This window comes from Staphylococcus sp. TE8 (assembly GCF_000692055.1).
Lineage (GTDB): Bacteria > Bacillota > Bacilli > Staphylococcales > Staphylococcaceae > Staphylococcus > Staphylococcus capitis.
In genome coordinates this window covers 346,029-403,699 of sequence record NZ_JMGB01000002.1, presented here as the reverse complement: position 1 = coordinate 403,699, position 57,671 = coordinate 346,029, and the positions used below count along the sequence as shown (strand labels likewise).

Sequence of the window (57,671 nt, the reverse complement as noted above, 5' to 3'; positions counted from 1 at the left end):
GGCGATAGATAATGTCGCTTTTGGGATTTTTTTATGAATTGATATTCAATTATAAATCTTTGGTTTCTGTAAATTTAAGATGATAAGCCTTTAAGAAAGTATAAACTGTATCTAGATAAGGCGTGTTAAGTTTATGAAATCTAGCCTTTTGATAGATATACCCCTGAATAGCTTCAACCTCTAAGGGTTGCTGATTTAAAACATCATAATACATACTTGTTCCCATTTCATCAGGATAACCTTGATAAATCTTCATAATGTCATCGAGTGTCTGATCTGGAAAATGAATCCCCTCAGATTGAGCAACTTGTAACCCATCGTTAAGAATAGAACGACATATTTCTTTCATATGTGCTGATTGTAATATTTTAGCGGGTTGATGCCCTATAGCCGTAATTGAATTAATTCCCAAGTTAACAAGAAGTTTATACCAAATTTTGTTTTCGATATCACTTTCTAAAATAAGTTCAATCTTAGAAGAAGAAAGCTGTTGTTTTAACTTACGAGTATCTGGTATGTCTTGTAAATGTAAACGATAATCACGAAAGTGAGTGATTTTATCGTTTCTTTTTTGACCACTAATATAGACAACAGCTTGATAAACATGTTGGTAAGGAATATGTTGTGATTGACCATAACCATTTTGGGCTAAGATTATAAGTGAATCTTTATGGGCTATAGTTGGTAATTGCTTAATGACGTTTTGAAGTTGATGTGTTTTAACAGCGATGATTATGACATCGAATGAATGATGCGTGTTATCGTATGAAACAACATCAACGTTTTGTGCTTGAGAAGTATTTTCCGGGAAATAGGTCATTGTTTTATTATGGCGACCAATGAGTTGTGTATCAGGTAAGACAGCTTTTAATTCAGCAGCAATCGTTGTTCCAACAGCCCCTGGACCAATAACGGCAATTGTCATAATATAATTCTTTCCTTTCTTGGTGCAATTCATTATACTATTGCTAATAATAAAGGAAATTGAGGTTGAAATGAATTGAAAACATTAAGTCAATTGATAAAGATGAAAGACGAGCAAACTAAAATTTCTATGGTAACAGCTTATGATTTTCCGAGTGCAAAGCAAGCAGAACAAGCTAGGATTGACATGATCTTAGTTGGAGATTCACTTGGAATGACCGTATTAGGATACGAAAGTACAGTTCAAGTGACCGTTGAAGATATGATTCATCATGGAAAGGCTGTGAGAAGGGGTGCACCTAACACATTTGTAGTTGTTGATATGCCTATAGGGACTGTAGGTATATGCGATGAGGACGATTTGAAATATGCACTTAGACTTTATCAAGCAACACAGGCGAATGCTTTAAAAGTAGAAGGTGCACATCTTGTTTCATTTATTCAAAAAGCAACACGTATGGGTATTCCCATTGTTTCTCATTTAGGACTTACACCACAAAGTGTTGGTGTGATGGGATATAAATTACAAGGAGGAACGAAGGAAGCGGCAGTACAACTGATTGAAGATGCAAAAGCTATGCAAGAAGCAGGCGCAGTGCTTCTAGTATTAGAAGCAATTCCTAGTGATTTAGCTCAAGTTATTAGCCAACAATTAACGATACCAGTGATTGGCATTGGCGCCGGGAAAGAGACTGACGGTCAGGTATTGGTTTACCATGATCTGTTGAATTATGGTATAGATCGACAGGCCAAATTTGTAAAACAATATGCTGACTTTTCAGTTGGTGTGGGTGGTTTAAAACAATATGATAATGAAGTGAAGTCAGGTGAATTCCCTTCAGAAGCTCACACGTATAAGAAAAAGATTATGAGCGAGGTCGACATCAATGACTAAAATCGTTACAACTATTAATGATATGCAAGAGATTGTGAAGTCATACCGTTCTCAAGGGAAGACAATAGGCTTTATACCTACAATGGGAGCATTACATGATGGTCACTTAAAAATGATGCGTATGTCAGTTGAGAACAATGATGTAACAGTCATTAGTGTATTTGTTAATCCTTTACAATTTGGACCGAACGAAGATTTTGATGCATATCCACGTCAAATTGACCAGGATGTTAAAGCTGTAGAAAGTATTAATGTTGATTACGTCTTTTATCCTAGTGTGGAGGAAATGTACCCTGATCAGCTAGATATTACGCTTAAGGTAGGACGTTTAGCTGAAGTGCTTGAAGGTGCACAACGACCAGGGCACTTCGAAGGAGTAGTCACAGTAGTAAATAAACTATTTAATATCGTTAGTCCTGATTATGCTTATTTTGGGAAAAAGGATGCGCAACAGTTAGCTATAATTGAAAAAATGGTTAAAGACTTTAATCATCCTATTCAAATTGTTGGTGTCGATATTGTACGTGAAGAGGATGGGTTAGCTAAGAGTTCTAGAAATGTATACTTAACTCAAGAAGAACGAAAAGAAGCTATTCATTTAAATAAAAGTTTGCAAATTGCACGTGATTTATATGAAAAAGGTGAGAGACAAAGTTGTGTCATCATTCAAAGTATTACTTCTTATTTAAACAACAATACTAGTGGACACGTTGATGAAGTAGCTATCTACAGTTATCCAGAATTAGTTGAACAGAAATGGATGAGCGGACAAGTTTTTATTTCACTAGCAGTTAAATTTTCAAAAGCACGTTTGATAGATAATATGATTATTGGAGAGGGCAAATAATGATAAGAACGATGATGAATTCTAAGATTCATAGAGCGAGGGTCACGGAGTCAAACTTAAATTATGTAGGTAGTATTACGATAGATTCGAATATCTTAGACGCGGTGGATATTTTACCTAATGAAAAGGTCGCTATTGTGAATAATAATAATGGTGCCAGATTTGAAACATACGTTATTGCTGGAGAACGTGGAAGCGGTAAAATTTGTCTAAATGGTGCAGCTTCTCGTTTAGTAGAAGTGGGTGATATCGTCATTATAATGACTTATGCACAATTAAATGAAAAAGAAGTTAAAAATCATTCACCCAAAGTAGCAGTTATGAATGAGTACAATGAAATTATAGAAATGATACATGAGAAAGAGAACTCGATTGTGCTATAAAAAAGTAATACCTAAAACTTAAAGATATATTAAAGATTATTGCTGAGTTACTAATGAGTAGCTCGGCAATTTTTATATTAAAAACTAGGATAACACTAATATTATTATATAAATATAAAATTATATAGATAACAATATAAATATGGTATATAATCTAAAATATCTTAATAGTGGAGGTCCAAACATCTATGAATTGTCCTAAATGTGGCCAGAATATTCAACCAGAAGACGTCTTTTGCGGTAACTGTGGTACTAAGCTTCAATCTGCTACTACAGAAACTACTGGGATAACATCATCAGAAACTACAAATAAAGAGACATTAGATAAACGAACTAAAGAAACTAAGGAGCATGTACAATCAACACTTACGGATGTTAATCATCATCAAAATATTAATCAATCTGTAGTCAATCAAAATGATACACATCATCCTGTTAATCAAACATTTGAACAGGCACGTACAAATGAGAAAGATTTTCTTAATGAATTAAAAGAATTTTTTATTAATGCTTTTAAACGACCAGATCAAGTTATTAAAGATAATCAAACATTTAGTTTTAGAATACTGATTACTCTTATTGTTGCAGGACTACTGTTGATAAGTTTATTTACTACTATGCTTATTCCGAGTCAAGTAGGTTTATTTGAAATACAAAAAGAAGATATCTTACTTAGATTTGTTTTAAGTTTAGCTATTATCTTAGCAATTCATATTGGAATTACATATGCGGTGGTAAGATTAACAGTTATTCCTGAAATCAAGTTCAATAAATTATTATCAGATTATGTAATCATCAATACGTTTACGGTAGCTTTATTAATTTTCTCAGGAATAATTTTTGCATTAAATTCATATAAATTTGCGGCACTTATTTTTATTGTTATGTATCTATTTTTTACAATATCACCCGCGTATATCCTCGGGAAATATAGTTCATTGTATGAAACTAGAATTTCAGGTGTTTACGGCGTGATTATTTTGATATTTACTATAGCCATCATAGCTTTAATCTTTGGGGAAAACGTGATTGAAAGTGTAGTAATGCAAGACTTAAGTAGATTGTTCGGAAGAGTGATTTAATTGAGATTTTGTAAATATTGTGGAAATCCATTAAATCCCAATCATAAAGTATGTACACGTTGTGGTAAACCTACAGGTTACTCTGAACAGTCTATGTCTAGAAATGATGTACGTCTACCTTATCCCCCAGGGCGTTATAGTGATGCTTATCAATTTAAGAAACCGAATAAACCATTAATTATTATTTCAATTTTAGTAGCAGTCATCGCCATTACTTTAATAAGTGTGTTCATATTTTTAAAGCATCAACTGTCTCCAGAACAAAGTGTGGATCAAATTTCAGATGCACTTAAGAAAGAAGACCATCGTCAACTTTCTAAATTACTCACTTCTGATGGAAAGAAGCTTAATGATAATCAAGCACATGCATATCTTCGATTTTTAAAAAATGAAGGAAAATTAAATGAACTTTCTCAAGATTTAAAAGATAGTCTGAAAAATTTGAAGACGTCTAAAGCTAAGACGCATACAATAAGTATCAATCAATTAGCAATTATTAAAATAGAGAAAAATGGTAAACGTTTTGGAGTGTTTGACCATTACACGTTTAATATTCCTAAATATTCTATAGCAATGTATTCACATGATGATGGGAAAATTAATTATGATTACAATGGTCAAACTCATACTATCAATTTAAAAAAGGATGAATCCGTTGAAGTAGGCACATTTCCACTTGGTAATTATCAACTCGATGCCAAAAAACAAGTTGGTAATCAAACATTCAAGGGTAATATAACTATTTTAATGACACCAGCACGTTCTATCGTTAAGGAGAATTTTAAAGAAAAACGCTTTATGATTAAGCCTAATCATACTTATAAAGTAAATGATATTAAGTTGTTTATTAATGATAAAGTTGATGAACGTTTCGATGAAAATAAAGTATATGGACCATACAATTCAAATGATAATATTGTGGTTCATTTAGAGGGAAAAATTGGAAAACATACAGTTAAGACAAATAGTGAACGTGTAGGATTGCCGGAAGGAACTGAAGAGTATAAGACAATCGAACTATCTTTTAATAGTGAAGAAATCAATAAATACGAAGATGAATCTAATGAGTCTGATGACTCTAGTGGCTCTGATAAAGATGACAAAGAAAAGAAAGATAGGGACGATGGCGACAAAGGTATATCTGAAGATCATAAAAGTAAAGATGATGAGGATAAAGAAGATAATACTGAGAAAAGAGTGAAGGCTGACTTAACGCAAACAGAAGCGACAAATATCATTAAGAAGTATGAAAATGATAATTTTGAAAGTAAAGATTATTCTTTTGAGCTGCAACCCTACCAAAGTAGCGGTGAAAATATCGTAAAGGTAAAGAATAATAAAGGGAAACTTGTTTATACATACCGTATTAACACTCCAATTAAATTTATATATAAAACAGACTCTGACAACAACTACATTTCATCAGGAGTCTATGAAGGAATTTAATTACTAAAATAATTTTTAAAAGATGAGCTTTAGGAAGCTTGGGCATAAAATTGTCTTAACTTCCTAAAGCTTTTTTATTTAGTTTTTAGCTTTCAAATCTATTTCTTTAATATAAATTGAATTTGTTAACTAAAGATAATATGAAACCAATGTACTTTGTATGGCTACTAATTAAAAATTAAAAATAAAAGTAATCAATAAAATTTTTGAAATTACTATAGATAACAATATAAATGTAATGGTATAATTTTCAAAGATTTCAAAAATTTAAAAATTGGGAGGGAATTTTATGCATTGTCCAAATTGTGGAAATCCAATTGAAGCGGACGATTTATTCTGTGGGGAATGCGGACATAAAATCGAAAAAAAATCAAAAGCTGTTCATTCTGCAGAATCAGAAATATCCAATGCGGAATCTAAAGACTCGCAAAACGATTCAACAAGAAACTACAATGAAGTATCAAATCTTTCTAAGCAACAAGATAAAACACAAGGTAATCAAAATTCAGAAAGTGATAAACATCAATCAACTACTAATGTTGAAAAGCAGCAAGTTTCATCAACACCACATCAAACTACTAATGAACAACAAAGTCCCGAGCAACATCACACACCTACACACGAACACTATTTACACAACTCCAATCAACACACTAGACAACATTCAAGCCAATTTAGTGAACAAGCAAAAGAAGTGACTCAGGAAAGCAAAGGCTTCTTCAAGAGTGCATTTGTATCGCCAGATCAAATGATTAAAAATAATCATACATTTAGTCTTAAATTAATATTTTCTCTTATTATTGCTGGTTTACTCATCATTGCACTTTTATTGGGAGCGGTGATTCCGACTGAAATTATTTATATTGGCACTTCTAAAGGGACAATCATTTTATCAAGTCTTGTCGGAATAGTATTCTTCTTAGCGATTTTGGTAGGTGCAACATATTTAATCACTCGCATTGTAGTGAGACAACCTATTTCATTTAAAAAGGTGTTATCTGACTATGTATTAATTAATAGCGTATCTGTTGCTGTTATGATGATATCAATTATTATATATATCTTACATTCATATAGATTCGCGTCGTTTATGTTGATGTTATCAATCATTTTATTGGTAGTTTCCGGAGTGTATTTAATTGCAAAATATAGTACAACTCATGATACAAGAATATCTAGCTTTTACGGAGTAGTTATATTTATTATTATCACTTTTATAATTGTAAGTATTTTTGGAGAATCATTCTTTAATCAAATATTTGGAAATTTGATTGATCGTTTAAGTGATATATTTGATGGAGGTATGAATTATTAATGAAATATTGTAGCAATTGCGGAAAGCCTCTTCGTGATGGAGTGAAAGTTTGTACGAACTGTGGAACACCGGTTTATCAACAAGGAAGTAATCAATCACATCACCAGTATCAAAATGACAATAACTATAACCACCACTCAAGAAATGATAATAAGAAAACATGGATTATTGCCTCTATTATCATTGTTGTAATCATCGCACTGATAGCGTTATTCTTGATTTTAAAAAGTCAATTTTCACCGGAAAAGCAAGCATCCCATATTTCTCATGCAATTAAAAAAGACGATGCGAAAGCTTTATCAAAAGAAGTTACTTCAGGCGCAAATAATAGTCATTTAAGCGAAGAAGCTCGTGCGTATTTAAATTTTATTAAAGAGGAAGACGATTTGACGAATGTAGCCAATAACATCGAACAAAATGCTGAAGAGGTTAAAAATAACCATTATAGAAATACAACTGTCGATGCTAATGGAAATAACATATTAAATATTTCTAAAAATGGTAAGAAATTTTTATTTTTTGATGATTATCAATTTAATGTTCCACAGCATTCAGTGAGCTTATTGGCAAGTAATAGTGGGAAGGTAACATATCAATTTGGGGGAGAGAAGCATTCGATATCAGTCGATGAAAATGAAGAAAAAGAACTAGGAACTTTCCCAATAGGTAATTATAATTTGAAAGCTACTAAGAATATTGATGGGAAAAAATTTAAAGGTGCAATCACTATTGATATGAGCGACAATACATCAACTGCTTATGAATCATTTAAGCAAAAGCGTTTTAATGTTTATGTAGATAATGGTTATGCTTTAGATCATATTAAGATATATGCAAATGGCAAGGAAATAGGGGATGAATCATCTTCAGAAACGTATGGACCTTATGACCCAGATGAAGAAGTTGTGGTGCATGCAGAAGGTACATATGAAGGAAAAACCTTTAAATCTAATTCTGTAAATGTTGCTAGTGCTAGCGATGAAGATGGTGGCGTCACAGATGTTGATTTAAAATTTGATGAAGATGACATAGATAAATACGTAGAAGATGATATTGAAAGTGACTCAGACATGGATTCAGATGAGGACGATTCTGGTTCAGGAGAAGTTACTCGTGATAATGTCATTGATAAAGTTGAATCTTATGAAGGACATAAGTTAGATACAAGTGAGTATACGTATAAAGAACCTGAAAAAACAGATGACGGTAATTGGGGTTTTTCATTTACTGATAAAGATGGGGATTTAGCAGGCTCATATACTGTAGATTCTGAAGATGGAGAAGTTACAGAATATGATGAAAATGGCGATGAAGTTGGATCAGGTTATTAATAGTTAATATAAAGCACTAACATAAGTAAGAAAGCTAAAGATGACGTAAGTTATCGTTTATAGCTTCGCTTGCTTAAGTTAGTGCATTTTATTTATTGAGGTATAATTGGGATAATTAATTGAGAATCATAGTTAGCACCAGTATGAATATAGTGATGTCCTTTATTAACTGTTTCATGATGTTCATAACGTGTACTTAAACCAGGAGAGCTAGTGCCTTTAATAATTTCATTTCCTTTTATAACTACAACGAGCGTTTCACCTTGTTTAAAGTAAGTACTTGAAGGTAAAATTTCTATTTCAATTGGTACAATCTCGCCTTTTTTCAATTTTAATTCTTGTTCGTGTTTATGCCATGGTTGTATAATAGTAGATTTTTCATCATCTAATTCACGGTGAGATACTCTTAACCAACCTGTAGCCACTTGTCCTTGTTCAATATGGTTGAAGTCAGGGAAATTAACTTTATTACCTTGTCTATCTAATTTTTTAATACCTGCGAATATATCCATATCATCTGCTTCGTTAGAAGAAACCCATAGTTTTAAATTCATATTTCCAGTTAACTCTGTATCTTCAGAAAATGTATATGTGAAACGTAGTGACTCATTATCTTTTTCAGAGTGATAGTGTGAAACATGAGTTTGTTTTGGTTTATCTAAATTGAGGGAATGACTCTCTCCGTCTAGATATAGAGCTGTATATTGTGTATTAGGTATAGGGAAATCAGATGCTTCACGATAATGTCCTTGATAGAACTTCTCACGGACTTCATAAGTCACAGTTGGGGTATCTTTCCAATCGTTGTCCTCTTTTTTAAGGTAATAATCAAAGAATAACTTTTGCTTCTCTAAATTTTCACGCGCATAATAGCTTTCCCACTCTTTTCGACCATGAACATATAACCATTTATTAACTGAGCTTGCTTGTTTAAAGCCTTCAAATGTACCACGATTGTGTAAACCTTGTGTAGACCAACTGGCACAAGTAAATAACGGAATACGAATTTGAGGAAGAGGTACTTGACGTGCTTTCCAATAGCTATCAAAAAGTGTGTGATCTTTTTGAGCTTGAATTAAACCTTCAATATTTGGATTATTTGGCCATCTAGCGAAAATGCCTTTAATCCAAAAACGGAAAAATCCTGTATCAGGAATTCCGCCATGAAAAGCGACCTCTCTATACATATCATTTAATCCTTCCCAAGGAATCATAGCTTTTAAGTGAGGAGGATTGAGGGAGGCTACCCACCATTGAGTCACTGCTAAATAAGAGACTCCATTCGTTCCAACATTACCGTTGGACCATTCTTGTTGTGACGCCCATTCAATGACTTCATAATAATCTTTAGCTTCACGTTTTGACCAAGGTGATAGAACGCCATTTGAACCTGAACTACCTCTCAGTGCTACTTTGACTACTACATAATCATTTGGTACCCAAAATCCAGGATCAGGGGATTCCTCAGGTGTAAAACTAGATGTTGCTATATTACCTAAGGTAGGCCATTTTGCCCCCATGTTAGTGATTTTAGGTTTGTTATCTTTACCATATGTGTCTGCTGACATGACAACTGGAAAACGACCTTCCTTATTAGGTCTAAAAATATTTAAATATAGAGTTTCACCGTCTTTCATGATAACTTCTACATCTTTTTCCATTATCATCTCTTGATTACCATATTGGACGCTATCTACAACGATATAATTGAGCCCATTATGAACATCATTAACATCAGTTACATTTAATTCTGGATTACCTAATAAATGATTCATTGATGTGACCTCCTTTTATTGAGAATGGTTTTCAATACACTTTCATCTTACTAAGCGTGTTTATAATTAACAATAATCATTTTCTTGAGTTTGTCTAAAACCCAACAGAATGCTTATAATTGTGGAAAGAGATAAAAAGAAGGTGACAAGATGTCTCATGATAGAAGAGTAAGAAAAACACAAACTGCAATTAAAGATGTCCTCATTACATTATTAGAAAAGAAGCGTTTTGAAGAAATTACAATTCAAGAAATATCTGATTTAGCAGACGTAAATAGAAGTACATTTTATACTCACTTTATAGATAAATATGACTTATTAGATAAGATGGAAAATGAGAAAATTGATGAAATTAGAAGTTTTCTCGAGAGTAGTAAGAATGATGACGAAGTGAAAATTTCAGAAAGCCAGTTAAGAGAGACAATGGATTTTGTGATTAATAGTATAGGAGAACATCTAGATTTCTATAAACTTATGTTTAACTTAGGTAAAGAGTCCAATCTACATGAAAAATTATACGAACTATTAACTGGGCATTTGAATCATGTAGTTAACGATAATGATAAAATCGGAGATATTCCATTTCCGTATTTTATGAGTTATGTCTCAGGCGCTGGTTTATCTTTAATACGTCATTGGGTTGAGGACGAAAATAGAATTTCAAAAGATGAATTGATTCAACATTTTTATGAAATCGTTAATAATGGTCCAGCAACACTTATAAGAAGAGAAAAGAGAATTTAATATAGTATTGATAAAAAGTGACACATCTCTACATTGTGAAGTTTGTAAGAGATGTGCCACTTTTTTAATTTGCATGAATATGATTAATTCATTTGAGAATAATCTTGGCCGTTAAGCATCCAACGCACACCATATTTATCAGTAAAAGTTCCCATTTTACCGCCCCAGAATTGCTCTTCTAATGGCATTTCAATGTTGATAGATTCGTGATCTTTAATTTTATTGTAGAAATTCTCAACACGTTCAGAATCTGTTTTATCATTAGTATCAAAATCAATTAATAAAGAAATACCATTATTTATATTATCTACACGTCCAAAAGAATCAGAACATAAGATTTTAACACCTAAAATCTCAAATTCTGCATGCATCGTTGCTTCTTCACCTTGTTCTTTTGTTAAACCAAAATTTTCAGCTTGTTCTTCGCCTACTGCTAATCTGTTTACATTAGTTGCTCCAAAGACGTCTTCATAGTATTCAAGTGCATCTTTTGCTTTATCAAATGATAAATATGGATGTAATTGTGTCATATATTTTAACCCCTTTTTATGAAATATCTTTCTAACGCAATCTTACTATATAATTTTAATAATTCTAATAATATGATTATATAAAAGTGTCGTCTATATTTGACATTTCTAATGTTGTCATATATATTTGACATTAACAAAGGATATTGAGGAGTGAAACGAGATGAGTAATTTTAATGATTTGATGCTTAATTGGATCACAAGTACCTCTACAAAAAAGGATGAAAGAGAAAAGTCAGAACTTAACCAAAAACTAGCAAACATGTTTGCTATTAACTATTTGGTTACAGTTCTAACAATTGTATTCTTTACAATTATTGATATGTATCATCATACAATTACAATGCATACGATAGTGTTATTTGCCGTATTCTTTATATTTAATATTATACTTATCATTAACTTTAGTAAGAATAAACATTTTGAGGAAGCAGCATATTCACCCAAAGAATATAAGAAATTAATAAGAAGATATGGTATCTTGAGTGTTGTATTTATGGTTTATTTTGGTGTTTGCATGACTCTCATCGGTGTGATAATAGATTATTTATGGAATGATCCTATTGATTGGAGCGGCCATTTACTGAATGGGCTTATATCCGGAGTAATATTTGGTGGCTTAATGTTTTGCATTTATTTAGTTAAGGTTAAAAAGGAATTCTAGTTTGTTAAATAATAAACATGAACACAAGTATAGTTGATTAAAAAAGTAAATTGTTTTAGTAATTATTACTTTGATGATAGACAACCTCTCTTTATACATCATGTTATTATATAATAAAGTTAATATATAATAAAAATTTGTGTTAAAGGGAGGTTTTATTATGATTGAAGCGGATAAAATTTTGGCAAAAATGAAAAACCAGAAGATTAATTACGATAGAGTACTAAGAAAAATGATATCTCAGTGGCAACGTGATGGGGAACGCCCACGTATCTTATTACATAGTTGTTGTGCACCATGTAGCACATATACTCTAGAATTTTTAACTCAATATGCTGATATTGCAATTTACTTTGCGAACCCAAATATTCATCCCAAGAATGAATATCTAAGACGTGCTAAAGTTCAAGAACAATTTGTTAAAGATTTCAATAGTAAAACAAATAGCAATGTCGAATACATTGAAGCAGAATATAAACCACATGAATTTATGAAGATGGCTAAAGAGAAAGGGCTAACTGATGAGCCAGAGGGTGGATTGAGGTGTTCAGCATGCTTTGAAATGCGATTAGAAATTGTAGCTCAAGCAGCTGTTGAATATGGTTACGACTATTTTGGAAGTGCCATAACACTCTCTCCAAAGAAGAACGCACAACTTATTAATGAACTAGGAATGGATGTTCAAAATATTTATAATGTTAAATATTTGCCTAGTGATTTTAAAAAGAATAAAGGATACGAACGTTCAATTGAAATGTGCAAAGACTATCATATTTTTAGGCAATGCTATTGTGGTTGCGTCTTTGCTGCAATGAGACAGGGTATTGATTTTAAACAAATTAATAAAGAAGCAAAGGCATTTTTACAACAATTTTAATTAATATAAAATCCCAAATGTACAGATAATATTTAAGACAATACTATCTTATTACATTTGGGATAATTTTTTTAAAACTATATCATTCTGTGTATAAATCTAAAAATCGCTAAGCCTGCTATTGCAATCATCGAGATAAGTGAGAATATCTTAAACTTTCTACTTTCCGTCTTTGTTTCTGATTCTCCTGATTCCATCATTTCACGCAGTTCACGTTCAATATCTAAATCGAGGTCTGTTTTACGGTAACCATTCAAACCTATTCTGTCATCATTAGATTGATGATTGGGCTTTTCAGAAATCGTTTGTTGGTTAGTTTGAGATGTTGTCTCTTTCTTCTCATCACGCATATTGTTGCCTCCTAAATTCTTGAAACATATACCTTTCTTTAGTATAAATCGTAAATATTATAAGTAAAGAAATTTCAGGAGTATTAACTAAACGTTCATTTTTTTGAAATATTTTAAAGCGTTATAATTATTTAAAGTTTATGCGTCTAAACCAATAATATCGCTTATGTTTTGATATCCATTTTTAGATAAATATTTAGCAATGTCTCTATTCATTGACTTAGTTAAACCTGGACCTTCAATGACTAGAGAAGAATAGATTTGTAATAAAGAAGCACCATTTCTTAACATTTTAATTGCGTCTTCAGAGCTAAAGATTCCACCTGTTCCGATAATTAAGAATTTACCTTTAGTTTGTTGATACGCGTATTTAACGAGTTTTAAATTGCGTTCGAATAAAGGTTTACCACTTAATCCACCTTCTTCAGTTTTATTCTCAGAAATTAAACCGTCACGTTGACGAGTCGTGTTAGCTAGTATAACGCCATCAAAAGTCTTAGTTATGGAAGGTAAGATGTTTTTGAATCCTTCAAGTTCCATATCTGAAGTTAATTTCAAGAATATAGGTACGTTGATATCATTTTCAGATTTAAAAGTAGTGAGCGCTTCGCAAAGCATCGTGAATTCATCTTTATCATGGAAATTCTGTAAATTCTCAGTGTTAGGTGAGCTGATATTAACTGTGAAGAATGTCACGTCATTCTTAAATGTATCGATAACTTTTATATAATCTTGATAACGGTCTTCGTAAGACGTCTTCTTATTAACACCCACATTTAATCCTACTGGGATCGTATAGGCATGACGACGTAAATGACTAAGTGCTTTATTCATCCCTATATTATTGAAGCCCATACGATTAATTAACGCGTCATCTTCAATTAAGCGATACATACGTGGTTTAGGATTCCCTGGTTGCGGTTTAGGGGTAATACCACCTAATTCTATGGCTCCAAAACCAACATGCTCTAATGCTTTAGGTACTTCACAAGATTTATCGAATCCTGCAGCGAGACCAATGGGATTATTAAATTTGATGCCATGAATGGTTTGAGAGAGTGATGGGTGATTGTAATTAAAAATTTTGTCCATGATAGGATAAATTTTCGGAACTCTTTGTACCATTTTCAATGCATCAATGGTAAGGCCATGTGCTTTTTCAGGATCTAATTTAAATAATAAAGGTTTAACTAATTTATACATGTTAACGCTCCTATTTCATTATATTTGAGGCTTACTATCCTCAATTTAATATATTTGAAATACATTCCTTTTATAGACTAGCATTTTAATAAAAATTTTCATAGCTAAATTAGTGAAAGTTGAAAATTTGACTTAATTCTAAGGTCAGTTTTATTTCATATATACCGATTACTTTTAAAAGATTAATTATAATGAGAGTTGGCAATATAATAAGGTATAACGACAAACTTCTTAAGAAGGTGAAAGTATGAAAGCAGAATGGAAAGAGAAACTCCCCCTAGACGGAGTGAAAGACATCTCACCAGTAAGTGGTGGTGATGTTAATGAAGCATTCAAAGTTACAACTACTGAGGATGATATCTCCTTTTTACTTGTTCAGCGTAATCGTCCAGAGTCATTCTATGCGGCTGAAATAGCTGGCTTAAATGAATTTGAGAACGCAGGTATCACAGCACCACGTGTGATTGCTAGTGGTGAAATTAATGGAGATGCTTATCTTATTTTGAGCTATTTAGAAGAAGGTGGAAGCGGAAGTCAAAGAGAGCTCGGTCAGCTTGTAGCTAAGATGCATAGTCAACAACAAGAAGAGGGTAAATTTGGTTTCAGTTTACCACATGAAGGCGGAGATATTTCATTTGATAATTCATGGACTGATAGCTGGAAAGAACTTTTCATAGAAAGAAGAATGGATCATTTAAGAGATGAATTGATGCGTAAAGGGTTGTGGAATGAAGAAGATAATAAAGTCTATGAAGAAGTAAGAACTGTGATGGTAAATGAACTTGATAGTCATGAAAGTAAGTCATCTTTATTACATGGTGATTTATGGGGCGGTAACTATATGTTTTTAACTGATGGTAGCCCTGCACTATTTGATCCTGCACCATTATATGGTGACAGAGAATTCGATTTAGGTATTACGACGGTTTTTGGTGGATTTACTCAAGATTTTTATGAGGAATATGAAAAGCATTTTCCTTTAGCCAAAGGTGCACATAAAAGATTAGAATTTTATCGATTATACTTATTGATGGTTCATTTAGTTAAATTCGGTAATATGTACGCAGGTAGTGTTAATCGCTCAATGGATACAATTTTAAAATAAAAAGATTCCCCACACAGGCTCTAATGATGATATATATGAGCGCTTGTGCGGGGTAATTTTACATCTTAATAAATTAAAGTTCCATTTTATCTAATAATGATTTGCCATTGTCATAAAGCATATGAATTTTTGAATCAATTGTAATTAAATCTGTAGATTCAAATTCATTCGCTAACATTGAGACTACTTGGTCCGTTGTGTATGGTGCATCAGAACCATATACAATTTTATTTTTATCAACCATTTCTAATAGAGTAGGTAATTGATATGGTAAAACCTTACCGGCCAAATCGAAGTAAAGTTCTTTCATTACTTGTTCTAAATCATCAGGTTGCTTCTCTGATCCAAACATCTTGTTGCCCATCGCTACGCGTTGTGCGATTACTGGGAGTAAAGCACCACAATGAGGTACAATCCACTTAATATTCGGATACTTACTAAATACATTCTTTTGACTCATATAAATAATTGTACGAGTTGTATCAAAGATAAATTCCATAAGTGGCGGAGGTACTTCTTCGCTCATCGCTTTAATAGCTGGCTTGGGTTCATTCGGATGAATGGCTACAGTTGCTTGACGTTCATTTAATCTTTCAAATATCGGCGCTAAACGCTCATCACCTAAATATACGCCACGTGCATTCGTTGGTAACGTGAACCCTAACGCATGCTGTTCATCTAATGCTTTATCTATAAATTGAACACTCTGATCGACTAAGGGCAGGGGTAATGTTGCGAAGAAACCAATACGTTCGCTATGTTCCTGCACGATATTTGAAGCATAGCCGTTCACTTCTTCAGCAAGTTTTAACATCTCGTCATCAGGTGCAACGCTAATGTGCGGGCTCGAAATCGATAATACACCATATTCAATATCTTGTTTCTTCATTAATTCTAAATATGATTCTACTGAAAATGGGGGCGTCTTAACGCCGTCACCTTCACCATTAAAATAGTCATCAAGAAATTGGCTATAACCAGGTGAAATGTAATGTGCATGTAAATCTATCTTCTTCATTGAGCAAACTTCCTTTATAGAAATAACTGATTTTAAATATTTTGTATATTGTTACGATATTTTAAAACTAGGTAGCAGTTCTGAATATAAGAGTAAACGTTACTTATTTATTTTGAGTATGGTTTATAACTCTAATGTTTCTCTTCTTCATCAACTTTCTCAGTTAACCATTTATCTAATTGGCGATAGTATTTATTAACTTCATCAGGTCTATCTATACCTGGTAAGTCATGGTTAACATCATACCCTAGTTCATTGAGCGCATATGATAAACAAGCATAACTTTCTCGGTATTCACTAAATTCTGAGTTAGGTAAATTAATGGTCGTTGGAATGACAGGAGTTAATTTATCTTTTTCATAAATACAACTTAAATGAGAAATATACCAAACGTCATCATTGTCTTTTTCAAGACAGTAGATAATTTTAGTGTCTGAATCCAATTGCATTTCTACGTTTTTAATATCTACTCGAAACTGGATTGTTGCTTGCATAATTGCTACAGCACGATGGTTATTAATCCACATTTGTGTATTATAAATTTGATGTGGCGCGTATCGATTCATTTCTTCAGAGGAGGATACAAATTCTTCACCAGTACCATTAAACCAAGAAATGCTCACATGTGAGTCTTTAGCGAAACAAGTTCTCATGCTATCCCATAAGGCATTATCGCGACAAAAACGTTCGAATTGAATTAATTCTAAAATGTTTTCTTTATCTAACAAAGTTTCTTGAGTATAAGGTTTATTTCTTTCAAATAACATTTAATAAACTCCCTTTAATACTTTAAGCTAAGATTAGTTCCAAATTTTGAGTAATACTTCTGCGAATCCTTCAGGCTTTTGTACATAACCTAAGTGACCACCAGGGATATCTACAATATTAATTCCCGTTTCATCTTTAATATAGAAGTTGACTTCTTGAGGGAAAGAACCTTTGGAATCAGTCCCATTAAGTAATGTGATGATATCTTTATGCTGATTTAAATCTTCTAAAGAGATATCAGATTCTGTGTATTGGCGGATTTCATATTTAAACCAACCTAACATTTCTTCAAAACGTTTTTTACTCTCTGCATCATCTTCTGCTTGAGCAGGTTTAGACATTGATTGTGCATCAATAGAACTAATATTTAATGTTTCACCGAAAAGTTTCATAGCTTGAGGCATGCCTTCATTCACAGCAATATCAATAATTTCAGCATTCTTATCTTGCCAATATTTAGCATTCGGTAAGAATGTATTAATCGGTGGTTCATGAAATGCAATTTGCTTCACAACATCAGGATGTTCTTTAAGGACATGCATTGCAACGATAGCACCTGAACTTGAGCCTAAAACATATACGGGTTCGTCACTTAATGACTTAGCTAATTCAGCAATATCTTGTGCATCACGTTTCACGCGATAACGACTCTCTGGGTTAGATACTTCCTCTGGTAATGATTCAGTTAATTCACTTTGTCCATATCCTCGACGATCTACAGCTACAACTGTAAATTTTTCTTGTAATTGTTTAGCTAGTGGCATGTAGATATCACCAGTTCCATTCGCACCAGGGATTAAAATAAGAAGTGGTCCACTGCCAACTTTATGATAACGTAATTTTGCGCCTTGCAATTCTAATGTTTCCATCATTGAAACCTCCATTTAAATATTTTTCGTATTAAAGAAAAGACACACTTATATATTTCGTGTAAGTGTTACTCAAGACCTAATAATTTAGCTCCGTTTTTATAGCTGATTTTTTCTTTTTCCTCTTCAGTTAAATCTAATTCGTCTAGGAATGTACCCAATTTTTCAGGTTCAACATAAGGATAATCTGCTGAATATAAAATTCTGTCGACGCCGACTTCTGCTTTCACTAGATCAAATTGTGGTTTAGTTAACATTCCACTTGGCGTAATATAGAAGTTATTTTTGAAATAATAACTAATAGGATGTTCTAGATGGTCAGCAAATAAAATATCATCCATACGTTCTAAGAAGAATGGAACAAATTCGCCCCAGTGACCGATGATCATGTTGAGGTTAGGGTGACGGTCAAATACACCTGATAGCACAAGGTGAATGGCATGAATACCTACATCTACGTGCCAACCATAACCGAAGCAAGCAAATGTAGCTGCTGTGACGTCTGAGTAGTTACCTTTGTAATAAGCTTGGTAAACATCGCTTTGAACTGGAGAAGGGTGTAAATAAATAGGAACATTTAACTCTTCAGCTACAGCAAAGATGCCATCATATTCATCTTGATCTAGGAAGCCACTCTTAGGATGTCCCATAATTAATGCGCCTTTAAAACCTAATTCTTTTACACATCGTTTAAATTCTTCTTCTGCTGCTTTAGGTTCATTAATTGGTAATGTAGCAAATCCTACAAATCGATCTGGGTGTTCATTGATATATTGTGCTAACGTATCATTTGCTTGTTTACATAATTCAATTGCGCGTTCGCCTTCAAGATTGGAAGGGGCGCCATTTCCATAAGATAATACTTGCATTTCAACGTCATGTTTATCCATGAATTGAATACGTGCATCATGATGTTTGATTTCATCTGCATCAGTAAAACCAGATTTTTCTTCAAGGCCTTTTAACATCGTTTGCATAGGTACACCTTTAGGATCAGATGTCATATGTTTCATTGTTTCTTTTTGTATATCCTCAACAACATAATGTTCTTCAAAGTTTATACTTTTCATTGTGTATTTCCTCCCTAAGATAATAAATATCTTAATAACTAATTATATATGTGTAATTTTCATTGATTTCATTGAAAATTTTTCCCGTTAAACATGAGGCCAAACTTGTTAATGATTTACCACGGCATTGTGCCATTATCATCAATAAATGTTCCTGTAGGACCATTTTTATCAATAGTAGCAAGTTTTATGATAGGTTTTACACCTTCTGAAGCAGGTTTAGAGTTGTTACTGAAATCACCAACTAAATCAGTATTAGTAGAACCTGGATCTGCTGCATTAATTTGAATGTGTGGTAAGCCTTTAGCATACTGTACAGTCATCATTGTGACCGCTGATTTAGAAGAACAATACGCAAGTGAATTAACTTGCGATTCAGCAGTATCTGGGTTTGTAACCATTCCAAATGAACCCAATCCGCTACTCACATTTACAACTACAGGCTGCTCTGATTTCTCTAATAATGGAATAAAGGTATTCATCATGCGTACGATACCAAAAACATTTGTGTTATATACCTTTTCGACGTCTTTAGCAGTAAAATCAGCGACTTTAGCGAATCCTCCTGAAATACCGGCATTGTTTATAAGTACATCAACACGGCCTTCTTTATTTGAAATAGTTTCAAAGGCTTGTTGAACTGATTTATCATCACTTACATCTAGTTGAACATAGTCGACGCCTAATTCTTTTGAAGCTTGTTGACCACGTTCTTCATTTCTAGATCCTATATAAACCTTGTAGCCTTTCGCTTTTAATTCTTTAGCTGTCTCATAACCTAAACCTTTATTTCCACCAGTAATTAACGTAACTTTTTCCATTCATGAACACCTCAATTAATTTAAATATAGTTTTATTAAGTTATCTCTTATTTCATTATTTGAAAGTTGTCTTTTATTTTTTTGAATTTCATAAGCTTTAGTAGAAAGTGATTTTAATAACATATCAGTTTTGAATATGGCCCAAGAATCATCCTCGCCATCTTTAAATAAATCATAGTAAAAATTAAATAAATCAGAAAAAAATTGGCTTTGATGAAATTGAGACTTACTATTACTTTCCTCAATACAGTTTAATAAATCACTATTTTCATATTTAAATGTCAAAAAAACATCTAGGGAGTGTTCCATCTTCTCTTCTTTAGAATTAGATGAAGTAGCTACATCATTCATTTTTTGAATAATTTCATCGAAATCATGCTCGATAATGTGATAACACAAATCGCTTTTATCCTTAAAATGCCGATAAAGTGTTCCCATACCGATACTAAGTTCTTTAGAAATTCTATTCATACTGATTGTCTCAACGCCGTATTGTTTAAATAGTTCGATCGCTTTATTCTCGATACGTTGACGGTTTAGAAGAGCATCTTTACGCAATGTATTCACCTACTTAATGAGCTAATGTTGACAAACGGATAATGCTCCGTTTATTATAAATCTCACTTACTTAGAATTCAAATATAATGCTAATTAAAAAATAAGATGAAAGTGGGACACTATAATATGTCACTAAATAAAGAGCAAAGACGTATCACTGCTATAGAATTACGAGAACATTTCCATAATTCAACTTTAAATATTGAAGACATAGCAAATAAAATGAGTATTTCGGTTGAAGAAGTGGAAAAGGTATTAAACATGAATACTCCTAGCGGTTTCTTTGGTAATCAGTTACAAAGATTTATCCATCGCGTTTGGGATGTTCGTGACATTATAAATTCAAATATTAAAGAAAATGGTCAAACACCTGAAGAATATACTTATTTAAAAGGCGAAAAAGAAGATTATTGGTTCTTACAATAGGAGAGATAAACATGAGTAAAAGTATATTAGTCATTGGTTCAACTGGTAAACAAGGAAATGCTGTTGTTAAACAATTATTGGAAGATGGTTGGCATGTGCGTGCGTTTACTAGAAATAAAAATAATGAAAAATTAACATCAATTCATAATGATAAATTAGAGATTTTTGAGGGCGATTTGAGTGATAGAGAAAGCTTGACTCAAGCGATGGCTGACCAATATGGAGTATATAGCGTTCAGCCTATTATTCCAGACCATGTTGAAGAGGAATTAGAGCAAGGTGAACATATTATCGAAACTGCTGAAGAACAAGGAGTTAAGTATGTCGTTTATAGCACAGCGGGTGGTGTAAATCGTGATAGAACAGGTCCTCACTTTGAAGCATTAGCACAATTAGAAAATAAGATAAAAGCATCTCGTTTAGATTTTACAATTATTAAACCATCGTTTTTTATGGATAACTTCTTAAGAATCACTAAAGTTTCAGATGGAGAAATTAAAATACCAGAATTTATTAATCCTGAAGTGAAATTTTCAATGATTTCTTCTATCGATATTGCTAAAATTGCGTCAGCACTTTTCAAAGATCCTAAAACATATAATCATCAAGATATAGAAATTGCTTCTGATGAGCTGACTCTAAATGAAGTAGTCAAAACTTTTGCAACCGTAACAGGTAAACCAACTGAAATTGAAGGCGAATTTACGAGTGGCACTGCTGAAAGAAGTTGGCTTGAAAATAAAGGTTATGTTATAGATTTTGTACAAATGGAACGTCTTAATCCCACGCGCTTAACACTTGATGAATGGATTGCTCAAGCGGCATTTTAAACTTGAAATCGTCTAATTATAAATGAGAGGTGACATGTACGATGCATTCAATGTGGTTTAATCTAAATGTAAAAGATTTAGATCGTAGCGAACAGTTCTTTAAGTCTCTAGGATTTGAAATTAATAAAAATCCAGAAATGTTAGATAAAATGTTAGGTATTACAATTGGACAAACGATTGTGATATTGATAGAAAATAATCACTTCGAGTCTGTATCACATCAAGATGTCGATTCAAGCCCTAATGAAGTGATGGTTTCGTTAGGTGTTAAAGAAAATAAAGACGTTGATGAATTATTAGCGAAAGTAGAACCTGCTGGTGGAACAATTATTGAAAAACCAGGTGTAAGACAAGGGTATTATGGAGCAATGTTTAAAGATCCTGATGGGCATAAGTTTAATTTTCTTGTTTGTTAAATAAGCGTGAAAAATATATAAATAGGCACCGTGTATTCTCATTCAGTACATGGTGCCTTTTACTATATCTTTTGGTTTGATTTTAAAAAATGAAAACTTCTCACAATTTGTGAGGAATTGACGTGATTATGAAGAAAAATATCAACTTTCATCAGATACATATTGAAGTTGTTCGATTTACCATAAAACGGTGAATATTAATGAAATTGTTCAATTTGTTATAAATGTTTATAATAAAGGAATTATTAGAAGTATTGGAAAAGATAAAAAAGACAAATTATTCTAGTATTTGATTGTTTTTGATTGTTTGGGGTATTATATAACTTATAAGAATAAATGATTTGATTTTGAGAAAAATTGTTTATTAGATTAAAAAGGGGTATCTAATTTTACATATCGATTTCAGTCATAAATATACTCCATGAAATGGAGAAGGAAAGGTTATGGCAGATAAACTGCAAAGAGAATTAAGCAATAGGCATATCCAATTAATTGCAATTGGTGGTGCTATTGGTACAGGATTATTCCTAGGCGCAGGTGCTTCTATTCATTTAGCAGGACCATCCATATTACTTACTTATATTATAGTAGGTTTTATATTATTTATGTTTATGAGAGCGATGGGAGAATTGCTCTTATCGAACTTAGGTTTCAAGTCATTTGGTGACATTGCCCATCATCACATAGGTTCAATGGCAGGATTTATGGTTGGTTGGACTTATTGGTTAACTTGGATTATTTCAGGTATGGCGGAAGTTACCGCTGTAGCCAAATACGTCGACTTCTGGTATCCAGACATGCCTAACTGGATTACTGCAGCAGCTACAATATTAGTATTAGTAGCATTGAATTTATTTAGTGCCAAATTATTTGGTGAACTTGAATTTTGGTTATCTATTATAAAAGTTATTACAATTTTAGCTTTAATTATTGTTGGTATTGTAATGGTAATCTTTGCTATGAAGACGGATTACGGTCCAGCGACGGTAACTAATATTTGGAAAGAAGGCGGCTTCTTCCCAAATGGTGCCTCAGGATTCTTTATGTCATTCCAAATGGCAATATTCTCATTTATTGGTATTGAATTGATAGGTATTACAGCAGGGGAAACTAAAAATCCTCATGAAACAATACCTCAAGCAATTAATAACGTACCATTCCGAATTTTAATCTTTTACATAGGTTCATTAGCAGTCATTATGTCAGTAGTTCCTTGGGACAAATTAGATCCTGCAGAAAGTCCTTATGTTAAATTATTCGGATTAATAGGAATTCCTTTTGCTGCTGGTATTATTAACTTTGTTGTACTAACAGCAGCGGCTTCATCATGTAACAGTGGTATATTTGCGAATAGCCGTACAATGTTTGGCTTAGCTGGAAGAAATCAAGGTCCACCGTTTTTACATAAAACAAACAAAAATGGCGTTCCTTACAATGCAATTTTAGTTACTTGTGGATTATTAGGCATTGCAGTAATATTAAATGCGATTTTTAAAGATGCTACTAAAGTATTCGTTCAAATCACTACTTTCTCTACTGTGTTGAATATTTCAATTTGGGCAGTTATTATGGTAGCTTATATTGGATACTTAAAGCACAATCCTGAGCAACATAAAGAAAGTAATTATAGAATGCCTGGTGGTAAATACACGGCTTATGGTATTTTAGTATTCTTTGCTTTCATTTTTGTTATTTTACTTATTAATAGTAGTACGCGATTAGCAGTTCTATTTATTCCAGTTTGGGTTCTAGTATTATTCTTGATGTATCAAAAATACAAAAAAGAATCTCGTAAAGCTGAAATTCCAACAGAAGATGATGCAGAAACTACAGAAGAATAATAGTTAAAAACACTTCCTCTATTACAGAGGGAGTGTTTTTTATACAAAAAAATCCCTAAGAAAGAGTAAAAATAATATCTTTCTTAGGGAATCATTTATCTTAAATAATATTATCTTTAATTTTTCGATTGTCATTGATGATATATCTTAAGTTTTCTCTAAATTGTTTTGCTTCTGGAATATTCTGAATCGCATAGTCATGAAGCATATGACTTCCAATAAGTAAATTATGGCTAATTCCTTCAGAGTTTAATTTACGAGATAACTTAATTACGTCAGGATAAAGTAATTCATGTGTTCCTACTGAAAGAGTGATGTGACCGAGATTGTTAAAGTCTCCATTAATTGGAGATACTTTATAATTGTCTAACTCATCACTTTCAGCCCATATTTTAGCAAATGTTTTAAGTCCTTCTTTACCAATCATACTATCTACCTTTTCGTAATGAGGTATTTCTGGATTAGTAAATGTGGCATCAACCACTGGTGATATAGTGATAATATGACCTGGTTGAGGTAAATTAATTTCATTAAGATACTGCGCGTAGCTTAATGCGATGTTACCGCCTGCAGAATCTCCCATAATGATAAGTTGATCGGATGAAGACACAGAATCTAAAAGATTACGATAAATATGAGTCATTAAATCAAATGTTGCGCGTTTGCCACTTTGAGGCACTTTAGGGTATATAGGTGCAATAACTTCTGCGTTGTAATCAGTAGCAAGTTGATCCAGCATTTGATAATGCTCTTTGAATGGACCTGCGACCCAAGAACCACCATGCATATATAAAATCTTTAACTGATGTGGATCATTTTGATGATTAACATAGTACGTATGTGTACCATAATATTCTCGTATATCCACTCTATGATTAAATCTATATTTTGTAGCTTTGAAAGGTTTGCTATTTTCGATTTGAGCCATTTTAAGCATTTGATCAATCTTCTTCGGCTTAATAAAGTATTGTTTGCCACGTGAAACATGATTAAATTTTTCTTTTAAAAAGCTCTTATAACTACGCTTTTTAATTAATTTAGTATATAAGTAAGAGCCCACAATAGCTGCACCTGTTGTGGCACCAACAGAACATGCAATTTTTTTCCACATAACGTTACCTCCCTTGTGTCAATGATTGTAGTATATCTTCGTGTAAATATTAAATCATACGGTTTTCGCATAATTTGAAAATTTGTAAGATAATAGCAAAAATAATTATCTAAATTTTCTGAAAACGTGATATACTATTACTCATAGTCTTGAGACGCGTGTATGAATATCATTAAATATCCCTCTAAGTTATTGCATCTAAGAATCATTTACTTGAATCATACTTTGCGAATCAAGACTTTGTCTTTATACATAATTATTACTCAGCACATTGGGAGGTTTAAGTCATGTCAGCTATTAGAAATATCGACGGACCAAAGGATTTTATTTTTAGAGTTTTATCAGGGGTAGCAATTGGAATTGTCGCAGGACTCGTTCCAAATGCGATTTTGGGAGAGATTTTTAAATATTTAATGCAATATCAGCCTATTTTTAAAACTTTACTAGGAGTCGTGCAAGCCATCCAATTTACTGTACCGGCCCTTATCGGTGCACTTATTGCTATGAAATTTAATTTAACACCATTGGCAATTGCCGTAGTTGCTAGTGCTTCTTATGTTGGAAGTGGTGCAGCTCAATTTAAAAATGGTGTATGGATCGTCGCAGGTATAGGGGACCTTATTAATACGATGATTACAGCTGCAATTGCAGTATTATTAATATTATTAATTGAAGAACGTGTAGGAAGTATGGCCCTGATAGTCTTTCCGACAATTGTAGGCGGCCTATCAGCAACGATAGGTATTTTTACATTACCTTATGTGAGATTAATTACTACAGGTATTGGAAATATGTTGAATAGCTTTACTGAATTACAGCCTGTCCTTATGAGTATGTTGATATCTATGGTATTTAGCTTTATTATTATATCGCCATTATCAACCGTCGCAATTGCAATGGCAATTGGCCTATCAGGTATTGCAGCTGGTTCGGCATCAATAGGTATTGCTGCTACAGAAGCTGTCCTTCTTATTGGTACGAGCCAAGTGAATCGCTTAGGCATTCCTTTATCAATTTTCTTTGGTGGCGTAAAAATGATGATGCCTAATATGGTCAAGTATCCTGTGATTATGGTACCAATACTTATCACAGCAGCATTATCAGGTATCGCATCAGGTATCATTGGTATTGGTGGAACAAAGGAATCAGCGGGCTTCGGATTTATAGGTATGGTAGGACCTATTAATGCTTTTAAATTTATGCATGTTGATTCAGTATGGTTAAGTCTGTTACTGATTATAGTTGCGTTTTTTGTAGTGCCGTTTTTAATTGCTTGGATTTTAGATTTATTATTACGGAAAGTAATTCATCTATATCGTAATGATATATTTAAATTTATGGGATAGAGTAGAGTCTCTTCGATGTGTGATACATTGAGGAGATTTTTCTGTGCTAAAATAAAAGTGTAAAATCGGATGTTTATTGTAATAAAAATATAGAGGGTGAAATCATGTCGCATCACATCGACACATTACAATTAAAAGTGGCACAGTTGAGTAGAAAGACCCATGAGTTAGGTATACCTGTCATGATTATTTTTGAAGGGATACCCGCGTCTGGTAAGACACGTTTATCAAATGATTTATTACTTCAATTAGACGCGAAGTATACAAACTTTATCGCTACGAAATCTCCAGAAACATACGATTTAAGATATCAATTTTTACAAAAATATTGGAATACTCTGCCACAAAAAGGTGACATCAACATTTATTTTAGAAGCTGGTATTCACATTATCTTGATTACAAGGAAAATAAAATCAAACATCATCAATATGTTAATTATGATTCATTACTTAAACAAATTAGTAATTTCGAATCAATGTTGAAGAAAGATAATTATGAAATAATTAAGTTCTTTATAGAAATAAATGAAGAGAAACGTCAAGCTCATATTCAACAAACTAAAAGTAACTCGTTGATGAGATGGAAGGTTCAAGAATATGAGGATGTAATACCCCAAGATGTTTATTTAAATGAAATGAGACGTATCATACACAATTGTAATGATTGGCAAATTATTGATTATACGGTTAGAGAACAAGCAATAACAAACATGTATCTAAATATAATAGAAAGATTAGAATATGCGCTTGAAAAATACCAAAAACATGAAGAATATATAGATGGAGAATTTAATAGTCATTTCTCAACGTCGTTATTTAATATTGAAGAATCTAAAATTAAGAAAAAAGATTACCAACATCAAATAGTAGAATTACAAACCCGTATGAGAGAAATTCAATTTGCGTTGTACAAACGTAAAATCCCTTTAGTTTTAGTATTCGAAGGTATGGATGCTGCAGGTAAGGGTGGGAATATTAAACGTATCAGAGAAAAGTTAGATCCGACTGGTTATGAAGTTAATGGAATCAGTGCGCCTACAGATGTTGAAAAGAATCATCATTATTTATGGAGATTCGCTAAAAAAATGCCTAAATCAGGACACATCGAAATTTTTGATCGCAGTTGGTATGGAAGAATATTGGTGGAACGAGTCGAAGGATTTGCAGAGCATCATGAATGGAAACGCGCATATGATGAAATTAATCAGTTTGAGAGAATGTGGACGGATGAAGGTACCATAATTATCAAATTCTTTTTATGCTTAGATAAAGAAGAACAATTGCAACGTTTTAAAGATAGAGAACAAAATCCAAATAAGCAATGGAAAATTACAGACGAAGATTGGCGTAATAGAGAAAAATGGGATATGTATTTAGAAGCCAGTCAAGATATGATTAAGTATACGAATACGAAGTTAGCGCCATGGCATGTGATAAAAGCAGATCATAAAAAAACAAGTCGTCTCGAAGTTCTCAAAACGATTATTAAAAGATGCGAAGACGTTTTATAGATAAGAAAAAGTTGTATCAGAGGATGAATTTCAAGAATATTTCTTTGAAATTCATCTTTTTTACTTTTTTGTTGGGTCAAATTAGATTATAGAATTATTACGGTAGTGTAACAAAAATGAAATCTGTAATATTACAGACTATTTGAAAGTTGGGTCAAACCAACCTAAAAACTAATGTAAAACCACAAATACCAATGTAATTTTAAACAATTTTTAAGAAATTATATGTTACAAAGAGAAATGTTTTTGTTTCAAGATTACAAAATTAAACTTCTATTGTAATTTTTTGTAAGGAACGTGTAATATACAAACGAGATTTTTGTGGTATAGTGAATACCGTCAAAAGTTAACAAAAAACATTTTCAATGTAGCACAACGAAATCAAACACTTAGAATATAATTTAAAAATTTTAATTTTAAAACATATTTGGAGGATTTTATATTATGAAAAAGACAGTTATCGCTTCATCATTAGCAGTATCTTTAGGAATTGCAGGTTATGCATTAACAGGTAACGAAGCTCACGCTTCTGAAACTACTAACGTAGATCAAGCTCACTTAGCTGATTTAGCTCAACACAACCCAGAACAATTAAACTCTAAACCAGTTCAAGCTGGTGCTTACGATATCCACTTCGTAAACAATGGTTTCCAATACAACTTCACTTCTAATGGTACTAACTGGTCATGGAACTATGCTCAAGTTGGTTCAACTACTCAATCATCAGCTGATTACACTGAATCATATAGCCAAGAAAGTTCAAACCAATCAGTAAGTTCAAACCAACAATCAAGCAATACAAGTGTTAAAGCTGTTTCAGCTCCAACTACTTCAACTCATAATTACAGCACTTCAACAACTTCATACTCAGCACCATCAAGCTCAGCTTCAACTGGTGGTTCTACTAAAGCTCAATTCTTAGCTGCTGGTGGTACTGAAGAATTATGGAACGCTATTGTAATGCCTGAATCAGGTGGTAACGTTAACGCTTCTAACGGTCAATACCATGGTTTAGGTCAAACTAACCAATCTTGGGGTTACGGTTCAGTATCTAACCAAACTAAAGGTATGATTAGCTACGCTAAAGAACGTTATGGTTCAATCGGTAACGCAATTTCTTTCCGTCAAGCTAACGGTTGGTGGTAAGATATAGTTTATAACTGGAAAGACAATTCGAGTTATAATCTTTGAGGATGACAATATGTCATCCTCTTTTTTATGCAATTTTTTAGTAGTGTAGAATAACATGGCATTTGCGTTTCGCATCTGATATGAGAGGGAATATAATCGAATAACTATTTAAGGTTTTATTTGTAAATAGAAAGCTGTGAAAGTATGAAAGCTATTAAATCTATAACTCGCCTTATTATTTTGCACAGTCTATTTTGGTTTGTCGTTCAAATGTCTATTGCACATATAGGTACACGTATCCCTAAATCATTTTTTGAAAAGTATTCTTATTTATTTCGATCTTTTCAATGGGAAGAAAATGGTGAACTTTGGGATCATACTTTAAAGGTAAGTAAGTGGAAAAGATTGATACCTGAAGGTGCTCAAATTAATAAGGATATCTATGATAAAAGCAAGTTATCAGTAAATATTGAAGAGACACGTCGCTTACTATTGGAAATGAGACGTGCAGAATTGATACATTGGATTTCCATTTTACCTGTGTGGCTATTTGTTAAAGCTCCACGGTATATCAAAATGATTAACATTGCGTACGTACTGTTTAGCCACCTTCCAGTGATTGTAGCACAACGATATAATCGTCCAAGAATCGAACGTTTAATACGTATAATTGAAAAGCGAGGTAAGTAATATGACTCAATCCATCTTAGTTATTGGTGGTGGTTTAGGAGGTATATCCGCTGCTATTCGAATGGCTCAAAGTGGTTATAAAGTAACATTATTTGAGCAAAATAATCATATTGGTGGAAAGGTGAATCGTCTAGAGGAACAGGGTTTTGGCTTTGACTTAGGTCCATCTATTTTAACCATGCCATACATATTTGAGCGTCTTTTTAACTATAGCGGAAAAAATATGGCTGATTATATCGAAATTGAAAGATTGCCGTTACAATGGCGGAGTTTCTTTCCTGATGGTGAAATCATTGATCTATATGAAAATACTGAAGCAACTTTACTTAATAATTTGCAGTTAGGTCAAGAAGATAAGAAGGAACTCGACAATTATTTAAAATATACTAAGCGTATACATCGTTTTACTGAAAAGGGATATTTCAATTTTGGCTTAGATACGTTACGTGAAATTATAAAATATCATGGACCTTTTAAAGCATTGCGAGGTTTTGATTACTTTTCAACAATGCAACAAGCAATTAACCGTTATATTTCGAATCCTAAATTAAGAGATATGCTAGGTTACTTTATTAAGTATGTAGGTTCTTCTTCCTATGATGCACCTGCAGTTCTCTCAATGTTATTTCATATGCAACAAGAACAAGGATTATGGTATGTCAAAGGTGGAATTCATAAATTGGCACTAGCGCTAAAACAATTGGCTATTGAAGAAGGCGTGGACATACAAATGGGGGTTGCTGTTGAAAATATTAAAACGTATCATCAACGCGTTACGGGCGTACGTTTAAGTAGTGGGAAGTATGTTGAAGCGGATTATATAATTTCCAATATGGAGGTCATCCCTACCTATAGAGAGTTATTGCATTTTAATCAACAAAAAATTGACCAACTCGAAAGAACATATGAACCTGCAAGCTCAGGTTATGTATTACATTTAGGGATAGACAAATCCTATTCTCAACTTGCTCATCATAATTTCTTTTTCTCAAAGGACTCTAAGAAAAACTATGATGAAGTATTCTATCAAAAGGTATTACCTCAAGATCCGACAATCTATTTAGTGAATGTTAATAAAACGGATGAACAACAAGCGCCACAAGGATATGAAAATATTAAAGTCTTACCACATATACCCTATATTCAAGATAAACCATTTAAAAAAGAAGAATATGCAGCGTTTAAAGAACGTGTGCTAACGAAATTAGAACGAATGGGACTGACTGATTTGAGAGCGCATATTATATTTGAAGATATTTGGACGCCTGAGGATATCCGACATAATTATCGTTCAAATAGAGGAGCTATATATGGTGTAGTCGCAGATAAGAAGAAAAATAAAGGGTTTAAATTTCCTAAGCAAAGTGAGTACTTTGACAACCTCTTCTTTGTGGGAGGCTCTGTAAATCCAGGTGGAGGTATGCCAATGGTAACGTTAAGTGGCATGCAAGTTGCAGACAAAATTAATGCTATTGAAGCGGGAAGGAGTTAGAAAGAATTGAAACTTATACAACTCCTTTTATCATTAGCATCTGTTATTTCATTAATTTGTGGAAAACTTATATATAATAGAAGACATGCATTATCTCGCTCGAAACATAGTACTATTCATAGCAATGAATTAACAGTTATTATACCAGCTAGAGATGAAGCTCAAAGGTTACCAAACTTGTTAAGATCTTTGACTAAGCAACGTGGCATCTATGAAATTATAGTTATGGACGATGCGTCTCAAGATGGGACGAGTGAGGTTGCCAAAGCTTATGGAGCAACTGTTTATGAAACTAAAGAAGATAGCCAATGGTATGGTAAATCTCATGCGTGCTATCAAGGAGCCCAACATGTTCAAACGCCATTAATGATGTTTGTTGATGCAGATGTCATCTTTAATAGTCATGCTATTGAGGCGATATTAAATTCATTTGCTCAGCAAGGGAATCAAGGACTATTAAGTATTCAACCTTACCATGAGACTTTTAAATTTTATGAGAGTCTTTCGGCTATCTTTAATTTAATGACGATTGTCGGAATGAATCGATTTTCAAGTTTAGCGGGTAAATCTAATGATTATACGGCTTTTGGGCCTGTCACAATAATGAATAAAGAGGACTACTTTAAAACAGGTGGTCATAAAAATGCGCGCAAAACTATTATTGAAGGCTTTGCATTAGGAGAGGCATTTAGTCAATCTGACTTGCCAGTTACAGTATACGAAGGTAGTGAATATGTTAAGTTTCGCATGTATGAAGAAGGACTTCGCTCACTTATACAAGGATGGACAAAGCATTTTTCAGTAGGAGCCAATCAAACTGAACCTAAAGTAATGTTGGCGATTGTAATGTGGTTAATGGGCTCACTCACATCTACAATGGCTTTACTACTTGGATGGATTGCTAAACCGATATCGTTAATATTTTCCGGAATTGTTTATATTTTATATACATGGGAATTTGTAAGTTTACATAGAAGAGTGGGTGCTTTTTCGATAATATTGCTCATTCTTCATCCAATTTTGTTTGTGTTCTTTATTATTATCTTTATAAACTCATGGCGACACGCTCATTTTTCAAAAAAGGTAAAATGGAAGGGTCGTACATTTGAAATAAGTTGAATTTTAAACTAGGCCATTAAATTATAGGAGGAATTCCATGACATCGAATGAAAAAAACTTTAAATACTGCCATCAAATTATGAAAGAACATTCTAAAAGTTTTTCTTATGCTTTTGATTATTTACCTGAAAATGAACGCAAAGCAGTATGGGCGATTTATGCAGTATGTCGAATTATAGATGACAGTATTGACGTACATGAAAATCCTCAAATACTTAAAAATATACACGACGATATTATAACTATCGAGAAAAATCATGACGTTGAAAACTACGAATTTAAAAGCAATCAAATGATTATGGAAGCTTTGTATACAGTTTCTCAAAATTTCACAATTGAATATCAATCTTTTTATAATCTCATTCAAACTGTATATGAAGACCAGGAGTTTGAGATGTTTGAAACTGATGATGAATTATTAAACTATTGCTATGGCGTAGCAGGTACAGTGGGAGAAGTATTAACTCCTGTACTAGCAGAGCAACCAAATGAAGAAACGTATCGAATCGCGCGTAAACTAGGAGAAGCACTTCAAATAACCAATATTTTAAGAGACGTAGGAGAAGATTTTGAGAATGACAGAATTTACTTCAGTAAGTCGAGTTTGTCTCGATTTGATGTCTCTATTGAAAATAATTTTAACAATGGAGTGTCACAGCAATATATTGATTTATGGGAGCATCATGCGAAACTAGCTCAAGAAGACTATGATATTGCACTATCAAATCTTGGTGTTTTCAATAAAGAAGCGCAACCAATTATTGAATTAGCTTCAATTATTTACCGCGGCATATTAGATGAAGTGAGAAAAGCTTCCTATACATTACATCGTCGTGTCTACGTTTCTAAATTAGATAAGGTAAAAATGTATAAAATAATAAAAAAGAAATATCATTTATAGGTGGAATGTAGTATGAATATTGCTGTAATAGGAGCAGGCGTCACTGGATTAGCAGCGGCAGCAAGACTTGCTTCGCAAGGTAATAATGTAACAATTTTTGAAAAAAATGGGTATCCAGGTGGTCGAATGAGTCAATTCACTAAAGATGGCTTTACCTTTGTTAAAGGTCCTTCTATCGTGATGATTCCCGAGGTATACAAGGCAGTATTTGAAGAAAGCGGTAAGAAATTTGAAGACTACGTAGATATGGAACAATTGCGCTATATTTATGATGTTTACTTTGGGAAAAATGACAAAGTAAGAGTACCTACTGATTTAGCCGAACTTCAAGAAACGCTTGAAAGTATTGAACCAGGTACGACACATGGGTTTATGTCATTTTTAACTGATGTTTACAAGCGATATGAAATTGCGCGCTATCATTTTTTAGAGAAAACATATAGAAAGGTTACGGATTTCTATAATGTAGATTCGCTTATTAAAGGTTTGAAATTAAAAACATTAAACAATGCTGATAATTTAATAGAAAATTATATTGATAATGAACGAATACAAAAATTATTAGCATTTCAAATGTTATATATAGGAATTGATCCAAAACGCGGCCCCTCTCTATACTCAATTATTCCTATGGTAGAAATGATGTTTGGTGTTCACTTTATTAAGGGGGGCATGTATGGATTAACACGAGGACTTGTTAAATTAAATAAAGATTTAGATGTGAATATTCAATTAAATTCTAATATAGAAGAAATCATCATCGACCCTAAATATAAGCGTGCTGATGGCATAAGGGTTAATGATCTTGTGCAACGATTCGATAAAGTATTATGTACAGCAGATTTTCCTTATGCAGCGGAAAAATTGATGCCTTCACATTCACCCGTAAAAAAATATAAACCTAGTAAAATTGAAAAATTAGATTATTCTTGTTCTGCATTTTTAATGTATATTGGTATTGATAAAGATGTGACTAGCGAGATGTTGCTACATAATGTCATTTTTTCCCAACAATTCCGACAAAACATAGATGAAATATTTAACGGTTCATTATCTGAAGATCCATCTATTTACGTTTATGTGCCTGCAGTTGGAGATCGGAGTATGGCACCTGAAGGTCAAACCGGTATCTATGTTTTAATGCCTACGCCAGAATTAAAAACAGGTCATATTAATTGGAAAGATGAAAATGTGATTAAGAAAGTTAAAGATATTATCTATCGTCAATTAGAGACAATTGACGTATTAGAGGATGTAAAATCACATGTTATATCTGAAACTGTTTACACACCAATCGATTTTGAAAATGATTATAATGCGAAGTTTGGTACAGCATTTGGTTTAATGCCGACATTAGCCCAAAGTAACTACTACAGACCTCCAAATGTTTCGAGAGATTACAAAGATTTATATTTTGCTGGAGCGAGTACACATCCTGGTGCCGGAGTACCTATTGTATTAACTAGCGCTAAAATTACTGTAAATGAAATGTTGAAAGATATAGACAATAATATTTAGTGAAAATTAGGAGTCATTCAATTTGAAAAAGAGTCCATAAATGTTTGAAAATAAATCATTCGTTTATGGATTTTTTATATATTTAGTGGGAAGTTTTTTGCTGATTCATAATAATTACCGTTATTCTAAAATTAGGGAAAGGGAGATAATTAACTTCACTTATCTGAAAATTGTTAATATTGACATAATTAATGTTGTTGATAAAATTGATAATAATAAGAGGATTGAGATTTAATAAAGGGGGCTTATAATGGTAATTTCAAATAGACTTGCTACAATCCCTGATAGTTATTTCGGAAAGACAATGGGGCGTAAAGTTGAACATGGACCTCTTCCGCTTATTAATATGGCGGTAGGAATTCCCGATGGAGAAACACCTAAAGGTATTATTGACCATTTTTCTGAAGCGTTACGTATTCCTGAGAATCAAAAGTATGGTGCTTTTCACGGGAAAGAGTCTTTTAAAGAAGCCATTGTAAATTTTTATGAACGACAATATGGTGTCACACTTCATAAAGACGAAGAAGTTTGCATTTTATATGGTACTAAAAATGGTTTAGTTGCATTACCAACGTGTGTAGTCAATCCTGGCGAAACGGTGCTTTTACCAGATCCAGGATATACTGATTATTTAGCTGGCGTCATGTTAGCAGATGCTAACCCTGTACCCCTAGAACTAGAGCCACCAGATTATCTACCTGATTGGAATAAAATTGATCCACAAGTTTTAAAAGACACTAAATTAATTTATTTAACGTACCCTAATAATCCTACTGGTTCTACAGCTACACAATCCGTATTTGATGAAGCAGTACAACGATTCAAAGATACAGATACTAAAATTGTACATGACTTTGCATATAGTGCCTTTGGGTTTGATGATAAAAACCCAAGTATTCTTGCATCGGAACATGGTAAAGATGTCGCTATCGAAATCTTTTCCTTATCCAAAGGATATAATATGTCAGGATTTAGAGTCGGATTTGCTGTAGGAAATAAAGACATGATTCAAGCTTTGAAAAAGTATCAAACACATACTAATGCTGGCATGTTTGGAGCATTACAAGATGCCGCCACGTATGCTTTAAATAATTATGATGATTTTTTGATACAACAAAATGAAACATTTAGACGAAGACGTGACACATTTGAAGCAAAACTTGAAGAAGCAAAATTACCATTTGTTCATTCTAAAGGTGGTATCTATTCTTGGTTGCGTACGCCACCAGGGTATAATAGTGAACAATTTGAAACGTTTTTATTGCAAGAGAAATCTATTTTAGTAGCACCAGGTATACCTTTTGGGAAAAACGGCAAGCATTATGTGCGTATTTCTCTTGCATTAGACGATAAGCAACTAGAAGAAGCTACAGAGAGATTAACAGACCTTGCCAACATGTATAATGGCTAAATGTTAATCAGAGGGGATGATTGAGAATGACTAAAATTAAAATTATGAGTGTTAGAGATGAGGATTTACCTTATATTGAAGAATGGTCTAAGCGTAATAATATAGAAGTTGATTTATCAAGAGAGCAACTAACAGAAGATAATGTCGAGACAGTTTCAGGTAGTGACGGTCTCTCATTATCTCAAACTTTACCTATCTCTGAAGAAATTTATAAGAAGTTAGAATCATTTGGGATAAAACAAATCGCTCAAAGAAGTGCTGGATTTGATGATTATGATTTAGACTTAGCGACTAAATATAATCTAATTATTTCCAATGTGCCGTCATATTCACCACGTAGTATTGCTGAATTTGCCGTTACTCAAGCTGTTAATGTCGTACGTCATTCAAATCGTATTCAAAATAAGATGCAAGAGTACGATTTTAGATGGGAACCATCGATTTTATCGCAGTCTGTGAGTGATTTGAAAGTCGCTGTAATTGGTACTGGACGTATAGGTAGTATTGTAGCTCAAATATTTGCCGAAGGATATCGTAGTGAAGTAGTAGCGTATGATCCATTTCCGAATGAAAATGTGGCTAAGTATGTAACTTACAAAGATACTTTGCAAGAAGCGATTGAAGAAGCGGATATTGTGACTGTGCATATTCCAGCTACAAAATATAATCATCATTTGTTTAATGATGCTTTATTTAGTTACTTCAAAAAGGGCTCGGTATTCGTAAATTGTGCAAGAGGTTCTTTAGTTGATACTCAAGCACTGATATCGGCGTTAGACCAAGGGCGATTAAAGGGAGTTGCCTTAGATACTTATGAACATGAAGTAGGTGTATTTACAACAGACCGACGTGGAGAAGATTTGAACGATGAATTATTAAACTCATTAATACAAAGGGAAGATATTATTATAACACCGCATATTGCTTTCTATACTGAAGCAGCAGTGGAGAATCTTATTGTTGATGCCTTAGATGCTGCTATGGATGTCATAAATACCGGAGATACTCGTCTGAGAGTGAATTAGTTAAAATGAGCTTTTATAAGAATAACACTAACTATGATTCAACAACATATAAAGGATGGAACAACAATGCAAATCACTATACTTGGTTTTAACATATTTGCCAAAGGGGGAACTTCTAGAAGTAATATCAATTTAATTAAAGCTTTTTTGAAAAATGAACATACAGTTAACTATTTTAATTATAAAAAATTCGATCAAGCACAGAAAGATTTACTAATCCAAGAGGAAGACTTAGCGAACAATTCAGTTGATATTTTTTATTTAAACAACTTAAAGCAATTAGCAAAAACTCAATTATTAATTATTACTAGAGAAGCATTTTTTAAATATTCGAGATTAATTAAAAAATATAACCCCAAAATAAAAATTGTTGGAGAAATACATGGACCACTAAAGTATATTACTGAAGATATAGATCTTTCGTTAGATACAATTGACTGTGTGAGAGTAAGTACTAAAAGTATAAAATCGGATTTTATTAAAAGGTTTAATTATAAAAATGTTTTTAACCAATACGTGAATACTGAACACATTCCCATTGATAAAATTACCAAAAATACACATAAACATTTTTTAATTAAATCACGATTTGAGGATGAAGTTAAAGATATTTCGTACGCGATAAAATTATTTAATTACATAATAAAAAATAAAAATACGATAAATATCAGACTCAATATTATTGGTTATGGCCCATCAGAAACATTATATAAAAACTTGGTTAACTACTATAATCTGAATAAATACGTCTACATTAATGGGTACCAACCTCAGAATTATATTTATATTTCTACATCCCCTTATGAAACGCTTGGTTATTCTATTATTGAATCGATTTTTAAAGGTAACAGAGCATTGATATATGGTGGAGATGATGGACTTCTAAAAGAAATTTATCAATCATATCATTGTACTGAATTTTTAACTAAAGACATTGAAAAAGATAGTGAGATTTTATTAGCATTTGCACAAAAAAATTATAATGATAAAGAAAGAATAGAAGACTGTGAAATGCTACAAGAAAAATTTAATTACAAAAATTATGCCGAAACTTACTTAAAAAATATAGATATTGCTATTAATTCTAAGGAAGTTAGGTTTAATAGTAATTACAAACTCGCAGTAGCAAGAAAAAGTAAGTTGAAAAAGGATAAAAATGAAGTTACTTTAAAAGAAAGAGCTAGACAATGTTATCAATGTATAAGAAAAGTATTTCATGTTATACATAGACCATTTTATCTTAGAAAATTAAATAAAATTAAACCTAGTAAAAAATATGTATTTATAGAATGTTTTCATGGTAAATCATTTAGTGGTGATCCGAAATATATTGCACATGCAATTCGTCGTCTGTATCCTGAAAAAGAGATTTTCGTAAGTTCTGTCAATGCATTAGTCGACATGGAAATAAGAGAGAATGGGTTTATCCCAACAAGACTCTCAAGTGACGATTATGTTAATAAATTTCGTAGAAGTAAATATATATTTATAAATGGTAATGCTATTGATAAAGTGTATAAACATCGAAATCAGGTTTTTGTAGAAACTTGGCACGGTCTACCTATGAAGAAAATGGTTAATGATCTTAATAACAAGAAAGAACGTATGATTCAGTTGAAAAATTTTCTTCCTAGAATGAAAAAGTGGGACTATTTATTAGTTTCTTCAGATTTAAATAAGAAATTATTTGAGTCTGCTTTCCAAACCTCTAAAAATCCTAAGTTAAACATCCTTAATTATGGTGCGCCTAGAAATACGTATTTATTAAAAAATAATACACTTGAAGAACAAAATAGAATTAAACTTAAATACCTATTTAAGTTATCTGATAAAAAGAAATATATCTTATACTGTCCAACATGGAGAAGAAACGAAAGGGAAACAATTACTAATATAGATATCGAGAAATTAATAGATTATTTGCCTACAGAGTATGATATTATTATTAAACTTCACCCAAATGAAGGGGCTCTACGTAAATGCTACAGTCATATCAATGAACGCGTGCATTGTTTCTTTAATGAATTAGTTGATATCCAAGAGTTATATTTAATCAGTGAATGTATTATAACCGATTATTCGTCAACCATTTTTGATTATGCGCATTTAAATAAACCAATTATATTATTGCAAGAAGATGAAGAGCTATACCAAAAAGAAACTGGCTACTACTTTAATATATTCGATTATGGTAGTTTTACTATAGGCAGTAAGAACGAAGAGCTGTTAGCTCAACAAATCGTGGAACATGAAACTGTTGACTATTCCAGATTGATTAACTTATTAATGACTAACGATTCAACGGATAGTTGCGAAAAGATATTAAAAGAGATTTTTGAAATATAATAAAAAATATAAATGCCTCAGTAAGATTTTACCTATCTTTCTGAGGCATTTATATTTAATAACTATTTTGCATCATAGCCTTGATCTTCAATAGCATCTTTCATTTGTGTGATGTTCACTTTTGAATCATCAAATTCTACACGAACGTTATTTTCTTCTAAATTAACTTCGGCAGATTGTACACCGTTTAAGTTTGCTAATGCTGATTCAACTGAATCTTTGCAATGTTGACAGCTCATACCTTCTACTTGAATTATTTCTTGAGTCATAAGACTTCACTCCTTTATCGATATCTTCATCTATATTATAATCTTAAAACGCTATTCCGATTAATGAAAGTAATGGTAATCGGGAATTTATAATTTTATCTTTTTAAGACGCAGTGCGTTTGTCACTACGCTAACTGAACTCAATGCCATGGCTGCTCCGGCTATCCAAGGCGCAAGTAAACCTAAAGCGGCTATAGGAATACCTGCGACATTGTATCCAAATGCCCAAAATAAGTTTTGACGTATATTGCGAATTGTTGCTTTACTAGCTTTTATAGCTTTAGGGAGTAGTAGTAAATCACCACCAAGAATTGTAATATCTGCAGCCTCAATAGCTACTTCAGTACCTGTACCTATTGCAATTCCAATGTCAGCTTTAACTAAAGCAGGTGCATCATTGACACCGTCGCCAACCATAGCAACATTTCGTCCTTCTTTTTGTAATAGAGCTATTTGTTCAGCTTTTTCTTCAGGTAACACATCAGAGATAACACGGTCTATACCTACTTCTTTAGCAATTGCTTGTGCCGTTTGTTTGTTGTCTCCAGTGAGCATGACTACTTCAATATTCATATTTTGTAAATGATTAATGGCTTGTTTTGCAGTATCTTTAACAGTATCAGCAACAGCAATAATACCTTTCAGTTCATGTTCAATTGCAATTACCATTGCAGTTTGACCATGTTGTTCATATTGAATTAATTTGTTATTGAGTTCTTGAGTTATATTGATGTCATAGTTATGCATTAACTTTCTGTTTCCAACTAAAATACGATGACCATTTATTGTCGCTTCAATACCCAGGCCAGGTACAGCTTTGAAAGTTTCGTTGCCTAAAAGTGTTAAGTTTTGATCTTTAGCATAATTGACGATGGCTTCAGCTAAAGGATGTTCAGATGCATTTTCAGCACTAGCTAACAGCTGAAGTGTATCTTGATCGCCAACATAATCTGTAACTTTTGGTTTACCATTAGTGATGGTACCTGTTTTATCTAATACAATAGTGTCTATATGGTGAGCTCGTTCTACAAATTCGCCGCCTTTGAATAAAATACCATTTTCAGCCGCGCGACCAGTACCTACCATAATAGATGTAGGCGTTGCTAAACCAAGTGCACAAGGACATGCAATGACTAGTACTGATATCGCAGCAAGCAACGCAGGTTCAAATTGACCAAAATGAATGAAAATAATCCAAATAATAAATGTAATCAATGAAATACCAACAACCACAGGTACGAAATAACCTGAAATGATGTCCGCTAATCTTTGAATTGGTGCTTTAGAACTTTGTGCTTCCTCAACGACTTTAATAATATTTGCTAATGCAGTGTCACTGCCCACTTTAGTAGCTTTTATGATCAAAGAACCATTTTTATTTAGTGTAGAGCCAATTACTGCATCTCCGATTGTCTTTTCAACTGGAATAGATTCACCAGTTAACATGGTTTCATCGATGGAGGTGCTTCCTTTGATAATCTCACCGTCTACAGGAACCTTTTCACCAGGTTTAATTACTAAAGTATCTCCCACTATAACTTCATTAAGAGGAACCATCATCTCTTGATTATCTTTTAATACTCGAGCTTCTTTAGCTTGTAAACTTAATAATTCGCCCAATGCATTGGTAGTCTGAGATTTAGCACGTGCCTCTAAATACTTCCCAAATAGAATGAGCGTAATCAAAATAGCACTTGTTTCAAAATATAAGTGAGGTTCATTCACTTTATTTAGTAACCATCGGATCATTTCATAGATACTGTAAAAGTATGCCGCGCTTGTGCCGAGAGACACCAAAACATCCATGTTGGCAGAACCATTGCGTAGGTTCTTATAGGCACCTACATAAAATTGCCAACCTATAATAAATTGTACAGGTGTAGCTAGAATGAGTTGTATCCATGGATTCATTATAGTTTCTAGTAAATGAACAGGAAATACATGAATGAGCATTACAAGTAAAAGTGGTGCAGATAAGATTGCTGAAATCATTAATTTAGTTCGTTTTAATTTTAATTCTTGTTCTTTTCGAGATGACTTTTCTAAATTATTATTTGTGATTGGTTTAGCATCGTAACCTAATTTATGAATTCTTTGAATAAGTTGATCCGTATTCGTTGTACTAGGGTAAAATTCAATTAATGCTTGTTCAGTTGTCAAATTGACTGTTGCATTTTGAACGCCGTCCATTTTGTTAAGAACTTTCTCTATACGATTCGAGCAGGCTGCACATGTCATCCCAGTAATATCTAATTCTTGTTTTTCAGTTGCAACATCATAACCTAATTTCTTGATTTGTTCTACAAATGCTTCTGGTTGATATTCATCGGCATTATATTCAATTGTTGCCTTTTCAGTTGTTAGATTCACTTGAGCTGTAACATCGTCTAATCGATTTAATTTCTTCTCTATTCGGTTAGAGCACGCAGCACATGTCATTCCGGTAATATCCAATGTGGTAGTTTTATTAGACAAAGGTATACCTTCTTTCTGCGTTTTTCTTAATTTCAATATACCCCCTATAGGTATTAAAGTCAATTTAATAGTTTCTAACTTTTAGTAATAAAAAAACGCGCACATCATCAAATGTCGATGAGGTACGCGTCTATAATCTATATTTAAGAAATTGTTTTACAATCATGAATGATAGAGGGATAAAAAATAGTTGAATATTTGTTATATCGTTAGTAAATGTTTATTAGATTGTTATTTCAATTTCGATTTATAAATAATCAATTCATTTCTTAGAAAAAGTCTGATGGGTTCAAGTTTTCTAGATCTAAATTTTTAAAATTATTGAAATCTAAATTTGAGATGTCTTGAACTAGCTCACCACTTTTAGCTTGTTCATAATAATAGCTGGCTTCGTTAAGGATATCGTGGTCTTGAAAAGTTTTAACTATTCCTAAGATGATAAGTACTGAGATAACTCCTTTTAGTAATGTTTTCATAATGGTGGCTCCTTTGTTTCTTTCTTAATATATAGTATATGTGATTTTTTTCTAAGGGTCATGAGCCTATAGTATTGAGATACTATCGTACTTTAGAACTATTTTAATAAATAAAATCTCTATGTGGTAGTGTAAGTGTTTGCTTGTTGTGCGATATGGGAATGTGTTTTGTAAGTATAGAGGAGGTTGATTTTTAGTGAGTTTATTAGATTTTCATAAAGAAATAAAAGGCTACACTCAAGATAGACAGCCTGGTATAGAAGCGGACATGAATCCTAAGCCAGTAGCTGAATTAGATGAATATAAAGCTGCAGGTAAATTAAAAGGCAAAGTTGCTTTAATTACTGGTGGTGACTCTGGTATCGGTCGTTCCGTAGCAATACTATATGCTAAAGAGGGAGCAAATGTTGCTATAGGATATTATGATGAACATCAAGATGCTGAAGACACTGTTAAACGTTTAAAGGAATTAGGCGTAGATGCAAAAGCATATGCACATGATTTAAAAGACGAGCAACAATCTAAAAAACTCATTGATGATGTTGTTAAAGATTTTGGTAGTTTAAATATTTTAGTAAATAATGGCGGTGTTCAATTCCCACGAGATAACTTTGAGAATATTACGCCTGATCAAGTCAAAGAGACGTTTATGACAAACATATTTGGAATGATGTTCTTATCTCAAGCAGCTGTTCCACATCTTTCAAAAGGTGATGCAATTATTAACACTACTAGTGTGACGGCTTATAGAGGTTCAGGTCATCTTATTGATTACTCTGCGACAAAAGGTGCAATAGTGTCATTTACTCGCTCTCTTGCGACAACATTAATGGAAAAAAGTATTCGAGTTAACGCTGTAGCACCAGGACCTATATATACTCCATTAATTCCATCTACATTTGATGAGGAAAAGGTTGAAAATCAAGGTGGAGATACGCCAATGGGTCGCCGAGGTCAACCAGCTGAGCTAGCTCCTTCATATGTGTTCTTAGCAACTCAAGCAGATAGTTCATATATTACAGGACAAGTCATTCATGTTAATGGTGGAGATTATATTACGACATAGAGATAAATATGTTTAGAGGCTGAGATATGAATGATTATCTCAGCTTTATTTAATATATTGTTATTTGAATTGAGGGGTAGTCATGACTGAAAAGGAAAAAATGTTAACACATCAGTGGTACGATGCTAATTTTGATGATGAATTGAAAGAGGATAGGTTACAAGCCAAAGAGTTATGCTTTGAATATAACCATACACGCCCAAGTAATGTTGAAAAACGCAACGAAATAATGGAGAAATTATTTGGCTATAAACTTGAGAATGTGGGAATTTCAATCCCGTTTGATACAGATTATGGATGGAATATTAAGTTCGGAAAAAATGTATTTATTAATACCAATTGTTATTTAATGGACGGCGGTGGCATCACGTTTGGAGATAATGTATTTATAGGTCCTAACTGTGGATTTTACACTGCTACACATCCACTTAATTTTGAGGAACGTAATAAAGGTCTAGAACTAGCAGAACCCATTGTAGTGGGAAGTAACACTTGGTTTGGGGGACATGTTTCTGTGCTGCCTGGTGTGACGATAGGTGAAGGAACCGTTATTGGTGCAGGAAGTGTAGTAACCAAAGATATACCATCTCATTGCTTAGCAGCAGGTAATCCTTGTAAAGTGATTAGAAAGATTGAGAAGTAATATTAAAAAAACAACGAATAGCCCATAAATGTACTATGATTTCATTTATGGGCTATATTGCTTATTCTATTATAAACTCTAATTTTTAAATGTACGTTCTCATGATTTTAGCTTAGTCTTTTAATTTTAAAAATAAGATAAAGCTCTTCATTCTTGATCTTAATCCATAAGATTATTTTTGTAACTTTTATAAACGGCAGTGTAGTTAACTTTTCCTATACCACCTACAATATATTTTCCAAATTTAAATAAATTAAAAACGTATCCAACTGTAATAGCTAGAGATAATGTAACTATAGTATTGAATATTACATTTTTAATTGGGTTATGGCTTAATAATCCTAAATCATGCACAAAAAAATAATGAACTAAGTAGATACAATAGGAGTAATTACTTATAAATACAATAAACTTAGGTACATACTTAATATAGGAAGAAAAGAGGAAAAATAATAGAATAATCATTGTTACATAAATAGGTGTATCTATTCTTTTAGATTCTACCCATGTGCTAATACCAAGTAAATAATTTGAAAACATGAAAAGAATTGATAGAAATGCTCCAATAATTATATGAATAGAGTAATTTTTTATTCTCTCCATAAATACTTCATAGTAAGTGCCTATATAGAAACCGAGTAAAAAATAGCTTAACCAACCTATGAAAATCATCCATCCCTCTCGATCCCAAATAGCTGCTATTATAGGATTATCAGGAGGCGATACAAAGGATCTCATAGCCCAATACATTGTGGTGATAAAAATTGATATAACAATCATCCCAATTGGATTCAAACCAATTAGATATTTAGAAAATAGCCAATGTAGTATATAAAATTGAAAAATAATAACTATAAAATATGTAACAGCCCCTCCATGAAACATTGTTTCTTTAACATGAAATAAATATTCATGTAAATTATTTGGACTAAAGTAAAAATAAGAAATACTTAAATTAATAATAATGTAGGGTATGCCCAAATAAATCAATTTATTTTTGAAGAAGCCCTTTTTTAATTTTGAGCCATAATTTTTTGCTAGTAAAAATTCTGATATAAAAACGAACATTGGCGTACTAAACATTAATAATAATTGGAATAGACGAAGTGATGTACTATGAGGGACGGAATGCATTTTTGAAAAAGTGGTAGTAATAGAGTGAATGATTACTATACTTAAACACGCGATGGCGCGCATCCAAAAAATTACTGATGTATAAGTTTTCATATGTTTATACCTTTCTGAATTTATTTATTTTTTAGAATATAGGGATCAACCATTAATTCTATACAATAATTTTCTTATTTTCAACAACTTTTTTAATAAACAAAATAATTGAAATGCATAAAATTGTAAATTTAATCATAAAAAGACACATTAACTCCAAATTATTTTTAAGACTTTTCAGATAATATAAATGTAAGCGATTGCAAAAACGGGTGTGAACATAGTAGAATAAGGTAAATGATATGAACTATCATTTGAAATGTATGTCAATGTTTTGTGATTTTAATAATCTTAATAATACATAGGGGGTTAATGATAATGGTAGTACCTTTCAAAAATGAACCTGGGATTGATTTTTCAGTACAAGAAAATGTAGACCGCTTCAACGAAGTATTAAAGAAGGTCAAAGGGGAACTTGGTCAAAATATTCCGCTATTCATCAATGGTGAAAAAATAGATAAGAGTGACAAGTTTGAATCTCTAAACCCTGCAGATACATCTCAATTAATTGCTAAAGTTTCTAAAGCTTCAAAAGACGATGTAGTAAATGCGTTTCAAGCAGCGAACGAAGCTTATAAATCATGGAAGAAATGGTCTCATAAAGATCGTGCTGAATTGATGTTACGCGTTGCAGCAATTACTCGTCGTCGTAAAGAAGAAATTTCTGCTGTTATGGTATATGAAGCTGGAAAACCATGGGATGAAGCAGTAGGCGATGCTGCAGAAGGTATCGATTTTATCGAATATTATGCACGTTCAATGATGGATTTAGCAGAAGGTAAACCTGTGTTAGATCGAGAAGGTGAACATAATAGATATTTCTATAAACCCATAGGTACTGGCGTTACAATTCCGCCATGGAACTTCCCATTTGCAATTATGGCGGGTACAACACTAGCTCCAGTGGTGGCTGGTAATACAGTTCTATTAAAACCTGCAGAAGACACTGTACTTACAGCATATAAATTAATTGAAATTTTAGAGGAAGCTGGTTTACCTAAAGGTGTTGTCAACTTTGTACCTGGTGATCCTAAAGAAATAGGAGATTATTTAGTTGATCATAAAGATACACACTTTGTAACATTTACAGGTTCTCGTGCAACAGGTACACGTATCTATGAACGTAGTGCTGTAGTTCAAGAAGGACAAAACTTCTTGAAACGTGTTATCGCTGAAATGGGTGGTAAAGATGCTATTGTCGTAGATGAAAACGTTGATACGGATTTAGCAGCAGAGGCAATTGTAACGTCTGCGTTCGGATTCTCAGGACAAAAATGCTCAGCATGTTCACGAGCAATTATCCATAAAGACGTGCATGATGAAATTTTAGAGAAAGCAGTCAAACTAACTAAAGATTTAACTTTAGGTAACACGGAAAACAATACATTTATGGGACCAGTAATTAATCAGAAACAATTCGATAAAATTAAAAATTATATCGAAATTGGTAAAGAGGAAGGTAAATTAGAACAAGGTGGAGGCACGGATGACTCAACAGGTTACTTCATCGAACCAACCATCTTCTCAGGTCTTAAGTCAGCTGACCGTATTATGCAAGAAGAAATTTTTGGACCAGTTGTCGGATTTATTAAAGTTAATAGCTTTGATGAAGCAATTGATGTTGCAAACGATACTGATTATGGTTTGACAGGTGCAGTCATCACAAATAACCGTGAACACTGGATTAAAGCAGTAAATGAATATGATGTAGGTAACCTTTACCTCAACCGTGGTTGTACTGCTGCCGTAGTTGGATATCATCCATTTGGTGGTTTCAAAATGTCAGGTACAGACGCTAAAACAGGTAGTCCGGACTACTTACTTAATTTCTTAGAACAAAAAGTTGTTTCAGAAATGTTCTGATAAAATAAATAAAGCCGTTAATAGGAAGGTAAAATGAGTGTTGACTCAAATGCTTCCTATTGATGGCTTTTTCTAATTAATTTTAGAGTATAAGAATCTATTCTGTAATGCTAATGTTGATTGCTTTATGGAAAACTTTATCAATTTCTGAAGCGGGCCATTGAATGTTTTCTTGTTTAATCCACTCCATAAATCCATCTAATGTAGAACCATAGATATAAAATACTAAATCTTCTGGGATTGTTTTATCAACAGAGATACGATGAATATTTTCTTTAATATCTGCCTTCATAATATCTACACAAACTTCTTTAAATATTTTACCGAATGATACATCATCTTTTTGTACTTTTTCGATTTTTTCCAATTCTTCTTTATTTGTAAATGTAGCTTCAATTGTTTGGAAAGGATTATTTAACCGATCTTTTAAGTCGGTTGAAAAGTAATCTTTAGTGAGTAACTTGAATAGATAAACTAACAAATCATATTTGTCATAGAAATGTTTATAAAAAGTCGTCCGGTGAACCATTCCAGATTCGCAAATTTCATTAACAGAAAGAGATTCGAAACTTCTTTTCTCTAACAATTGATAAAGACTCGATGATAACGCCTTCTTAGTTTTCACTACTCTTAAGTCTTGTTCATTCATAAATATAACCTCGCTCATCTACACTGTATAGTTAAACTATATCGTCGCATTAATCATTACGCAATAACTTAGATTTATGTATAGATAATTATTTCTAAAAATAGACACATTTATCTTTTTGTAGATATTGTAAATCATAGGTAATAGGCATATGATTTTCTTATTGATAATGATTATTAATTAAGGTTAGAAAGCGTGAGTATGATGTTGAATTTAATGACTGGGATGAAAAATAAACAATATAAAGTTAAAAGTATCAATCTGAATAATAAAAGCATGTTATATCGTTTGGGAGCACTTGGTTTAAAGAAGGGCAGTCTAGTGAGTATTAAGCGTAAATGCTTATTTAATGGACCAAGTGTAATTGAAATCAATGGTCAATATCTTAGTATTAGACAATCAGATGCTCGTCAAATTGCATTAGAGGAGTAGATGATATGAATGAAAGTTATTGCATTTTAGGTAATCCTAATGTAGGTAAAACATCTCTATTCAATGCATTGACAGGATCTTATGAGTACGTTGGGAATTGGAGCGGTGTGACGGTCGAGAAAAAAGTAGGTAAATTAAAAGAAAATCTAGGACAATTAATAGATTTACCTGGTGTATACGATCTTTCACCAATCACTAAAGATGAAACAGTTGTTACAGAATTTCTAATGGAAACATCATTTACTGGAATGATTAATATCATTGATACTAGTCAAATTAAAAGAAATCTGCAATTAACTGTTCAATTGCTAGAACTCAATGTTCCTATAATCATTGGTTTAAACATGATGGATGTAGCTATTCAACATGGTTTAAAGATTAATTATGACACTCTAATGAGAAAGTTAAAAGTACCTATTTTTCCTATAGTAGCAAGAAAAGCTAAAGGTACAAACACTTTATTGCATGAACTTCAATTCTTGAAATCTGATCAAAGACAACACTTCAAAATTGATTATGGCAATGAGATTGAAGAAGCTATCGAACGACTTAGCTCAATTATCAAGAAAGAAACGTCGTATCCAAATGAACGAATACGTTTTATAGCAATTCAATATTTGCTTGATAATGTCAAAATTAACGAAGAATTAGGGGCTGAGTTGATTAATCTTCTAGAGCCCATAAAAACAAACTTAGATAAACACTCTAATATGTGCGTACGCGAACGTATAGAAGCTATAAGAGAAGCATTTATAGATAATATCTTAAAAAATGTTGTTGAATATCCGGAAGAAGAAAAACAATTTTTCACAGCTAAATTAGATAAAATTCTTATGAATAAGTATTTAGGAATTCCAATATTCTTAGGTATTATATGGCTAATATTTCAAACCACTTTCACATGGGTGGGGACGCCTTTATCTGATAAAATGGACGATTTCATCGGTGGTCAATTAACCGATTGGATAAAACTACTGATGCAACAATTGCATCTATTACCGTTTCTTCAAGACTTAATTACTGATGGTATTATTGCTGGAGTAGGTTCAGTATTAGTATTTATTCCTCAAATCGTAGTTTTATTCTTCTTTATTTCATTGCTCGAAGATTCAGGTTATATGGCTAGGATTGCCGTTTTAATGGATAAGACTATGGAATCCATTGGTTTAAGTGGAAAGTCGTTTATCCCTATGATTATTGGCTTTGGATGTAATGTTCCAAGTATTATGGCTGCGCGTAGTATTGAAAATGAAAAAGAACGACTTATTACTATTTTAATTGCACCATTTATGTCTTGTTCAGCTCGGTTACCCGTCTATGCTTTGTTCGTAGGTGTATTCTTTAAAGAATACCAATCACTTATCGTACTTAGTTTATATTTAATTGGCATTCTGATTGCTCTTTTAGTGAGTACTTTTATGAATAAATTTATTTTGAAAAATGAAGACTCGGTTTTTATCGTGGAATTACCAACATATCGTGTACCTTCAATTAGAACGTTATGGCGTAGTACATGGGAAAAGGCAAAAGGTTTTGTGAAAAAAGCAGGTACATTTATTTTCGGTGGTTCAGTAGTGATTTGGGCTTTAACTTATATGGGCCCTAATGGATTTGATGTGAAAATTAACCAAAGTTTTATGCATATACTGGGAGAAGTTTTTGCTCCTATCATTGCTCCTTTAGGTTTTGGAACTTGGCAGGCAGGAGCAACATTGATACCAGGCTTTTTAGCAAAAGAGGTTATTATTAGTTCAATGGCTATACTTTATTCTTCCAATGAGAATGGTTTAGTCAATGTGATTCAACACCAATTCACTCCAATTTCAGCATATGCGTTTATGATATTTATACTATTATATGTACCTTGTATCTCTACGGTTGCCACTATTAGAAAAGAAACATGTTCTTGGAAATGGACACTTATTGCTGTGATCTATCCAGTATTAACAGCGTACATTTTAACATTAATATTTTATCAAGTTAGCCATTTATTTACGTAAGGAAGTGATTCTATGTATGTATTATTAAACATTTTAATTATCGCAGTTATTGTAAGCTATACAGTGTATACATTATTTAAGTTCTTTAAACGATCTAAAGCAGGTCAATGTGGAAGTTGTAAATCGCAATGTCATTGCAATACCTCTTCTTCTAAAAAGTCTTCGCCATCATAGAACTAAAAAATCCTCCTCAAATAAGAACTTCTCTACTCATTTTAATAAATAAGAGTAGGGAAGTTTTTATATTAAGTAAATATTGAGTTATTATTAATTTACTTTTCTAATGATTAAACTTTTTAAAAAGTGATATATTATATGTAACTATTTTTTTAGAATGTAAATTTTTATTAATACGGAGGATTTAATAAATGAAAGGTAGCAAGAAACTAGATAGCTTACTAGAGGATAATAAGAAGAAATTAAAAAAGTTATTTAAATATGATAAAAAAGAAGCTTTGGCTTTCACAAAAGAAGATCGTGAGAAAGTCAAAGATAAGTATGGGGTTTATGTTATTTTTGATCAAAAGAAACCAGTTTACGTAGGACAAACTGGTGGGTACTCAACGACTTATAAACCTATAAATAAAGACTTATACACTAAATTAGGACAATATAACTCTCATTCAGATAGTGGTACAACAAAGTTTAGAAAAGGGTTTGCCCAAAGTAAAAACTTAGATCAATCTGATTTAAAAAGTATCACTGCTCAAGAACATAGTTTAACTTTCCAATATATTAAAGTTAAAGATGAACCTGCCTTCATAAATATTTTAGAACTTGTCGCTTTAGAGTATGCGAAAGATAAAGGTTATGAACTATATAATTTTGAATAATTAATTTTTATGATATGTGAAAAGCTGAGGCATTTATTTATTGCCTCAGCTTTTAAAGTATTCAACTTATGTTTATTAAAATTATTACGATTCACTAGTATATTAAAACAAACTTAAGAATGCTATCACCACACAACCTTCATTCAGATTGATTTTTTAATTCATCTTTATATAGGCGTCTATAATAATTAGATAATTTGAGATCATGTATAAATGAGATGATTGGTCGTGCTGTCATTTGAAGACTACCGATAACAAAGAGGACTGTGCCGGCTATCATTGTTTTATCGCTAAAGAAGAGAAAGCTTCCAACCAGAAATATTAAACCTAACACGATATCATTAATTTGATACAGTGCTTTGTAAAAAGTAGTAATTTCATTGGCATGGTTTTGACTTTTAGGACTTAAGTTATTTTTATTAAAATGAAGATCTACATCGTTTTTATGCTGAATCATATTATTACCTCCACTATGTTTATTGAGTTAAAAATTCCCATTCAATAATAGAGTTAAACTTAGCAATCGTATTATATGATAAAGGAGTTATTGAAATGCAATATCAAACGAAATTTCAATCCCCACTAGGTGAACTGCAATTAATTAGTGATGGTTATGCACTTACGCATCTTTTATATCCGAACCAACATATAGAAAATGTTAAAACAAAAGGGGACTTACCACTATTTCAAAAAGTGACTCAGTGGCTAGAACAATATTTTGAAGGTAATCATCCAGTTATAGATTTTACATTAGCACCACATGGAAGCGACTTTCAGCGTGAGGTCTGGGATGAGTTAATAAAAATAGCATATGGAGACTTAGAAACATATGGAAACATTGCAAAAAGTGTTGGTCAAAAGTTAGGTAAGTCAAAAATGTCTGCTCAAGCTGTAGGAGGGGCAGTAGGTCGTAATCCGATTTCTATCATCATACCTTGTCATCGTGTGGTAGGTAAGGATGGAAGTTTAACAGGATACGGTGGCACGATAGATAATAAAATTAAATTGCTAGAAATTGAAAATGTTGATATGTCTCAGCTTTATAGACCGAAATATAGTACAAAGCCATAAAGAAAGCTTGGGAGTCTTAGGTAAGACTTCCAAGCTTTGATATTTGTCCATGATTTATTCTGCAATATGATATTCACGAATATTGTCATTAATGTCTTTTAAGTAGAAGAGATCATTGTCTTTATCTGATTGTTCAATGTCGTGATTGAATTCTAAATCATCAAAACGTTTAAAGAATGATTCGTATTCTTCGACAGAAACTTCTGTACGATTGTTTAACAATGCTTTGTGTCCTTCAATGTCTAGATGTTTTTCGAAACCGTCTACAAGTGTTGCACTGAAGAATTCGCCAACAGAACCTGAGCCATAACTAAATAAACCAATTGTTTGACCACCTTTAAGGTCACGTGTTTCTAGTAATGAAATTAAACTTAAGTATAATGAACCAGTATAGATGTTGCCAACATAACGGTTATAATATACTGCATCTTCATATCCTGATTTTAAGCGTTCTTGTGTAGTTTCATCAGCATTATCAATGATAGAATCTAAAGCTTTTTTACCCATTTTGGTGAAAGGTACATGGAAGCATAGTGATTCGAAATCAGATAGTGTTTTACCTTGACGACGTGCATATTCATTCCAGCTTTCTTGGAATGATTTAATGTAAGCGTCTTTAGATAGTGCACCTGCAACGAGTGGGTATTTGTGACCTGTAGGACGCCAGAAGTCGTAAACATCTTCGGTATAAGCAACTGCATCATCGTTTAGTGTTAATATGCTAGGCTCATGAGAAATCATCATTGCTACAGCACCAGCCCCTTGAGTAGGTTCTCCGCCTGAGTTAATACCATAACGTGCAGTATCACTTGCGATAACTAGAACTTTCTCGTTGGGACGTTGTGCAAGATAGTCTTTAGCAAGTTGGATTGCAGGAGTTGCAGCATAACATGCTTCTTTCATTTCAAAGCAACGTGCGAAGGGTTGAATACCTAATAAATTATGAATTTGAACTGCTGCAGCTTTGGCATTATCAATAGCAGATTCAGTTGCTACAATTACCATTCCAATATTCTTTTTATCTTCGTCTGTTATAATATCTTTAGCAGCATTAGCACCCATCGATACGATATCTTGGTTGACAGGACTTACTGCCATTTCAGTTTGTCCGATTCCTATTAAGAATTTATTTGGATCAACTTGGCGTGCTTCTGCAAGCTTTGCCATGTCTACATAATATTTTGGTACATAAAAGTTTATTTTATCGATACCTATGTTCATAAGGCGAATCATCCTTTCAGTTTTAAAGTAGCATTAGTATCATATCAAACCAATACAATGTTATACAATGAAATATAACAGAATATTTCATCAAAGTATAATAGAAATGTAAGCGTTTTACACGATGAATTGTTATCATTAAATTAATCGTCTATATGGTATGATTGGAAATTTAATTTTCCGGAAAATAAATATTTAAAAGTTTAAAATAACTTGAAAGATACATATAAAAGGAGTTTACTCATGAAAAGTTTAGAAAAAGGATTTAGACATTTATCTCGAGAGGATAAATTAAAGCAATTAGTCGAGTATGGATGGCTCAATACTGATAATTATGATTCATTACTTAGTCATCCTCTTATTAATGAAGAAGTGGCAAATAGTTTGATTGAGAATGTAATTGGTCAAGGCACTCTACCAGTTGGACTATTACCTAAAATTATTGTTGATGATAAAGAATATGTGGTGCCAATGATGGTTGAAGAGCCTTCAGTAGTGGCTGCCGCAAGTTATGGAGCGAAACTTGTTAACCAAAGTGGTGGCTTTAAAACAATCTCAAGTCAAAGATTAATGATCGGTCAAATTGTGTTTGACGATATTGAAGATACAGAACAATTATCTAAAGATATCCAAGCACTTGAACCACAAATACATCAAATTGCTGATGAGGCTTATCCATCTATTAAAGAACGTGGGGGCGGTTACCAACGTATTGAAATAGATACGTTCCCTGAGCAACATTTACTATCATTGAAAGTATATGTTGATACTAAAGATGCGATGGGCGCTAATATGTTAAATACAATTCTTGAAGCAATCACTGCTCATCTTAAAAACGAATTCCCTGAAAAAGATGTTTTAATGAGTATTTTATCTAATCACGCGACGGCTTCAGTAGTTAAAGTGCAAGGCGAAATAGATGTTAACGATTTAAATAGAGGTGAGAGAAGTGGCGAAGAGGTAGCACACCGTATGGAACGTGCCTCAGTATTAGCTCAAGTTGATATTCATCGTGCAGCTACTCACAACAAAGGTGTAATGAATGGTATTCACGCAGTAGTTCTTGCTACAGGTAACGATACAAGAGGTGCTGAAGCGAGTGCACATGCATATGCTAGTCGTGATGGTCAATATAGAGGAATTGCGACTTGGAAATATGATAAAGAACGTGGAAAATTAATCGGTACAATTGAAGTGCCTATGACCTTGGCGATTGTGGGTGGTGGCACGAAGGTATTACCTATTGCAAAAGCTTCGCTCGATTTACTCAATGTAGCGTCAGCCCAAGAGTTAGGTCATGTTGTAGCTGCAGTTGGTTTAGCTCAAAACTTTTCAGCTTGTCGTGCGCTTGTATCAGAAGGTATACAGCAAGGACATATGAGCTTACAATATAAATCATTAGCAATTGTTGTTGGAGCACAAGGTGAAGAAATTGCTAAAGTTGCGGAAGCATTGAAACATGAAACACGCGCTAATACAGCTAAAGCTAAAGAAATTTTAGAAAAATTACGTCAATCATAATTAAAAAGCCATCAAACGGGTAATGAATTCCATAAGTAAATGTTGATATGGTTTCATACTTGTTTGATGGCTTATTTTATATTAATAAATATAATTATAATGACGTGCTGATGATTTACTAATAATACGTGTTCCGTAACCTAAAGGAACATTATAATTATACTCTGAGATTTTAATGCTTCCACTATTGTAAACTTTCTCTACAATTGCCACGTGCCCATAATAACCTGCAGTAGATTGCATAACAGCGTATTTTTTTGGTTTGTGTCCCGTTGAGTAACCTGAACGGCGTGCGTTGTAGTACCAGTTCCTAGCATTTCCCCATCTATTAGAAACAGGCTTTCCTAATTGAACTCGACGTTTATAGGCCCACCAAGTGCATTGATGTTTGCTGTAATAATTATATGAAGCAGCGTGTGATACGTGCGTATGTTCTATAGTTTGATATGTTAAAGTTCCAGTGAACATGATTCCAGTAGCGATAATAATACGTGATAATAATTTTTTAAGTTTCATTGCTTCTCCCCAAAAAATGTATTTATTTTTTTACCGTATATATAATAATCTTTAAAAATACGTAATACAATATAAGAAACGAATTGTACAAGCAAATGTAATGTTCTTGAAATATTGTATTTCTTTTTGTAATAAAGTTAATATTGTATGCAATTTACAATGAAAAAGACGCCCCGTAGGACGTCTTGCGAGATGATTAACTCCATGCATTCATGTATAAAGAATATGTTAAACGTAATGTATTAACGGTCATTATACATTTTGGGTGAATTGGTTGAAAACAGCAAGTGCGCGTTTGATCACTGTCACAGGTATGTTTTCAGGACATGGATTATTTCGAAAATATGTCAATATTTCACTATGGCTCTTCACTTCTTTAGGAAAATTGATATCTTGATTAATCCAATCAACCAATTCACCTAACGGTGTGTCATCACCATGGAAACTTTGCATAAATTCGTAAAAGCTCAATTCCTCACCTCAAAAAATGTAATATGAGCCACAGACATTGTAACATATTTTAATTATTTAAAAATACTTGTTAATAAAGAATTTTGACTATGCAATTCTTTTAGGAAAATTATTAATCGCTAAAAAGGTCAATCATATTGTATAATTAATATATTATTTATAAAAAAGGGGGATATGCGTGGACATTAAACACATGAAATATTTCGTCGAAGTCGTAAAACAAGGTGGAATGACAAACGCATCTAAATCTTTATACATCGCTCAGCCTACAATAAGTAAAGCAATTAAAGATATCGAAGCAGAAATGGCTGTCCCCTTATTCGATAGAAGTAAAAGAAATTTAGTACTTACAGATGCTGGGAAAATTTTCTTCAATAAATGTAAAGAAATTATTTCTTTATATGATAACTTGCCTACAGAAATTAATAGTCTGTATGGGTTAGAAACAGGGCATATTAACATTAGTATGTCTGCAGTTATGAGTATGCGTAAATTTATAGGGATTTTGGGTGATTTTCATCAATTATATCCAAATATCACTTATAATCTTATCGAAAGTGGAGGGAAAACCACAGAGAACCTTATCTTAAATGATGAAGTGGATATCGGTGTAACGACTTTACCGGTCGATCATCATTTATTTGAATCTATTTCACTCAATAAAGAAGATTTAAGAGTAGTTTTACATAGGGAACATCCATTAGCTTATAAAACTAAAATTAAGATGGAAGAACTCGCTGAAGAGAATTTTATACTATTTAATGAAGATTTTTATTTGAATGATAAAATTATCGAAAATGCTAAAAACGCTGGGTTCGTTCCTAATATGGCTTCTCAAATTTCACAATGGAACGTTATCGAGAATCTCATCATCAATAAGTTAGGAATTACAATATTACCTGCAACTATCTCAGAGTTATTAAATGATGATGTGAAAATGATTCAACTCGAAAATGCTAATACAGAATGGGAACTTGGCGTAGTGTGGAAAAAAGATAAGCGTTTAAGTCATGCGACAAATAAATGGATAGAGTTCTTAAAAGAAAAATTGACTGAACAAAAGTAGAGTAATATGTTCGCCTCAATTGTAATTGATTATTAAGACTACAATAGCCAGTTCATATCTTTTATTTATGAGTTGGCTATTGAGTCATGATAAATTTGTATTTTTACGTTACAAATCAATGCTAATAACAGTTGACGATTCAGAGATTAAGAATCGAGGATGATATGTAAACGGTTTCATAGA

57 protein-coding genes are annotated in these 57,671 nt (G+C 32.6%); 36 read left to right on the top strand and 21 right to left on the bottom strand.

Annotated elements, in window-relative coordinates; translation table 11 throughout:
* Positions 1–49: 49 nt before the first annotated feature.
* The gene (locus tag CM54_RS08360; RefSeq protein WP_037550599.1) at positions 50–925 is read right to left on the bottom strand and encodes an oxidoreductase; all 876 of its coding nucleotides are present in this window, start codon (positions 923–925) and stop codon (positions 50–52) included.
* 75 nt (positions 926–1,000) lie between these two features.
* On the opposite strand from CM54_RS08360, the gene panB reads away from it, so the two are divergent.
* From panB to CM54_RS08325, 7 genes are all read left to right on the top strand, one after another.
* Positions 1,001–1,819 (top strand): 3-methyl-2-oxobutanoate hydroxymethyltransferase, encoded by an 819-nt coding sequence (panB, locus tag CM54_RS08355; protein ID WP_037550596.1) that lies wholly within the window; start codon positions 1,001–1,003, stop codon positions 1,817–1,819.
* The gene (gene panC, locus CM54_RS08350) at positions 1,812–2,666 is read left to right on the top strand and encodes a pantoate--beta-alanine ligase (protein WP_037550595.1); all 855 of its coding nucleotides are present in this window, start codon (positions 1,812–1,814) and stop codon (positions 2,664–2,666) included. The genes panB and panC overlap by 8 nt, the downstream gene beginning before the upstream one ends.
* Positions 2,666–3,049 carry an aspartate 1-decarboxylase gene (gene panD / locus CM54_RS08345; RefSeq protein WP_037550592.1) on the top strand — a complete coding sequence of 128 codons (384 nt, stop codon included), beginning with the start codon at positions 2,666–2,668 and terminating at the stop codon, positions 3,047–3,049. Before panC ends, panD begins: the two co-directional genes overlap by 1 nt.
* Positions 3,050–3,237: 188 nt before the next feature.
* On the top strand, positions 3,238–4,131 hold the full coding sequence (locus CM54_RS08340) for a zinc ribbon domain-containing protein (protein ID WP_037550589.1): 894 nt from the start codon (positions 3,238–3,240) through the stop codon (positions 4,129–4,131).
* Positions 4,132–5,577, top strand: coding sequence for a TcaA second domain-containing protein (locus CM54_RS08335; RefSeq protein WP_037550586.1), 1,446 nt, complete (start codon positions 4,132–4,134; stop codon positions 5,575–5,577). It begins immediately after the preceding gene.
* Between the two features lie 289 nt (positions 5,578–5,866).
* Complete coding sequence (locus CM54_RS08330; RefSeq protein WP_037550584.1) at positions 5,867–6,892, top strand: zinc-ribbon domain-containing protein; 1,026 nt, start codon at positions 5,867–5,869, stop codon at positions 6,890–6,892.
* The gene (locus CM54_RS08325) at positions 6,892–8,223 is read left to right on the top strand and encodes a zinc ribbon domain-containing protein (protein ID WP_037550581.1); all 1,332 of its coding nucleotides are present in this window, start codon (positions 6,892–6,894) and stop codon (positions 8,221–8,223) included. The genes CM54_RS08330 and CM54_RS08325 overlap by 1 nt, the downstream gene beginning before the upstream one ends.
* Positions 8,224–8,315: 92 nt before the next feature.
* Here the strand turns inward: CM54_RS08325 and CM54_RS08320 are convergent, their stop codons facing one another.
* Positions 8,316–9,998 (bottom strand): CocE/NonD family hydrolase, encoded by a 1,683-nt coding sequence (locus CM54_RS08320; protein ID WP_037550578.1) that lies wholly within the window; start codon positions 9,996–9,998, stop codon positions 8,316–8,318.
* Between the two features lie 150 nt (positions 9,999–10,148).
* Here CM54_RS08320 and CM54_RS08315 point away from each other — a divergent pair, with 150 nt between their 5' ends.
* The gene (locus CM54_RS08315) at positions 10,149–10,742 is read left to right on the top strand and encodes a TetR/AcrR family transcriptional regulator (protein ID WP_037550575.1); all 594 of its coding nucleotides are present in this window, start codon (positions 10,149–10,151) and stop codon (positions 10,740–10,742) included.
* 83 nt (positions 10,743–10,825) lie between these two features.
* Here the strand turns inward: CM54_RS08315 and CM54_RS08310 are convergent, their stop codons facing one another.
* Complete coding sequence (locus CM54_RS08310) at positions 10,826–11,272, bottom strand: VOC family protein (RefSeq protein ID WP_002454069.1); 447 nt, start codon at positions 11,270–11,272, stop codon at positions 10,826–10,828.
* A 163-nt stretch (positions 11,273–11,435) separates the two neighbouring features.
* On the opposite strand from CM54_RS08310, the gene CM54_RS08305 reads away from it, so the two are divergent.
* Together CM54_RS08305 and CM54_RS08300 are read left to right on the top strand one after the other, a co-directional pair.
* The gene (locus CM54_RS08305; RefSeq protein ID WP_037550571.1) at positions 11,436–11,936 is read left to right on the top strand and encodes a hypothetical protein; all 501 of its coding nucleotides are present in this window, start codon (positions 11,436–11,438) and stop codon (positions 11,934–11,936) included.
* Between the two features lie 160 nt (positions 11,937–12,096).
* Positions 12,097–12,813 carry an epoxyqueuosine reductase QueH gene (locus CM54_RS08300; RefSeq protein WP_002432766.1) on the top strand — a complete coding sequence of 239 codons (717 nt, stop codon included), beginning with the start codon at positions 12,097–12,099 and terminating at the stop codon, positions 12,811–12,813.
* A 77-nt stretch (positions 12,814–12,890) separates the two neighbouring features.
* Here the strand turns inward: CM54_RS08300 and CM54_RS08295 are convergent, their stop codons facing one another.
* Both CM54_RS08295 and CM54_RS08290 read right to left on the bottom strand, forming a co-directional pair.
* On the bottom strand, positions 12,891–13,163 hold the full coding sequence (locus CM54_RS08295) for a hypothetical protein (protein WP_037550568.1): 273 nt from the start codon (positions 13,161–13,163) through the stop codon (positions 12,891–12,893).
* 138 nt (positions 13,164–13,301) lie between these two features.
* Positions 13,302–14,366 carry a quinone-dependent dihydroorotate dehydrogenase gene (locus CM54_RS08290; protein WP_037550565.1) on the bottom strand — a complete coding sequence of 355 codons (1,065 nt, stop codon included), beginning with the start codon at positions 14,364–14,366 and terminating at the stop codon, positions 13,302–13,304.
* Between the two features lie 247 nt (positions 14,367–14,613).
* Between CM54_RS08290 and CM54_RS08285 the strand changes: the two genes are divergently transcribed.
* A complete protein-coding gene (locus CM54_RS08285; protein ID WP_037550562.1) occupies positions 14,614–15,471 on the top strand; it encodes a fructosamine kinase family protein in 858 nt (285 codons plus the stop codon).
* A 73-nt stretch (positions 15,472–15,544) separates the two neighbouring features.
* Here the strand turns inward: CM54_RS08285 and CM54_RS08280 are convergent, their stop codons facing one another.
* From CM54_RS08280 to CM54_RS08255, 6 genes are all read right to left on the bottom strand, one after another.
* Complete coding sequence (locus CM54_RS08280) at positions 15,545–16,489, bottom strand: amidohydrolase family protein (protein WP_037550559.1); 945 nt, start codon at positions 16,487–16,489, stop codon at positions 15,545–15,547.
* Between the two features lie 131 nt (positions 16,490–16,620).
* Positions 16,621–17,256 carry a nuclear transport factor 2 family protein gene (locus CM54_RS08275; RefSeq protein WP_037550556.1) on the bottom strand — a complete coding sequence of 212 codons (636 nt, stop codon included), beginning with the start codon at positions 17,254–17,256 and terminating at the stop codon, positions 16,621–16,623.
* 33 nt (positions 17,257–17,289) lie between these two features.
* Complete coding sequence (locus tag CM54_RS08270; RefSeq protein WP_037550554.1) at positions 17,290–18,126, bottom strand: alpha/beta fold hydrolase; 837 nt, start codon at positions 18,124–18,126, stop codon at positions 17,290–17,292.
* A gap of 68 nt (positions 18,127–18,194) precedes the next feature.
* Positions 18,195–19,196, bottom strand: coding sequence for an amidohydrolase family protein (locus tag CM54_RS08265; protein WP_002432761.1), 1,002 nt, complete (start codon positions 19,194–19,196; stop codon positions 18,195–18,197).
* Positions 19,197–19,312: 116 nt separating this feature from the next.
* Positions 19,313–20,017: an SDR family NAD(P)-dependent oxidoreductase gene (locus CM54_RS08260; RefSeq protein ID WP_037550551.1), complete on the bottom strand. Its 705-nt coding sequence runs from the start codon at positions 20,015–20,017 to the stop codon at positions 19,313–19,315.
* 15 nt (positions 20,018–20,032) lie between these two features.
* A complete protein-coding gene (locus tag CM54_RS08255) occupies positions 20,033–20,575 on the bottom strand; it encodes a TetR/AcrR family transcriptional regulator (RefSeq protein WP_037550548.1) in 543 nt (180 codons plus the stop codon).
* 126 nt (positions 20,576–20,701) lie between these two features.
* Here CM54_RS08255 and CM54_RS08250 point away from each other — a divergent pair, with 126 nt between their 5' ends.
* From CM54_RS08250 to CM54_RS08235, 4 genes are all read left to right on the top strand, one after another.
* Complete coding sequence (locus CM54_RS08250) at positions 20,702–21,001, top strand: DUF2316 family protein (RefSeq protein WP_037550545.1); 300 nt, start codon at positions 20,702–20,704, stop codon at positions 20,999–21,001.
* Between the two features lie 11 nt (positions 21,002–21,012).
* Positions 21,013–21,831: an NmrA/HSCARG family protein gene (locus CM54_RS08245; protein ID WP_023351090.1), complete on the top strand. Its 819-nt coding sequence runs from the start codon at positions 21,013–21,015 to the stop codon at positions 21,829–21,831.
* A gap of 41 nt (positions 21,832–21,872) precedes the next feature.
* The gene (locus tag CM54_RS08240) at positions 21,873–22,247 is read left to right on the top strand and encodes a VOC family protein (protein ID WP_002432575.1); all 375 of its coding nucleotides are present in this window, start codon (positions 21,873–21,875) and stop codon (positions 22,245–22,247) included.
* 443 nt (positions 22,248–22,690) lie between these two features.
* Positions 22,691–24,088, top strand: coding sequence for an amino acid permease (locus CM54_RS08235; RefSeq protein ID WP_002432730.1), 1,398 nt, complete (start codon positions 22,691–22,693; stop codon positions 24,086–24,088).
* Between the two features lie 100 nt (positions 24,089–24,188).
* Here the strand turns inward: CM54_RS08235 and CM54_RS08230 are convergent, their stop codons facing one another.
* Positions 24,189–25,199 (bottom strand): alpha/beta hydrolase, encoded by a 1,011-nt coding sequence (locus CM54_RS08230; protein WP_023351091.1) that lies wholly within the window; start codon positions 25,197–25,199, stop codon positions 24,189–24,191.
* Between the two features lie 287 nt (positions 25,200–25,486).
* Here CM54_RS08230 and CM54_RS08225 point away from each other — a divergent pair, with 287 nt between their 5' ends.
* From CM54_RS08225 to CM54_RS08170, 11 genes are all read left to right on the top strand, one after another.
* Positions 25,487–26,545, top strand: coding sequence for a PTS transporter subunit IIC (locus CM54_RS08225; protein WP_037550540.1), 1,059 nt, complete (start codon positions 25,487–25,489; stop codon positions 26,543–26,545).
* A gap of 104 nt (positions 26,546–26,649) precedes the next feature.
* The gene (locus CM54_RS08220; RefSeq protein ID WP_037550536.1) at positions 26,650–28,056 is read left to right on the top strand and encodes a phosphate--AMP phosphotransferase; all 1,407 of its coding nucleotides are present in this window, start codon (positions 26,650–26,652) and stop codon (positions 28,054–28,056) included.
* A 444-nt stretch (positions 28,057–28,500) separates the two neighbouring features.
* Positions 28,501–29,202 (top strand): hypothetical protein, encoded by a 702-nt coding sequence (locus tag CM54_RS08215; protein ID WP_023351094.1) that lies wholly within the window; start codon positions 28,501–28,503, stop codon positions 29,200–29,202.
* 189 nt (positions 29,203–29,391) lie between these two features.
* Complete coding sequence (locus tag CM54_RS08210) at positions 29,392–29,877, top strand: hypothetical protein (RefSeq protein WP_023351095.1); 486 nt, start codon at positions 29,392–29,394, stop codon at positions 29,875–29,877.
* A gap of 1 nt (position 29,878) precedes the next feature.
* Positions 29,879–31,369 carry a phytoene desaturase family protein gene (locus tag CM54_RS08205; RefSeq protein WP_037550532.1) on the top strand — a complete coding sequence of 497 codons (1,491 nt, stop codon included), beginning with the start codon at positions 29,879–29,881 and terminating at the stop codon, positions 31,367–31,369.
* A gap of 6 nt (positions 31,370–31,375) precedes the next feature.
* The gene (locus tag CM54_RS08200) at positions 31,376–32,488 is read left to right on the top strand and encodes a glycosyltransferase (protein WP_037550528.1); all 1,113 of its coding nucleotides are present in this window, start codon (positions 31,376–31,378) and stop codon (positions 32,486–32,488) included.
* 37 nt (positions 32,489–32,525) lie between these two features.
* Complete coding sequence (locus tag CM54_RS08195; protein WP_023351098.1) at positions 32,526–33,389, top strand: phytoene/squalene synthase family protein; 864 nt, start codon at positions 32,526–32,528, stop codon at positions 33,387–33,389.
* 12 nt (positions 33,390–33,401) lie between these two features.
* Entirely contained in the window at positions 33,402–34,907 is a 1,506-nt protein-coding gene (locus tag CM54_RS08190) for a phytoene desaturase family protein (protein WP_037550525.1), read from the top strand.
* A gap of 250 nt (positions 34,908–35,157) precedes the next feature.
* Positions 35,158–36,318: an aminotransferase class I/II-fold pyridoxal phosphate-dependent enzyme gene (locus tag CM54_RS08180; RefSeq protein WP_037550519.1), complete on the top strand. Its 1,161-nt coding sequence runs from the start codon at positions 35,158–35,160 to the stop codon at positions 36,316–36,318.
* Positions 36,319–36,344: 26 nt separating this feature from the next.
* Positions 36,345–37,343, top strand: a complete 999-nt coding sequence (locus CM54_RS08175) for a D-lactate dehydrogenase (RefSeq protein WP_037550516.1) — start codon at positions 36,345–36,347, stop codon at positions 37,341–37,343.
* A gap of 66 nt (positions 37,344–37,409) precedes the next feature.
* Positions 37,410–39,689, top strand: coding sequence for a CDP-glycerol glycerophosphotransferase family protein (locus CM54_RS08170; protein WP_037550513.1), 2,280 nt, complete (start codon positions 37,410–37,412; stop codon positions 39,687–39,689).
* Positions 39,690–39,751: 62 nt separating this feature from the next.
* Here the strand turns inward: CM54_RS08170 and copZ are convergent, their stop codons facing one another.
* The 3 genes from copZ to CM54_RS08155 all read right to left on the bottom strand — a co-directional run bounded on the left by copZ (position 39,752) and on the right by CM54_RS08155 (position 42,909).
* Positions 39,752–39,958, bottom strand: coding sequence for a copper chaperone CopZ (gene copZ / locus CM54_RS08165; protein WP_002432699.1), 207 nt, complete (start codon positions 39,956–39,958; stop codon positions 39,752–39,754).
* Positions 39,959–40,045: 87 nt separating this feature from the next.
* Entirely contained in the window at positions 40,046–42,397 is a 2,352-nt protein-coding gene (locus tag CM54_RS08160; RefSeq protein ID WP_231469451.1) for a heavy metal translocating P-type ATPase, read from the bottom strand.
* Between the two features lie 305 nt (positions 42,398–42,702).
* Positions 42,703–42,909, bottom strand: a complete 207-nt coding sequence (locus CM54_RS08155) for a hypothetical protein (RefSeq protein WP_002432535.1) — start codon at positions 42,907–42,909, stop codon at positions 42,703–42,705.
* Between the two features lie 196 nt (positions 42,910–43,105).
* On the opposite strand from CM54_RS08155, the gene CM54_RS08150 reads away from it, so the two are divergent.
* Both CM54_RS08150 and CM54_RS08145 read left to right on the top strand, forming a co-directional pair.
* Positions 43,106–43,975, top strand: a complete 870-nt coding sequence (locus CM54_RS08150; RefSeq protein ID WP_037550510.1) for an SDR family oxidoreductase — start codon at positions 43,106–43,108, stop codon at positions 43,973–43,975.
* Positions 43,976–44,057: 82 nt separating this feature from the next.
* Complete coding sequence (locus tag CM54_RS08145; protein ID WP_037550507.1) at positions 44,058–44,618, top strand: sugar O-acetyltransferase; 561 nt, start codon at positions 44,058–44,060, stop codon at positions 44,616–44,618.
* Positions 44,619–44,777: 159 nt separating this feature from the next.
* On the opposite strand, the gene CM54_RS08140 is transcribed toward CM54_RS08145, so the two are convergent.
* A complete protein-coding gene (locus CM54_RS08140; RefSeq protein ID WP_002432700.1) occupies positions 44,778–45,845 on the bottom strand; it encodes an acyltransferase family protein in 1,068 nt (355 codons plus the stop codon).
* A 318-nt stretch (positions 45,846–46,163) separates the two neighbouring features.
* Here CM54_RS08140 and pruA point away from each other — a divergent pair, with 318 nt between their 5' ends.
* Complete coding sequence (gene pruA, locus CM54_RS08135) at positions 46,164–47,708, top strand: L-glutamate gamma-semialdehyde dehydrogenase (protein WP_037550504.1); 1,545 nt, start codon at positions 46,164–46,166, stop codon at positions 47,706–47,708.
* 97 nt (positions 47,709–47,805) lie between these two features.
* On the opposite strand, the gene CM54_RS08130 is transcribed toward pruA, so the two are convergent.
* Positions 47,806–48,357 carry a TetR/AcrR family transcriptional regulator gene (locus CM54_RS08130; protein ID WP_002432688.1) on the bottom strand — a complete coding sequence of 184 codons (552 nt, stop codon included), beginning with the start codon at positions 48,355–48,357 and terminating at the stop codon, positions 47,806–47,808.
* A 204-nt stretch (positions 48,358–48,561) separates the two neighbouring features.
* On the opposite strand from CM54_RS08130, the gene CM54_RS08125 reads away from it, so the two are divergent.
* From CM54_RS08125 to CM54_RS08115, 4 genes are all read left to right on the top strand, one after another.
* Entirely contained in the window at positions 48,562–48,789 is a 228-nt protein-coding gene (locus CM54_RS08125; RefSeq protein WP_002432860.1) for a FeoA family protein, read from the top strand.
* 5 nt (positions 48,790–48,794) lie between these two features.
* On the top strand, positions 48,795–50,789 hold the full coding sequence (gene feoB / locus CM54_RS08120; protein WP_037550501.1) for a ferrous iron transport protein B: 1,995 nt from the start codon (positions 48,795–48,797) through the stop codon (positions 50,787–50,789).
* A 12-nt stretch (positions 50,790–50,801) separates the two neighbouring features.
* Positions 50,802–50,963: a FeoB-associated Cys-rich membrane protein gene (locus CM54_RS12365; protein ID WP_023351110.1), complete on the top strand. Its 162-nt coding sequence runs from the start codon at positions 50,802–50,804 to the stop codon at positions 50,961–50,963.
* Positions 50,964–51,157: 194 nt separating this feature from the next.
* Positions 51,158–51,622, top strand: a complete 465-nt coding sequence (locus CM54_RS08115) for a hypothetical protein (RefSeq protein ID WP_002469886.1) — start codon at positions 51,158–51,160, stop codon at positions 51,620–51,622.
* A gap of 139 nt (positions 51,623–51,761) precedes the next feature.
* On the opposite strand, the gene CM54_RS08110 is transcribed toward CM54_RS08115, so the two are convergent.
* The gene (locus tag CM54_RS08110; protein ID WP_002432691.1) at positions 51,762–52,079 is read right to left on the bottom strand and encodes a YrhK family protein; all 318 of its coding nucleotides are present in this window, start codon (positions 52,077–52,079) and stop codon (positions 51,762–51,764) included.
* A 95-nt stretch (positions 52,080–52,174) separates the two neighbouring features.
* Here CM54_RS08110 and CM54_RS08105 point away from each other — a divergent pair, with 95 nt between their 5' ends.
* Positions 52,175–52,693, top strand: a complete 519-nt coding sequence (locus CM54_RS08105; RefSeq protein WP_037550498.1) for a methylated-DNA--[protein]-cysteine S-methyltransferase — start codon at positions 52,175–52,177, stop codon at positions 52,691–52,693.
* Between the two features lie 54 nt (positions 52,694–52,747).
* Here CM54_RS08105 and CM54_RS08100 read toward each other — a convergent pair whose 3' ends face one another.
* Positions 52,748–53,914 (bottom strand): hydroxymethylglutaryl-CoA synthase, encoded by a 1,167-nt coding sequence (locus CM54_RS08100; RefSeq protein WP_037550496.1) that lies wholly within the window; start codon positions 53,912–53,914, stop codon positions 52,748–52,750.
* 213 nt (positions 53,915–54,127) lie between these two features.
* Between CM54_RS08100 and CM54_RS08095 the strand changes: the two genes are divergently transcribed.
* Positions 54,128–55,435, top strand: a complete 1,308-nt coding sequence (locus CM54_RS08095) for a hydroxymethylglutaryl-CoA reductase, degradative (RefSeq protein ID WP_255297804.1) — start codon at positions 54,128–54,130, stop codon at positions 55,433–55,435.
* Positions 55,436–55,516: 81 nt separating this feature from the next.
* On the opposite strand, the gene CM54_RS08090 is transcribed toward CM54_RS08095, so the two are convergent.
* Both CM54_RS08090 and CM54_RS08085 read right to left on the bottom strand, forming a co-directional pair.
* Positions 55,517–55,951: a CHAP domain-containing protein gene (locus CM54_RS08090; RefSeq protein ID WP_002432351.1), complete on the bottom strand. Its 435-nt coding sequence runs from the start codon at positions 55,949–55,951 to the stop codon at positions 55,517–55,519.
* A 252-nt stretch (positions 55,952–56,203) separates the two neighbouring features.
* Complete coding sequence (locus CM54_RS08085) at positions 56,204–56,422, bottom strand: sterile alpha motif-like domain-containing protein (RefSeq protein ID WP_002432484.1); 219 nt, start codon at positions 56,420–56,422, stop codon at positions 56,204–56,206.
* A 178-nt stretch (positions 56,423–56,600) separates the two neighbouring features.
* Between CM54_RS08085 and cidR the strand changes: the two genes are divergently transcribed.
* A complete protein-coding gene (gene cidR, locus CM54_RS08080; protein WP_002432609.1) occupies positions 56,601–57,488 on the top strand; it encodes a cidABC operon transcriptional activator CidR in 888 nt (295 codons plus the stop codon).
* Positions 57,489–57,671: the final 183 nt, after the last annotated feature.

Excerpts from the sequence above, each read along its gene's own strand:
- CM54_RS08360 (WP_037550599.1), bottom strand. The coding sequence starts at position 925 with ATGACAATTGCCGTTATTGGTCCAGGGGCTGTTGGAACAACGATTGCT.
- panC (WP_037550595.1), top strand. The coding sequence starts at position 1,812 with ATGACTAAAATCGTTACAACTATTAATGATATGCAAGAGATTGTGAAG.
- panD (WP_037550592.1), top strand. The coding sequence starts at position 2,666 with ATGATAAGAACGATGATGAATTCTAAGATTCATAGAGCGAGGGTCACG.
- CM54_RS08340 (WP_037550589.1), top strand. The coding sequence starts at position 3,238 with ATGAATTGTCCTAAATGTGGCCAGAATATTCAACCAGAAGACGTCTTT.
- CM54_RS08330 (WP_037550584.1), top strand. The coding sequence starts at position 5,867 with ATGCATTGTCCAAATTGTGGAAATCCAATTGAAGCGGACGATTTATTC.
- CM54_RS08325 (WP_037550581.1), top strand. The coding sequence starts at position 6,892 with ATGAAATATTGTAGCAATTGCGGAAAGCCTCTTCGTGATGGAGTGAAA.
- CM54_RS08320 (WP_037550578.1), bottom strand. The coding sequence starts at position 9,998 with ATGAATCATTTATTAGGTAATCCAGAATTAAATGTAACTGATGTTAAT.
- CM54_RS08315 (WP_037550575.1), top strand. The coding sequence starts at position 10,149 with ATGTCTCATGATAGAAGAGTAAGAAAAACACAAACTGCAATTAAAGAT.
- CM54_RS08310 (WP_002454069.1), bottom strand. The coding sequence starts at position 11,272 with ATGACACAATTACATCCATATTTATCATTTGATAAAGCAAAAGATGCA.
- CM54_RS08305 (WP_037550571.1), top strand. The coding sequence starts at position 11,436 with ATGAGTAATTTTAATGATTTGATGCTTAATTGGATCACAAGTACCTCT.
- CM54_RS08300 (WP_002432766.1), top strand. The coding sequence starts at position 12,097 with ATGATTGAAGCGGATAAAATTTTGGCAAAAATGAAAAACCAGAAGATT.
- CM54_RS08295 (WP_037550568.1), bottom strand. The coding sequence starts at position 13,163 with ATGCGTGATGAGAAGAAAGAGACAACATCTCAAACTAACCAACAAACG.
- CM54_RS08290 (WP_037550565.1), bottom strand. The coding sequence starts at position 14,366 with ATGTATAAATTAGTTAAACCTTTATTATTTAAATTAGATCCTGAAAAA.
- CM54_RS08285 (WP_037550562.1), top strand. The coding sequence starts at position 14,614 with ATGAAAGCAGAATGGAAAGAGAAACTCCCCCTAGACGGAGTGAAAGAC.
- CM54_RS08280 (WP_037550559.1), bottom strand. The coding sequence starts at position 16,489 with ATGAAGAAGATAGATTTACATGCACATTACATTTCACCTGGTTATAGC.
- CM54_RS08275 (WP_037550556.1), bottom strand. The coding sequence starts at position 17,256 with ATGTTATTTGAAAGAAATAAACCTTATACTCAAGAAACTTTGTTAGAT.
- CM54_RS08270 (WP_037550554.1), bottom strand. The coding sequence starts at position 18,126 with ATGGAAACATTAGAATTGCAAGGCGCAAAATTACGTTATCATAAAGTT.
- CM54_RS08265 (WP_002432761.1), bottom strand. The coding sequence starts at position 19,196 with ATGAAAAGTATAAACTTTGAAGAACATTATGTTGTTGAGGATATACAA.
- CM54_RS08260 (WP_037550551.1), bottom strand. The coding sequence starts at position 20,017 with ATGGAAAAAGTTACGTTAATTACTGGTGGAAATAAAGGTTTAGGTTAT.
- CM54_RS08250 (WP_037550545.1), top strand. The coding sequence starts at position 20,702 with ATGTCACTAAATAAAGAGCAAAGACGTATCACTGCTATAGAATTACGA.
- CM54_RS08245 (WP_023351090.1), top strand. The coding sequence starts at position 21,013 with ATGAGTAAAAGTATATTAGTCATTGGTTCAACTGGTAAACAAGGAAAT.
- CM54_RS08240 (WP_002432575.1), top strand. The coding sequence starts at position 21,873 with ATGCATTCAATGTGGTTTAATCTAAATGTAAAAGATTTAGATCGTAGC.
- CM54_RS08235 (WP_002432730.1), top strand. The coding sequence starts at position 22,691 with ATGGCAGATAAACTGCAAAGAGAATTAAGCAATAGGCATATCCAATTA.
- CM54_RS08230 (WP_023351091.1), bottom strand. The coding sequence starts at position 25,199 with ATGTGGAAAAAAATTGCATGTTCTGTTGGTGCCACAACAGGTGCAGCT.
- CM54_RS08225 (WP_037550540.1), top strand. The coding sequence starts at position 25,487 with ATGTCAGCTATTAGAAATATCGACGGACCAAAGGATTTTATTTTTAGA.
- CM54_RS08220 (WP_037550536.1), top strand. The coding sequence starts at position 26,650 with ATGTCGCATCACATCGACACATTACAATTAAAAGTGGCACAGTTGAGT.
- CM54_RS08215 (WP_023351094.1), top strand. The coding sequence starts at position 28,501 with ATGAAAAAGACAGTTATCGCTTCATCATTAGCAGTATCTTTAGGAATT.
- CM54_RS08210 (WP_023351095.1), top strand. The coding sequence starts at position 29,392 with ATGAAAGCTATTAAATCTATAACTCGCCTTATTATTTTGCACAGTCTA.
- CM54_RS08205 (WP_037550532.1), top strand. The coding sequence starts at position 29,879 with ATGACTCAATCCATCTTAGTTATTGGTGGTGGTTTAGGAGGTATATCC.
- CM54_RS08195 (WP_023351098.1), top strand. The coding sequence starts at position 32,526 with ATGACATCGAATGAAAAAAACTTTAAATACTGCCATCAAATTATGAAA.
- CM54_RS08190 (WP_037550525.1), top strand. The coding sequence starts at position 33,402 with ATGAATATTGCTGTAATAGGAGCAGGCGTCACTGGATTAGCAGCGGCA.
- CM54_RS08180 (WP_037550519.1), top strand. The coding sequence starts at position 35,158 with ATGGTAATTTCAAATAGACTTGCTACAATCCCTGATAGTTATTTCGGA.
- CM54_RS08175 (WP_037550516.1), top strand. The coding sequence starts at position 36,345 with ATGACTAAAATTAAAATTATGAGTGTTAGAGATGAGGATTTACCTTAT.
- CM54_RS08170 (WP_037550513.1), top strand. The coding sequence starts at position 37,410 with ATGCAAATCACTATACTTGGTTTTAACATATTTGCCAAAGGGGGAACT.
- copZ (WP_002432699.1), bottom strand. The coding sequence starts at position 39,958 with ATGACTCAAGAAATAATTCAAGTAGAAGGTATGAGCTGTCAACATTGC.
- CM54_RS08160 (WP_231469451.1), bottom strand. The coding sequence starts at position 42,397 with ATGACATGTGCTGCGTGCTCTAACCGAATAGAGAAGAAATTAAATCGA.
- CM54_RS08155 (WP_002432535.1), bottom strand. The coding sequence starts at position 42,909 with ATGAAAACATTACTAAAAGGAGTTATCTCAGTACTTATCATCTTAGGA.
- CM54_RS08145 (WP_037550507.1), top strand. The coding sequence starts at position 44,058 with ATGACTGAAAAGGAAAAAATGTTAACACATCAGTGGTACGATGCTAAT.
- CM54_RS08140 (WP_002432700.1), bottom strand. The coding sequence starts at position 45,845 with ATGAAAACTTATACATCAGTAATTTTTTGGATGCGCGCCATCGCGTGT.
- pruA (WP_037550504.1), top strand. The coding sequence starts at position 46,164 with ATGGTAGTACCTTTCAAAAATGAACCTGGGATTGATTTTTCAGTACAA.
- CM54_RS08130 (WP_002432688.1), bottom strand. The coding sequence starts at position 48,357 with ATGAATGAACAAGACTTAAGAGTAGTGAAAACTAAGAAGGCGTTATCA.
- CM54_RS08125 (WP_002432860.1), top strand. The coding sequence starts at position 48,562 with ATGTTGAATTTAATGACTGGGATGAAAAATAAACAATATAAAGTTAAA.
- feoB (WP_037550501.1), top strand. The coding sequence starts at position 48,795 with ATGAATGAAAGTTATTGCATTTTAGGTAATCCTAATGTAGGTAAAACA.
- CM54_RS12365 (WP_023351110.1), top strand. The coding sequence starts at position 50,802 with ATGTATGTATTATTAAACATTTTAATTATCGCAGTTATTGTAAGCTAT.
- CM54_RS08115 (WP_002469886.1), top strand. The coding sequence starts at position 51,158 with ATGAAAGGTAGCAAGAAACTAGATAGCTTACTAGAGGATAATAAGAAG.
- CM54_RS08110 (WP_002432691.1), bottom strand. The coding sequence starts at position 52,079 with ATGATTCAGCATAAAAACGATGTAGATCTTCATTTTAATAAAAATAAC.
- CM54_RS08105 (WP_037550498.1), top strand. The coding sequence starts at position 52,175 with ATGCAATATCAAACGAAATTTCAATCCCCACTAGGTGAACTGCAATTA.
- CM54_RS08100 (WP_037550496.1), bottom strand. The coding sequence starts at position 53,914 with ATGAACATAGGTATCGATAAAATAAACTTTTATGTACCAAAATATTAT.
- CM54_RS08090 (WP_002432351.1), bottom strand. The coding sequence starts at position 55,951 with ATGAAACTTAAAAAATTATTATCACGTATTATTATCGCTACTGGAATC.